Genomic DNA, 50,273 nt, shown 5'->3' on the forward strand with positions numbered 1-50,273 from the left:
GTGGCGGTGGCCGAGGATGCCCAGTAAAGCAGCGCTTCTGTTTCGCGGTCGAGCTGCAAACTAGGCGACGCCCTCCCAACCACGCTCGTGCACCACCTCTCGCTCGGCCTCGCTCGCGAAGCGCTCGTCCCAATCCACGAGCAGCGGCCTCATGATATGGCGCCACAGCGGCGGGGTGAGCGCGATGAAGGCCATGGTTTGGTAGCCATAGGGCAGTGTCGGCGCGTCTTGCTGAGTATTCAGCTGCCAGAACGCCTTGGAAGCGAACATATGATGGTCGGAGTGACGCGGCAAATTGTAATGCAGGACATTGGAGATCGTTCGATAACAGTCCCAGCTGTGATGCGGCCTGATCGGCGAATTTTCGACGCGTACCAGCCCATAATGCTGCACGTAATTGATCAGCTCGTGAAACGAGCGGCCGATCAAACCGGCGAGGAAGATGGCGATCACGCCATTCCACCCGCCGACGATCCCGGCGAGAGTTAGGATTGCCAGCGGCACGAGATGCGCCACGATCAACTCGTTTCGCCAAGAATAGGGGGACAGGCCCTTGCGCTTGAGACGCGCCGCCTCGAAGCGCGCAGCTCGCGCAAATTGCTGCGTCAGCGTGCGCGCCATGAAGGTGCGCAGGCGTTCTCCCCGGCGTGCTGTCGCCGCGTCATGGTAGGTGCCGACCTGCCGGTGATGCGTATAGATGTGATAGATCAGGAAGGACGCATTGCCGGTGAAACCGAGCAGGAGATAGGCCGACAGTTTGGCAACCCTGTTGTTGCGATGGGTGAGTTCATGCGCGACCGTCGCCCCGGCAAGGGCGAAGAGATAACCGGTCAGCCACAATGCGCCGATCGTCTCGAACGGCTGCTCGGTGAGACTCCCGCGCAAGGCGGCGAAACGAACCAGGAGAAATGCCAAAAGGCTGACCAGCGGAAGCGTCAAATAAAGATTCACCATGCAAAACATGCACCGGCTCTGCTTCAGCGAGGTATCGTCATCGCCGCTCACCTCGTCGGCGAACGATCCAAAGACCAGCGCCAAGGCAAGAACCACCCAGGTCGCCCACCCGCCGATGACCAAGGCCGCCGCGCCGAGCACCAGCAGGAAGTTCGCTGACCCATAGCGCAGCGTCGCGAGGAGGCCGCGGTCCTGAATCGAGGAGGGTTCGGATGCCTCTGCTGCGGTCGCGGCGCCGGCGCCTCCAGGGCTGCCAGAACCAAACTCGCTACTCCCGTCTCGCTGCATGCGACTCGGCCATTCAAGATGACGATGGGAAAAAGTAAGACCCCGCGCCGAGAGTGTCTGTAACAAATGGGCAACAGATTTAATGGTTCTCGACTACCATGCGGCCAAAGTGAATTCGCGCTCCCTTGCAGCGGCCGACGGGAGGATGAATGCCAACTGTCCTGATCACCGGAACATCGACCGGTTTCGGGCGTGTCACCACCGAACTTCTGGCGGCCCGAGGCTGGCGCGTGTTCGCCACCATGCGCGATCTGGCACGCAAGGACTCTCTTGAGCGCGCATTGAGAAATGCGGGACTTTCCGAGCGCGTCAGCTTTGTGCAGCTCGACGTCACCGACCCTGCATCGATTGAGGCGGCTGTCGCGGCGGTACTTTCCGAGACCGGAAACACGCTCGATGCGGTCGTGAACAATGCGGGCGTGGCCGTGGCCGGTGTGCTGGAGGACCTGTCCGACGCCGATATCCGCCACGTGATGGAGACGAACTTCTTCGGCGTGCTTGAGCTGACACGCGCGCTCCTGCCCGTATTTCGCGAACAGCGTCGCGGCCGCATCGTTCTTCTCTCGAGCCAGGCTGCGTTTGCCGGTCAGCCGGGAAATTCGATGTACTGCGCCTCGAAATGGGCGCTGGAAGGATGGGCCGAGTCGCTTGCCTACGAGGTCGATCCCTTCAACATCGACGTCGTTCTCATCGAGCCTGGCCCCTATCGCACCGAGATCTGGAACAGCACGAAATGGGTCGTGCCGTCGAACAGCGCCTATCTTTCGTGGCTGAAACTTTTGCGCCAAGGCGCCAACCGGCACCAGGCCAACACCTCACGCGATCCGAAAGAGGTGGCGCTTGTGGTGGCGAAGGCGCTCGAGGCGAAGAGGCCGCGCTTCCGCTACCAGGTCGGCTTCTTCTCCCGTCTGGACTATTTTTTGCGCGGCAAAATGCCGACGCGGCTCATCCGCAGAGGCACCACCCGTTATCTCGGCCTGCCGCTGGCAAGGTGGTAGGCTTGGGAACCGGCCGAACCCAGCTTGACTTTGCGGTCCCTGAGCCCAACTATGGTCTAGAACCATTCTAAGCTGACGCGCGAGACTTTCCGTGGATTTGCGCGTTAGGAAAGCGAAAGGCCAAGCCATGTTCATCCAGACCGAAGCAACGCCCAATCCGGCCACGCTGAAATTCATTCCGGGCCGGCCGGTGCTCGGCGACGGCACCTTGGAGTTTCGCGCGGGCGAGGAAACCCAGGGCTCGCCGCTGGCGACGCGGCTGTTCGAGATCGACGGCGTCACCGGCGTGTTTTTCGGCTCCGACTTCATCAGCGTGACCAAGGGCGACAGCGAGTGGCAGCATCTGAAGCCCGCCATCCTCGGCGCCATCATGGAGCATTATCAGTCAGGCGAGCCAGTTGCCGCCGGCGCCCAGACCGGGGTGAGCCTGGGCGAGGGCGAGTCCTTCGCGCCTGAAGACGCGGAGACCGTCAACACCATCAAGGAGCTGCTGGAGACGCGGGTGCGTCCCGCCGTCGCTCAGGACGGCGGCGACATCACCTTCCAGGGCTACCGCGACGGCATCGTGTTCCTGCATATGCGCGGCGCCTGCTCGGGCTGCCCGAGCTCGACGGCGACGCTGCGTCACGGCATCGAGAATCTGCTGCGCCACTTCATTCCGGAGGTGCAGGAGGTTCGCCCGGTGTGACAGGGCCGCATCGCCTCCCGCTTGCCGCGCCTCGGCTTCGTTGAGATGGCGCGCATCATCTGAAACCCCATGAACATCTTAGCCCTCGACACCAGCATGGGCGCCTGCAGCGCTGCAGTGCTTCTCGCCGACGGCTCGACTCAGCGCATCGTCCTTTGCGAGGAGCGCATGGCGCGCGGCCACGCCGAGGCGTTGATGCCGATGATTGCCGAGGTGATGACCGGTGCCGGCCTCGACTTTGCCGCGCTTGACCTGATCGCCGCCACCTTGGGGCCAGGGAGCTTCACCGGCGTGCGCATCGCCATCGCCGCGGCGCGCGGCTTTGCCCTCGTCACCGGCGCTCGCCTGTGGGGGACCGACTCGCTCAGCGTGATGGCCAAGGCGGCATTGGAGAGCGGGCTGGCCGGGGGCAACGAGCCCTTCGCCGTCGCCGTCGATGCGCGGGGCGAGAAGCTCTATTTCGGGCTCTATGACACCGCCGGCCGCAAGCTCGCAGGCCCGCTTTTGATAGGCGCTGGCGAGGCAGTAGCCCTGCTTCCCGATGAGCTTGGCAGCGCGGTGGGGAACGGCGCGGCGCTTCTCGCGGAAGCGGCAATGCTACGCGGGCATCGCGTGGACGCGAAGCTTCCCGATTTACAGCCAAATGCCGCGGCGCTTGCCGAGCTTGCGCTCGAGGCCGGCGAAATCTTGTCGACCCTGCGTCCGCTCTATCTCCGGCCTCCCGACGCCAAGGCGCAAGCCGCCGCTGCGGTGGCGCGGCGCTGATGCGCACGAACGGTCCCGTGATCGAGATTCGTGCAGCCGGTGCCGGCGATGCTTCGACCATGGCCGCCATTCATGCCGCGTGTTTCGAGAAGTGTTGGGATGCGGCAGAGATCGGACAATTTCTCGACGTTCCCGGCTGCCTTGCCCTGCTGGCCTCGATTGCGTCGGCAGAACCTCCGCAAGGATTCCTCATCGTGAGGAGCGCCGGCGACGAGGCCGACATCTTGACGCTCGCGGTCGATCCTTCTTGCCGCCGGCTTGGGCTCGCCAGGGCGCTGCTTGGCGCCGCCACCGCCTCCTTGCGCGAGGCCGGATCGAAGCGGCTATTTCTTGAGGTTGACGAGGGCAATTCGGCCGCGCGCGGCCTTTACCAGTCTCTCGGGGCTGTCGTCGTGGGGCGCCGTCCGCGCTATTATGAGCACGGCGCCGATGCCGCCATCTTCAGTCTTGCCCTTTGAGGCTCGACTGCGGATGATGACCGAGGTCCGGAGAGGGCGCCCTGGAGATGGACAAGACAACCTCACGGGAAAGCCGGATCGAGCGCCTCTGCGCCGACCGCGGGATGCGTATGACCGGTCAGCGCCGGGTGATCGCCAAGGTGCTGTCAGAGGCCGAAGACCACCCCGATGTCGAGGAGGTTTATCGCCGGGCGTCCGCCCGCGATCCGCGCATCTCGCTCTCCACCGTGTACCGCACCGTGCGCCTGTTCGAGGGCGCCGGCATCCTCGAGCGCCATGAGTTCGGCGACGGCCGCGCGCGCTACGAGCCGGCTGGGCACGGTCACCACGATCACCTCATCAATGTGAAGACCGGCGAGGTGATCGAGTTCAAGAACGAGCAGATCGAGCGCTTGCAGGAGGCGGTGGCGCGCGAGCTCGGCTTTCGCCTGATCGGCCACCGGCTCGAGTTGTTCGGCACGCCGCTCAAGACCGGAACGCTGAAAGACAATAAGAGCTAGCGCGGCGGATCATGCGTGCATTACGGGCTTGGCTGGTGCTCTCGGCGTTCTTCGCCTTCACTTTTCCGCTGATGCCTCTGCAACTCCTGTTCCTGTGGGCGGGGTCGCGTTACGCCCGCACCTTCCCCAATTGGTATCATCGCCAGGTCTGCCGGCTGGTCGGCATCCGCCTGCATGTCGACGGCAGCGTGGCGCGCGAGCAGGGCGTGCTGCTCATCTGCAACCACGTCTCCTGGCTCGACATCACCGTGCTCTCGGCGGTAGCGCCGGTGTCCTTCGTGGCCAAGCAAGAAGTGGCGTCGTGGCCGTTCGTGAAATGGCTCGCCAAATTGCAGCGCTCGGTGTTCGTCGACCGCACCCGCCGCAGCGAGGTCACCGACAAGGCCAACGAGATTTTGAGCCGGCTAAAGGCCGGCGATCACGTTGTGCTGTTCGCTGAAGGCACGTCGAGCGACGGCAATGGCGTGGTGCCGTTCAAGACGCCGCTGTTTGCCGCCGTCAAGCCGACACGCGGCGATCCGCTCGGGACTGACCTTTGCGCTCAGACCTTGGCGCTGACCTACACCAAGCTGCACGGGCTGCCGCTATGCCGCCGCGGACGGCCGGTGGTGGCCTGGTACGGCGACATGGATCTGGCAAGCCACGCCTGGCGGCTCCTCGGCTTGGGGCCGCTCGATGCTCATATCCGCATCGGTCCGCCGGTGCCGCTCGACGATTTCGCCGACCGGAAAGAACTCGCCCGCTACGCCGAGGACAAGGTGCGGCGGGACGTATCCGAGCTCCTGCGCGGCCGCCCCCGCCCAAGCTCCAATTGAACCTTACATCGCCCGCCTGAACCTGACGGTCTGCGCCAGCGTGGCCGGCGCGAAGTTTCCGTCCTGGAGCTGGCGGAGATGCTCATTGCGATGAAGGCTCACGAGAGCAGCATGCACGCCGCGATCTGCGTTCTCGGCATCGGAGAAATATCCTTCCTTCGATGCCAGGTCCACGATGTCGTCCTTCGACATTGGACCGATCTCGTTCAGCGTGTGCATGATGAAATCGGCAAGCGACATCTGCTGTGTTGGCCCCTGCACCGCGAGCGGCAGCACGTTGGCCATTCGCCGGTTCTCCACCTCCATCAGCTTGCCGAGTGCGGTAAACTCGGCTTTCAGATCCGACACCTTGCCGTCGCGCTCGTTTTGCAACTGCTCGAGCATTTTCTCGAACTGAGCATAGGCAGCGCTGATTTGATCCTCGATCAGTCTCGCCCGTTCCGCCAAATCATTCCTGATGTCACGCATCGCCCCCTCCCCGCATTGCCGCAACGAAATCCGCAAGCCGTGGCGCAGCCCGCGAGCCCCACTGTGGACGGCCTAAGCCCCTGACGGAAGGGGCGAATGCAAGTTCCTGTGCATTACGACGTTCAGGCAACAGTACGTGGACTGATTTTTGCCGGAATCTCAGCCATCCCCGGTCTTTCGCCGCGGCTTCGCCTTTGCCGTCTCGGGCAAAAATGCCGCCAGCAGTCCGATCGCCGGCAGGAACGCGCAGACGTGATAGACGAACACGATCGAGGTCTGGTCGGCGATCCAGCCAAGCACGGCGGCGCCGATGCCGGCGATGCCGAAGGCGACGCCGAAGAACAGCCCCGCCACCATGCCGACGCGGCCGGGGATCAAGCCTTGCGCGTAGACGACGATGGCCGGGAACGCCGAGGCGAGGATCACGCCGATGATCACGCTCAACACCGCCGTCCAGAACAGATCGGCGTAGGGCAAGAGCATGGTGAAGGGAAGCACGCCGAGGATCGACCACCAGATCACGCGCCGCGTGCCGATGCGGTCGCCGATTGGTCCGCCGATCACCGTGCCCGCCGCCACCGCGCCGAGAAAGATGAAGAGATAGACCTGCGCGCTCTGCACCGTGAGATTGAAGGTGTGGATCAGGTAGAAGATGTAGAAGCTCGTGATGCTGACCAGATAGAAGTGTTTGGAGAAGGTGAGCGCGAGCAGGATGGCGATCGAACGCCGCACCTTGCTTTGCCCGAGGCTCGATATGGCGAGCATCTCGTTGACCGATGCGCCGTTGCCGTTATTGACCTTGATGGTCTTGCCGTACCAGGTGCCGATGAAGGTGAGCATCGCCATGGCGACGAGTGCCACGACGGAGAACCAGGCGAGGCTCCTCTGCCCGTGGGGCAGCACAATGAAGGCCGCGAGCAGCGGACCGAGCGCCGTGCCGAAATTGCCGCCGACCTGGAACACCGACTGGGCGAGCCCGTGCTGTCCGCCTGAGGCAAGCCGCGCCACGCGCGAGGATTCAGGGTGGAACACCGAGGAACCCATGCCGATCAGCGCCGCGGCGGCGAGCACCATCAGATAGTTGGTGGCAAACGCCATGAGCAAGAGCCCGCTGAGCGAGGACGACATGCCGAGCACGAGCGAATAGGGCGTGGGATAGCGGTCGGTGTAGTAGCCGACCACCGGCTGCAACAGCGACGCGGTGCCTTGGAAGGTGAAGGTGATGAGGCCGATCTGGCTGAAATCGAGCGACAGCGCGCTCTTCAGCATCGGATAGATCGCCATGATCAGCGACTGGATCACATCGTTCAGCATGTGGCATATGCTGATCGTGGCGAGCACGGCGACCACGGTGCCCTCGCTGCCGTCGGCGCGCAAAGGTGCGGCGGCGGTGCTCTTGCCGCCGCGACGGTCGGGTGTCTTAGCCTCGATTGCCATGGTCTGAGCCGTAGAGATGCCAGGCGGCAGAATTGGGACAACCCACAGCGCACTTCAAGGATTCATTTGCGGCAACACGTGGCGCATGACCGCAATCTGCCTTCGAGCGCCCGTCATCGCGACATACGGCGTCCGCCGTTGCTTCGCGATTTATCGCCCGCGGGTGGAGCCCCGATCCCTGATCCGCCGTTCTGTAGGTCAGAGGGGATCGAACGGTGGTAGCGCGGCTGCCGCCATCCAAGGGGGATTGCAGCATGACCAAGCTTGAACTCCTCTATGCCCAAAAATCCAAGAAGTTCGATCAGCTGCGCGCCGTGGCAGCGCGCGAACTCGGCTTTGGCGAATTGTCGGCGTTGAGCGTCGAAGATCGTCTCCGCGTGGACGACCAGGTCGAGCAATATGTAGAACAGTGGGAAGAAACCGTGGAGATGAGGACCAGTCTCAACCTTCGCCCAATTACGCCTTTGCGGCGACTTCTCGCCGAGTATCAAGACATCTGCGAACGAATTCTCGACGAGCACGAGATCGACGCCGGTCTTTGGGCCTACCGGAAGGGACGCGAGAAGCGTCGGCGCCCAGCCTCTCTGTAAATCTGATCGCCTGCGCTGGAGCTCCGTCCGCGCAGCCGCTCCTCGCTTCTAATTGTCCCACGGCGCTGTAACGAGTGAAGGCCGGTCCCGTGTGACGCGACTGGCCTTACTCGCTGGGCCTGTGCAAATGATGCAGCGTGATCTCCGGCGGACAATTGAAGCGGGCCGGCACGATGGAGACCCCTGCGCCGGCCGACGTGTAGCCGATCATGCCGTGATGATTGAAACTGCCGTTGCCCATCGAGCGGGGCAGGACGCAGTTGAGCGTGATCGGAATGCCGCCGGGCAAGCAGATTTGGCCGCCATGGGTGTGGCCTGAGAAGAGGACGTTGAAATCGGCATGCGCGGCCTGCCGGTAGATCTCCGGCGTGTGCGACAGAAGGATCGAGAACTCATGGTGCGGAATCCCTTCGGCGGCCTTCTCAATGTTGTCCATGCGATAGAAGTGGGCGTCGTCGATGCCGGCGAGGTGAAGGCGGGCGCCACCGCGCTCGATCGTCTCCCGCTCGTTGAGCAGCATCCTGATGCCCATCTCCTCCAACGCCGGCACCATGCAAATCGTGTCGTGATTGCCAAGCACGCCGTAGGTCGGTCCTTTGAGGCTCTGGCTGAGACGCGCAACGCCGGCGAGCGCATCGGCGTAAGGTCCGAATGTCTGCGCCCGATAGTCGCCGGTGAGCACGCAGACATCGTAATTGGCGCCGCTCGCGAGCTCGGCCACGCGCCCCATTGCCGCTTCGCTCAGCTCCACATGAAGGTCGCTGATGTGCAGGATGGTGAAGCCGTCGAAGGCAGCGGGCAGGTCTCGCGTGACGATGCGGTTGTGTCGCAACTCGACCTTCGCCGAATTGCGCAAGCCGCGCCAATAAAGTCCGGTGAGCATGAGAATGCCCCGGATCAGCCAACGCGACAGCGTGGCGTTCTCGGGGTGAAAGAAGGTGAGCCCTTGGCCGAAGATTTGCGCCTCGTGGTCCTTCTCGATGCCGAGGCGCTGCCGCGCATGCAGGCGCCCGAGACGTTTCTCGAGCGTAGCCAGCATCTCGTCGCTTGTCGTCACTGGGGGCGCGCCAGCAGGCGCTTCTCGATGAAACTATCCGCCGCCCCGAACCGGGCCCTAGCCCATCCCGCGGCGGCGGATCAATCTTGGCAGGAACGATGCTCCGACCGCCAGCAATGAGGTCGGAGCGTAGACCTTATTTGTTGGTGCAGGTGCCAAAGCCGGACAGCGTAGTGTCCGCCGTGGCGAACGACATCGAGGCCTTGTTGCTATTCTTGTCGACGAGCAACAGCCAGCCAAAAGCGCCGTCGATGCCATGCATGATCAGTTGCTCGGCCGACTCGGCCACGCCGTCGAACTTGTCGGTGCGGGAATAACCCTCCTCATCCACGGCGCCGACGACGCTGTTCTCGAAGTCGACCGTGACTTTGACCGGAATCTTGATGCCACCCAGATCTTTGCCTTCCTTGCAGGTGCCATCGGGCGAGCAGGCGGCCATTTCCGCGAAGTCGCAATGGAGGGTCGGGATCGGCGGTAGCTTTCCGGCTGCCGCAGCTCCGCTGTCGGCCGGTGTCTCAGCCTGCGCCGACAGACTCGCCGCGACAGAAACCGCAGCGACGGCGAGCACTCTACAAACTGTGTTCATGATGATCTCCCCTCGGCGCCTGCGGCGCCAATTGATCTGTTTCAGATGCTCTCAGCCTGATCGATCAGGCCATGTCGCGTTTGCAATCAGCGGCAGTAATAAGGGTAGGGAGGCAGCGCTGGACAGACCGGATATGCGTAAACGGGAGCTGGCGCCATGACGACCGGGGGCGGCGCCACGACGACGGGCGCGGAATAGTAGACCGGTGGATAATAAGGGCGCGTCACCACCGCGCCGGCGATAGCGCCAGCGGCGAACGCTCCGCATCCCCAGCAGCCACGCCAATAAGCATTCGCGCTTTGGCTCAATGTCATCAGCGCCAAGGTGGCACCGAGGATGATCGCGCCCTTGCGGGCCAAGCTCATCGTCGCCATCAGACTTACACTCCTTGATTGATTCTCGGGCAGAAATGATGTTCGGCCTGGCGCCCCTGATTTTGAGGCCGCACCCCTTCTATTGGCTCTATCTTTCCGTCTTGTATCGGATCGCAAGGCGGCAGGGCACCCCAAGCGGGCCGGACTGTAGTTCCATTTCGCGGGCGTTTCCATCCTACAATTTGCCACCCGCCAAATCTTAGTAAAATCTTTGCCTGGTGAAACAGTGCCGCGATCGCCATGACGATGGCTTGGGACTCGTGCTAAAGAGAGTTGTCAAATCTTATGGGGGGAAGAATCATGCTTACAGCTCTGATCGTAGCCTTGGTTATTGGCGCCGTCGCCGGCTGGCTCGCCGGTCTGCTCGTGCAGGGCACCGGCTTCGGCCTGCTTGGCGATATCGTCGTCGGCATCGTGGGCGCCTTGATCACCAGCACGCTGCTTCCGAAGCTCGGCATCGGTCTCACGCTTGGCGGCGGCATTATCGGCGCCATCCTCGCGGCCGCCATTGGCGCGGTCATCTTGCTTTTGATCGTCAGACTGGTCAGGCAATTGACGGCGTAACACCGTCAGCTCTCGGTCCTTGAGGATGATTACGGCGCCGGCCGGCTTGCGGCTGGCGCCCTTCAATCGCCAGAATAAAGTCCGCCGATCAGGATGGTCGCGTCCTCGGCGGCCTCCGGTGTCACGGCCATTTCCATCCGCAGTCTTTTGACCTCACCAAGAACCTCGTCCAGCATGCGCTGTATCTCCGGGTATGACATCATGCCCTTATGCTCCAGCCTCAGCAGCAAGTGTTTGAGCGTAAGCATGAGCCCCAAGTCGCGGCCATCCTCGAACATGTAATTCACCTTTCGCAAGCGGACCCACTCACACTGCAATACCCGATCCTGCTCTGGCAATGGTGAAGCGACCTGATGTCGGCTCGATGTCAGGCCTCCTCGCCGGCTCTGCGAAAGTTTGAAATTATATCTTCGGGTGGCGCGCCACCCGAAGCCCGAAGGGACTTGAGCTACTTTCCAAAGAATCTCTTTTTTGCAAATGCCTTTCCCGAACCCGACTTGAAATAAAGCTCAAGCGCTCTTGCGTGTCCCTCTGTTCTGACCGCGACATAGGCCTGTAGCGTCGCTGGGCAATATGCACGGGTCTCCCTACGCTAAAGCTTCGGGAGATCACCCTACGCTCTCCAGTCTTCGGGTGGCGTGCCACCCGAAGCCCGAAGGGCGCAGGGTGGCGGAGAGGGTGGGATTCGAACCCACGAGACGGTTGCCCGCCTACACGCTTTCCAAGCGTGCGCCTTCGACCACTCGGCCACCTCTCCGTGACGGCGCCCAAAAAGGAGGCCGCAACTTAAGCGGGGTGACCTCGCTCTTCAAGCAAACAAGGCCTGCGGTGTAAGGGGAAAGGCCGGCCGAGCTGCGGCAAATGACACGGCAAGTTTATGCGCCGGTGATTTGAACGTGAAGCCGCAATCGCTTATGTAAGGGGCAACAGGCGGGTTCGCTTTTGCCATGCTCTTGTTGTTGCGCATCCTCGGCGTTTGGTTCCTGCTGCTGGCCATGGTCGCCGCCGTCATCGACGCGACCAAGAGCCTGGCGGCCGGCGGCGCTTGGGTGTTCACCCCCTTGGGCCAGCAATGGGCGAGCCTCAACCCCGATAGCCTGGCGGCGGCCAAGACCGCGGTCGAGACCCATGTGGGAACCTTCATGTGGAACCCCATGATCACCGAGATCCTGAACGCCCCGACCTGGGTCGTATTCGGCATTCTCGGGGTGGTTCTGTTCTGGCTCGGGCGGAAGCGCACCCCCGCCGAAGTCTTTATCAACTAGATTTGCGAACCTGGCCGCTGGGCCAAGGAGGTTGGTCGATGTTCACGCTCAAGCGTAAATCCCTGTCCATGCCGTCTTCTGCCGAGGCCCTTCCCGGCCGGGCGGAAGCCATTCCCACGGCGTCGAACCATTTCGTGAATGGGGCCCCGCTCAAAGGCCCCTATCCGCAAGGGTCGGAGATGGCGCTGTTCGGGCTTGGCTGCTTCTGGGGGGCCGAGAAACTCTTCTGGGACATTCCCGGCGTCATCGTCACCGCGGTCGGCTATGCCGGCGGCGTCACCCCCAATCCCACCTATGAGGAAGTGTGCTCGGGGCGCACCGGGCACAACGAGGCCGTGCTCGTGGTCTTCGATCCCCGGCGCGTGAGTTACGAGGAGCTGCTCAAAGTGTTCTTCGAGAGCCACGATCCGACGCAAGGCATGCGCCAAGGCAACGATATCGGCACCCAGTACCGCTCGGGCATCTATGTCCATGGCGACGCGCAAGCCCGCGCGGCTGAGGCTGCCAAGCGCGCCTATGACGCGGCGCTGAAAGAGAAGGGCTTCGACCCGGTCACCACCGAGATCCTGCCGGCGCCCCCCTTCTACTTCGCCGAGGACTACCACCAGCAATATCTCGCCAAGAATCCGCGCGGCTATTGCGGTCTCGGCGGTACCGGCGTGTCCTGCCCGATCGGCGCCGGCGTCAGTGCCGAGGCATAACTAGGCCAAGTCGATGGCGTAGCGCTTGAGGTCGCCGAACTCGACGAGCTCGAGCGTGGCTTCGTGGGTGGCGGAGAGGACGACGCGCGGCGCACGCCCTGCCTCGAACGCCTCGCGCCAGCGCGCGGCGCAGAGACACCAGCGGTCGCCTGGCTCAAGCCCGGGAAAGCCGAACTCCGGCCGCGGCGTGGAGAGGTCGTTGCCCCTCGCTTTGGAGAAGGCGAGGAACTCCGCCGTCACCTCGACGCACACGGTGTGCAGTCCGAGATCCTCAGGCCCGGTATGACAGCAGCCTGAGCGATAGAACCCGGTGAGCGGACGCTCCGAGCAACTCTTGAGCGGCTCGCCGAAGACGTTCCGCTGCGCACTTGGCTGCTGCCTCACGCGTTCTTGCATCAGGCCATAGTGCCTCAGATGCCAAGTGAGGTGAAGCGCTACTGCGGCTTCCGGTCGGGCAATGGCACGGAGTCCGACGGCGACGCCGGGCCGACCGTAGAAGCAGGCTGCGCGGCAGGTGCAGGAGTGGCTTCAGCAGTGGCAGGTGCCGCGGCCGGCGCGGTCTTCTTGCCTGATTTGGACTTCGACATCTCGGCCTTCAGCGCCGCGAGGGCTTCCGGGTCGAGATGTGGCGCAGGCGGTCCAGCGTCCTTTCCAGCCTCCGTCTTCAAGGCTGCCGGCACCGTCCCGTCTGGGGCTATGGTCGGCATGCCGCCACCGGCCGTCAGCACCGTCATGCACTCTTTCGGCAGGTCGCCAAGGCTGAGCGGCGGCTTCTTTGGCGCGGGCTTGGCTCCAGGCACCGCCGGCCTCGAGGCGAGCTCTGCCTTGCGCAGCATCGAGAACCAATTCGCAAGCTCGGTCCCGCAGCCATCATCGCCGGTCGGCGGTCTCTGGTTCTCGCATCCGTCCATGCCGGGAGGACATTTTAGCCTGATGTGGAAATGATAGAAGTGGCCCCACCAGGGCCTTACCTTCCCAAGCCAGGCACGGTCCTTGCCCGCCTGCTGGCACAGCACCTTCTTGATCGCCGGGTGCACGAAGATGCGGCTGACTTGCGGGTAGGATGCCGCGCGCTTGATCAGCTTGGTATGCAGCGGTGTCCACACCGCTGGATCGACGGTGAAGGGATCCTTGAGCATGGACGTGGCGCTGATGTCCTCGCGCTCCTGAGGGGTGAGGGTGCGGTCCGGCATCGGCGTCAGCCAGACGTCGGCATCGAGGCCGATCTGATGGCTGCTATGGCCGGTGATCATCGGGCCGCCGCGCGGCTGCGCCATATCGCCGACAAGGAGACCGGGCCAGCCGTCGCGCGCCCGCGCGTCGCTCGCCAGTCGCTCGAGATAGTCGAGCAGTTGCGGCGTTCCCCAATTGCGGTTGCGCGAGAGCCGCATCACTTGCCAGTCGGGGCCGTTGATCGGCAGCGAGACGCCGCCGGCAAGGCAGCCTCTGGCGTAAGAGCCGATGGCGCGCGCAGCGAGAGGCGCGGGCGCCGAGACGGCGCCGAACAGCATCTTGGCGGGGGGCCCTTTGGGCTTCGCCGGCTTCGCCGTAGTCTTTTTCGCGGCCACCGGAGGCTTGGCGGCCGCCTTGATGGCAGGCTTGATCTGCTCCGCCGAGACCGCTCCGCAAATCAGCAATAGTGCAAGGCAGAGTGCCAGCCTATGCATCGATCTTGCCCCGTTTCCCTCTCGAGCGCTCGAAACCTATCACAAATAATGGCGGCAATTGGAGCGCGAAGGCTGCGAAGCGGTTGAACCGCGGCATTCCGTCCCCAAATGAGGTGGGCGGACGGATTCAGGAGATGTTCAGGCGGACGGGGTAAGACTTGCCTGAGAAAGCTTGAAAATTTGCGTTCGAGGGAGCCACCGATGACCGATTTGCTGCCCCGCTGGCTGAGGCGATGCGCCTTTGCCCTTCCCATTCTCGCGCTTTCGCTCGGTCTTGCAGCGCCGGCAGAGGCTGGCGTCGTTGCCAGAATCAGCCTCTCCAGCCAGCGCATGGATGTCTTTGTCGACGGGCGTCCACGCTATTCCTGGCCGGTCTCGACCGCTCGGCGCGGCTACCATACCCCGACCGGCACGTTCAGACCGCAGGCGCTCGCGGTGTGGCACCGCTCAACCATCTATAGCGGCTCGCCCATGCCGCATTCGATCTTCTTCCACGGCGGTTATGCGATCCACGGTTCCTATGAGACGAAATATCTCGGTCGCCCCGCCTCCCACGGTTGCGTGCGGCTGCATCCCTCGAATGCCGCCGCGCTGTTCTCGCTCGTACGCCAATACGGCAGCGGCAATACGGTAATCAAGATCGCCTACTAGCCCAGCGCGCGGAGCTTCGCTTGAGTTTCGCGCTTCGTCGCCGGCGACAACTCCTGTAGCATCCTCTGCCTGCGCGCCGCTCGCGCGTGGGGGGCATGGGCTTGCGCGGAAAGTTGCGCGGCCGATCACGGAGGCGACTATGGGGCTGTTGAAGTGGGCGCTGATCTGCTTGTTGATCTCGCTTGTCGCTGGCGCCTTTGGCTATACCGGCCTCGCGCGCGGCGCGGGGCAGATCTCCAAGATCCTGTTCTTTCTCTTCCTCGTTCTGTTCGTCGTGATCTTGATCCTGGCGCTTACCGCCGGCGAGATCATTTTCTAAAGCCTGGTCCGGCGATAAGCTACCGTTCGCAACTCGACGGCGCCGGTGCTCCGCGGAAGCGGTCGTTCATCCAGTTGAGCGCCGCGCCTGCGCTGTCGCGCGCGGCAAAGGTGTGGGTCACCCCGGGAAGCGGCACGAAGCTCACGCGCACACCTTGGGCGCACAGCGCCTCACCGAAGCGCTTGGTGATCTCCGGTCTCACCGTGGTGTCGGCGGTGCCTTGCGCGATGAACACCGGCGCGCCCGCCGGCGCCTGACCGGGAGAGTTGTGCACCATGATCCCCTTCCAGGGCTCGGCCTTCGCCGGGTCCATTTTGAGAAACTGCCCGCTCTTCAGCGGCGACTCGTCCCTTTCGATCTTCTCGAATTCGGAGACCGATTCGATGCAGTCTCTCGCGGTCGCTTCGAAGGCAGACATCGCTTGCGGTTCGACAACACTCGTGATCGGTACGTTCTCGAGCCTCGTCCAGGAGAGCACCGACATCGCTACCAGATCCTGCGAGGTCGCCTCATCGGCGTCGAACAACTCGACGAGATAGGTCGCAGGCGCCGCCGCAGCGACACCGACCAGCTTGAGGTCCGGCGCGTAGCGTGCGGCAACCTCCCCCGTGTACAGCGCGGCGTGGCCGCCTTGGCTGTGACCCCAGACGGCGAAACGGTTGGAGGCGCCGGTGTTCGGCATCTCACGCGCCGCGCGCACCGAGTCGAGCACGGACCGGGCTTCGCTCTCGCCGATCAGATAAGGGTGAATGCCGTCGGTGCCGAGGCCTGGGTAGTCGGTGGCGACGACGATGTAGCCTTGCGTAATCATATTGGGCAGGTTCCACATCATGCCGCCAACGTCCGGCATCAGCGAAGGCGCGCAAGGCGGCATGACGCCGGAGGTTGGGTGCGCCCAGGCGATGATGTTGCGCCCGCCGGCGGGTGCCGGCCCGTTTGGGATGTAGATCGCGCCGGAGACGGGGATCGGACGACCGCTAGGGTCGGTCGAGCGGTAGAGGATGCGGAATGAGTTGCCCATGCCGCCCATTCCAGGGCCGCCGCCTTCCAGCGGCCAAATGCGGATGATGCTGCCGGGGCGTCCGGGAATTTCGCTGGGCTCGACGTCGTAAAGCGCCTTTGCCGCGCCGCCGGTGCCGAGGCTGAGAAAGGCGGCCAGAATTCCTGTGGCGGCAAACCTCGGCAAGCATGCAGACTCGAACATACGCTATCCCCCTTATGATTGCGGCGCGATGATAGCGGCGCCGCCCAAGGACAACAACCGCCAAGCCGGGCAAAGGTAAAGGGGCGCGTGCATCCTGTCCTTGAGCTTGCTAAAGCTTCCGGGGCACAATCGGAGGAAAGCGGAGAGGCCGCCCCGCCATGAGCGGCACCGGGCTTCTATCGTCAACCGGCACAAGCAAAATTCGGGGAGCCGTATGTCTTCAGCCACCGCAGCGCTCGACCTTTTCGTCAATCGCTTGAGCGGATTTTCCACGCCCTTCTCGATCGAGCTGCCGAGCGGGGAGAAGCGCAAGATCGGTCTCGGCGATGAGGAGTTTCGTGTCGGGCTGCGCAACGAGCGCGCGCTCAAGGCGCTGCGCACGCTCGATGAGGGCGATATTGCCGAGGCCTATCTCGCTGGCGATATCGATCTCGAGGGCGACATGCTCAAGCCGTTCGCGCTCCGTGCCTCACTCGACGACCGCCATCCCCTGGTGGCGGCGTGGCGCTTCGTCGAGCCGCTGCTGTTCGGTCAGGTCTATACCAACAAGCGCGCCATCTCCTCTCACTACAATGCCGACCCGAAACTGTTCTTGAGCTTTCTCGATCCCGTGTTCCCTGCCTACAGCCAGGGCGTCTACACCCGCGACGACGAGCCGCTCGCCAAGGCCTTGGAGCGCAAGTTCGACTGGGCGATCGAGAAATGCGAGCTTGGCCCGGGAAAGCGCGTGCTGGAGGTCGGACCAGGCTGGGGCGCCTTTGCCGGGCACGCGCTGCAGGCCGGCGTCCGCTTCACCGGCATCACCAATTCGGAAGTGTCGCAATCCTACCTCAAGGGCAAGCTCGCCAATTTCGGCGGCGGCGTCGCGAGCGACCAGTTCGACATCCTGCTCACCGACTTCTACGACTTCGAGCCCGCCGAGAAATTCGACTCGATCGTGATCATGGGCGTGATCGAGCATCTGCCCAACTACGAGCGGGTGCTGAAGAAGTTCTATCAATTGCTGAAGCCCGGCGGCTTCGTGTTCCTCGACGGCAGCGCGGCGCGGAAAAAATACGAGCTCTCCACCTTCATGGTGCGCCACATCTATCCGGGCAATCATTCCTTTCTCGTGCTCGACGATCTACTCGACAAGCTCGCCAAGACCGAGTTCGAGCTGATGGAGGTGCACAACGATCGCTGGAGCTATTTCCTCACCTTCAAGCAATGGGCGCTTAACCTCGAATCGAACAAGGACTTCATCCAGCGCAGCTTCGGTGATTTCGAGTTCCGAAAGTTCCGGCTCTATCTCTGGGGCGCGGCCTACGAATTTCTCGCCCGCAACCTCGATTGCTATCGCCTGACGCTCTACAAGCCTAAAGACGCAATCTGACCAGAAGGAGATCCCATGTGTGAGCTTTGCGGTTCAGCCCATCATCGTTTGTCCCGGCGCGGCCTCATGGTTGGCGCCGGTGCGGCACTTGCCGCAACCGCGGTACCATCGGCACGTTTGTGGGCCGCCGAGCCGCCGGCCGAGGGAGCGAACGCCATCAGCCCCGATGCGGCGCTCCAGCGCATTATGGAGGGGAACGCGCGCTATGCGGCGAATGCGCCGAATGAGCGTGACTTCTCGGCTGGGCGCGCCGCCCGTGCCGGGGCGCAGTTTCCCATCGCTGCGATCTTGAGCTGCTCGGACAGCCGGGTCGTGCCCGACCTTGTCTTCGATCAAAGCCCCGGCGACCTCTTCGTGGTGCGGCTCGCCGGCAACTTCCTCGACGATGACGGCCTGGCGAGCCTCGAATACGCGGTGAAGTTTCTCGGCGCACCGCTGTTGATGGTCGTCGGCCATACCAATTGCGGGGCGGTGGCCGCCGCCGTCAAAGTGGTGATGGAGCGTGCTGTGCTCCCTGGTCATTTGCCTGAGCTGATCAAGGCGATCGAGCCCGCGGTCATCGCCGCCCATGCACGGCATCCGAGCGACCTCGTGGCTGCAGCCATCGAGGAGAACGTCAAGCTCAATGTGAAGCGCATGTATGATGACGAGCCGATCCTGTCCGAGGCGCTTGCCGCGAAGAAGATCGGCGCCTATGGCGGAGTGTACGATATCGCCACCGGCAAGGTGAATTTGCTCTCGTGACCGCCGTCGGCGAGACGCTGGACCGCTGGCGCTCGGAAAAGACGGCAGCCTTTCTTTCCTCTGCCGTCGCGGCCGCCGAGCCCGATCCGGCCAAGGCAGCTTTGTTCAACGACATGGCGGCCGCGGCCGAAGAGCAGGCTGGCATCCTCGCTCGCGATCTTGGCAGCACGCCGCAGTTCACCCCGTCGCTCCGTTCCCGCCTCATCGCCAAAGGCATAGCCGTCGTTGGCCCGCGCGCCATGCGCCCAATCCTGTCGGCCACGAAGGTGCGCGGCGTCTCGGTTTATAGCGGCAAGACCGAGGTGCGACCCGCCGGGCATCCTTGGCCAAAGACCGTCGAAGAGGTCGGCCGGCGCCACCGCAGCTTCGGCGGTGGCACGCTCCGCGCCGGTGTGTTCGGCGTCAACGATGGGCTTGTCTCCAACACCTGTCTGGTCATGGGCGTGGCCGGCGCCGCCGCCGAGCCGAACGTCATCGTGCTCACCGGCGTGGCCGGGCTGCTCGCCGGCGCGTTCTCCATGGCTGCCGGCGAGTTCATCTCCATGCTGTCGCAGCGCGAGATGTTCGAACATCAGATCTCGCAAGAAGCCGAGGAGCTCGAGCGCTATCCCAAGGAGGAGGCTGAGGAGCTCGCGCTGATCTACGCCGCCCGCGGCATCCCGCTCGCGGAAGCCCGCGACGTCGCCTCCCATCTGATCGCCAACCCTGAAAAGGCGCTCGATACGCTCGCGCGCGAGGAGCTTGGCCTCAACCCCGACGATCTCGGCTCGCCGACAAGCGCGGCGCTCTCATCCTTCATCGCCTTCGCCGTCGGCGCGAGCCTGCCGCTCGTTCCCTTCCTCATCGGCGCTCGCCAAGGCGTCGCCATCGCCGCGGCAATTTCCGGCGCCGCGCTGTTTGTCGTTGGCGCCCTGCTCAGCCTGTTCTCGGGCAAGAATGCCTGGATGAGCGGCTTGCGCATGCTCGCGATCGGCGCCGCTGCGGCGGCTGCGACTTACGGCATCGGTTCGCTGTTCAACGTCTCCACTTCCTGAAGCGGACCAGACGCTGCTAAAATTCGCGGCGAATTGTCGGCAAACTCGGCACTTAATCCGACTTTCACCGGTTTGAGCGGACACTGCCGGCAATCGCATCACGGAGGTCCCCTCATGATCCGCAAAGCCGCTGTTCTCACCCTGATTGCTGCTCTTGCGTTCGCCACCACGCCAGGCTTCGCCTGCACCGGCATCAGCCTGAAAGCGCAGGACGGTGCTGCGATCCGCGGGCGCACGCTCGAATTCGGCTTCCCCATGCAGTCGAATGTGCTCGTCATCCCGGCCGGCAAGGAGATGAGTGGGACGCTGCCCGACGGCGGCAAGGGCCTCACCTACACCTCGCGCTATGCCATCGTCGGCGCCAATGCGCTCGGGCTTCCCGCCATTCTCGACGGCATCAACGATCAGGGACTTTCCGTCGGCCTGTTCTATTTCCCGAACTACGCCAAATACACGGACGTGACGCCGGAGAATTCCAACCACGCCATTGCGCCACAGGAATTCGGCATGTGGGTGCTCGCCAATTTCGCCACCGTCGATGAGGTGAAGGAAGGGGTGAAGTCGATCGTGGTGGTGCCGACGCCGGCGCCTGGGCTCGGTAGCCCACAAGGCGCTGTGGCGGGCGCCCATTTCTTCATCCAGGACAAGAGCGGCAAGTCGATCGTGGTTGAGCCAGTGGACGGCACCTTGAAGGTGCATGACGCGCCGCTCGGCGTCATGACCAACGCGCCGACCTACGACTGGCACATGACCAACCTGCAGAACTACATCAATCTCTCGGTGAAGGACGTGGAAGGTGTCAAGCTCGGGCCGGTCGCACTCCAGGCCTTCGGCTCAGGCTCGGGCCTGCATGGCATGCCCGGCGACTTCACCCCGCCCTCGCGCTTCGTGCGCGCGGCGATCTACAGCCAGTCGGCGGCGCCGAACGCGACCGCGGAGGACGCCGTGGTATCAGCATTCCACATCTTGAATCAGTTCGACATCCCGAAAGGCGCGGTGCAGAACTCGGCCATCGGCGGCACGGTCGACGAGATCACCGAATGGACGAGCGTCGCCGATCTCAAGAATCTGCGCTGGTATTTCAGGACCTTTACCGATCAGTCGATCCATATGGTCGATCTGAAGCAGGCGGTCGAGGCCGCCAAGGGTGAGGTGCGCATCATCAAGATGGAAGGCACGGAGCAGCCCATCACCGACGCCTCGGCGAATTTCGTGGCGGGGAAGTAGGCAGCTGGAAGGCTCGAACCGCCAGCGGGCTCAAGACCCGCTGGCCGATCGCTTGTCTTGAAGCCTACGGGCAGACCATCTTCCAGCGGCCGAGCAGGCCACGTTTCCAAAAGCATCCCGGATACAGTGGCGCTTGCCAGGCCGCCGCATAGCCCGGCACGACATAGCCGACATCTGGGGTCGGGTCCCAAACGCATTGCACGGGGCCGCAGACCCACACGGCGTGCGCCGGCTGGCTCGAACCTGCGAGCAAGAGCCCGGCCGCGAGAAATGAACTGGCCAAGAGTGTTCTGATCAACGCGAGTCCTCCTATGTCACTGACGAACGGCACCTAGCGGTTTAGCTCAAGCGCCGTCGCCCGGTCCATAGCCTAGTGGGGCTCATCGTTTCGGGAAGCTTTCCGTGACAGCCAAGGTTATGGCTCCGCCCAGCCGGCAATGCTATGCCGGAAGGCGCAGAAGCCAAGCGCCGGCCGGGCCTTTTTGGAGCTTCGGGCGTCTTGGCGTGACGGGAGCCCCGCCATGCCGCCTCGCTCGCCCTTTCCGATGTTTTCCTCTGGCTCGGACAGCCGCGTCGCGCTGCTTCAGGGGCTGATGATCGGGGCAATCGTCGTCGGCACGCTCTATATCGCGCGTGAAGTCTTGCTGCCGCTCACGCTCGCCATTCTGCTGAGCTTCGTGCTGACGCCGCTCCTGCTCCTCCTGCGCAAAGTCAAGGTGCCGCGCGTCCTGGCTGTGATCATCGTGGTGACTTTCGCCTTCGCCATCATCTTTGGCCTCGGCTGGATGATGTCGCAACAGGCCTCTCAGCTCGCCGGCGACCTGCCGCGCTATCAGCACGTGCTCGCCGAAAAGATCGCCTCCGTGCGTAAGTCGGCGTCGTCGTCGTCGACGCTCGAGAAAGCGGCCGGCGCTCTCAAGGGCATCGAGAAAGAGATCTCTCAACCGTCCGCGCCGCCGGCCCCAAGCGTCTCTGCGAGTCCAAGTCCGAGCCTTGACGACAAGGCCCCAGCCAAGCCCATTCCCGTCGAGGTCACAAGACCCGAGCCGCGGGCCTTCGAGATCTTGCAACGCGTGCTCGGCACGGTGCTGCCGCCGCTTGCCACTGCCGGCATCGTCATCCTGTTCGTCATTTTCATCCTGCTTCAGCGCGAGGATCTGCGCGACCGGCTGGTCCGCCTGATGGGCGCCTCCGACATGCAGCGCGCTACCGCCACGATGAATGACGCCGCGAAACGGCTGTCGGGCTACTTCCTGCGCCAGGTCCTGATCAATTCCGCCTATGGCATCTTCATCGCGCTTGGGCTGTGGGCGATCGGCATTCCGAGCCCCATGGTGTGGGGCATCCTCGCCATGCTGATGCGCTTCGTTCCTTACGTCGGCCCCTTCATCGCCGCCGCCCCGCCCGTTCTGTTGGGTGCCGTGGTCGATCCCGGTTGGACGACGATGCTGTTGACCGGCGGCCTGTTCCTCGGCTCCGAGTTGATCATGGGGCAGGTGGTGGAGCCGCTCGTCTACGGCCACGGCACCGGTCTTTCGCCCATTGCCGTGATCCTCTCGACCGTGTTCTGGACCTGGCTGTGGGGCCCACTCGGCCTGTTGCTCGCCATGCCGCTCACCGTGTGCCTCGTGGTGCTTGGGCGCCATGTCGAGGGCTTGAACTTTCTCGACGTGCTGCTCGGCGACAAGCCGGCGCTCACCCCGGCGCAGAGCTTCTACCAGCGCGCGCTCATCGGCGATTCCGCCGAGGCCACCTATCAAGCCGAACTTTGCCTGAAGGAAGGGCGCCCGCTCGTGGACTATCTCGACGATGTTGCTCTCGCCGGCCTCAAGCTTGCCGAGAGCGACGCCGAGCGCGGCTCGCTCGATGCCGAGAATCTGGAAGGCATCGGGGCCACCGTCGACGAGATGATGGACAACCTCACCGATTTCGAGCCACGGCGCTGGTTCAGAAAAGTGCACACCGAGATCGAGGTCGAGGAAGCTCCAGGCGGATTGGCGTCGCTCGCCAGCGTCGAGCAGGACGAGGAGGTCGACCAGCTTCCCATGCTCGAGGGCGCGCTTGCTCCCGGCTGGGAGGCGCAGGACGCGGCGCTCTGCGTCGGTGGGCGCACGCCGCTAGATGAGGCTGCCGCCAGCATGCTCGCCGGAGCGCTGCAACGGCAGGGCCTCAAGGCCCGCTCCCTTCCAAGCGATGCCATTTCCGCCGCCCACATCGTTTCGCTTGAAGCCTCGAAGACCAAGCTCGTTTGTCTCTCTTATTTCGGCGCGAGTGCGCACGCGGCCCATGTCCGCTATCTCGTGCGCCGGTTGCGCCGCATCCTGCCCGAGGGCGCCACCGTCCTGGTCGGCTTCTGGTGCGATGGAAGAAGCGAGGCTGGTCTCAAGGCGCTGGAGGCAACGGCGGAAGCCGACGCCTATGCCACGACGTTGAAGGAAGCCGCCCGGTTCTGCATCGATGCCGCGCGCGGTCACGAAGCGGCAAAGAGCGAGGCGCCGCCGAAGAGCGATACCGCCGCCAAGGACGACAAGGCGCCCAAGGACAGCAAGACGCCGCCGGCGAAGGGCGAGAAGCCTGCGCAGGACGAGAAGGCCGCGGCGCGCGTCGCCTGAGCTCGGCCTGACCCGCGGTCGCTTACCGGCTCGGCGCCTCTGCCGCCGCCACGTAGCGGGCATAGACCCAGCCGACTTCCGCCGTGGCCGGGTCGGTGACCTGCACCCAGCTGCCCTGCCGGCCGGTGGCTTGGTAGCGCTTCCCGGGTTCGGCGACGTTGACAGTGTCCGCTTGCGGTGTGGGCGCCGAGCGCATATTCACCGGGCTCGAAACTTCGACCCATTCCGGATCGGCCGCCCCTGTCTCGCTGGGCTCGGGCGTCGCCGGCTCGACAACCGGCTGCGGCGTGGTCACCACCGGCAGCACGGGAACCTCCGCTGGCTTCGGCGCGGTCGCCGCCGCCGGCGTCTCAACTGCGGCTTCCGTCTTGGATAGCGCGGCGAGCTTCGCGTCGGCATCCTTGTAGCCGAGCGCCTTGGCCCGTTCGTACCAGATGCGTGCCTGCTTCACGTCGGGCTTGATCCCTTGCGCGCCGATCTCCGCGATGAAGGACGGATCGTAGGAGAGGCCGACCGAGAAGGCTGCTTCCGCGCTCCCGGCTTCTGCCGCGCGCTGGAAGTAGCCGCGGGCTCCTGGGAAATACCCAACAGAGACCATCTTGCGGCCATGCGCGATGAGGTCATCGATGAGCGCTGTATCCTGCGGCCGCAAGATGAGCGCCGCCTTTGGATCTGGCGCGATGTCGAGTCGCGTGCTGGAGCTCGCGATCATCGTGCCGTCAGCCGCCACCACATTGACGCTGAGCGCCCGCCGGCCACTCGCGGTCGCCGGCAGCAGCAGGCGCAAGCCGCTGATCTCGTCGGGCCTCAAACTCCACTCCGTCTCGCCGAAGGGACGCCCGGCGGAGAAGCTCGTCCCCTCCGGCAGGCCGCGAATGGTGATGATGCTGCGCGGGGGGAGATTTTCGCCGCTGTCCAGCGATATGGCGAAAGCGGTCTCCTTGCCGGCCTCGCCGACGACGGAAGGCGGCGTCGAAAGCGTGACCGGCGGAATCTCGATATCCCGCTTGGCAAGGATCGTCTCGGACGCAGGTGTGGTGGCGACGCCTGCTTGTTCCACCGCTTGCGGCGGTTGTTGCGCCACCGGAGGCGCCGGTTGTACCGCTTGCGGCGCCGGTTGCACCGCCTGCGGCGTCTGCTCGGCGCGGTCTTCGCCGATCACCGCGTGCAGGCTTGCAACGCTCAGAGCGCCGCGCGAATAAAGCGCGCCAAAGGCAATGACCGGCACGAGCGCAACGAGGGCGAAGGCCGTCACGATCAGGCCGCTCGACCACGGCGATCGCTGCGGCGCAGGCTCGGCTGCGGGGCCCGGCTCCGCCATCGGTTCCAATGGCGTCCCTTCGTCATTGGCTGCCGGCGCCTGGAGATCAGGCGCGAAGCGCTCCGCCATGAAGGATGCGGCTTCGATCTCCACCTGCCCGTTCGCCTGCGCTTTCAGGCGTTCGGCCAAGGTCTTCGGCGGCAGATACGGCTCGGATGAACTGAATTCTGGTTTGCCCATGACACCCTCCAACGCAATACAAACCGCGGGCATCCAATTTGGCTGACCTGGTGAACGGCTAGTGTTGAGTTTTGTTCCACTCCAGAAACGCTTTGAACAACTCCGCGCGCTGGCCATCGGAAACCTGCGTCCCGTTCGACGGCGCGTTTTGCGCAAGGAACGTGTCGAAGTTCGACCGCGATGCCGTCGCCGGGCCCTGCTTGGCGCGGTCGATCCAGGCTTGCGATGCCGGCGACCGGTGCCATCCTTCGAGCGTGGCGGCAAAGTTTACCTCGCGCCATTTCGGGTGGCGCGGCGGCTTCTGAAACTCGTCGAACTTGCCGAAGAAGGCATCGACGAACTTGGCGACCTTGCGGTAGCGGACGTTGTCCCTGCTCCAGTTGAAGGCGATCAGCACCGCGCAGACCGAGACCGAATCGACGCTCTGGCCCTTGGCGATGAGCTCGGGATAGTCGTCGTGGGTGAGCGTGGCCGGATAGTAGGCGTCCTCGAGCTCTTTCGTGTAGGGAAGGGCAAGCAGCTTCAAGCCGTCGCTGCCCTTGAGCCAGTCCATCACCGGCGCGGGCTTGCCGGCCATGAACACGGCGGCGGCGATCCCGCCCGACTTCAGCTTCTCGATGGCGTCAGCGTCGTTGAGATGAGATTCCTGCACCGTGATGCCGAGGTCGTCGAGCAACAGGTGCCCGGTGATTGCCGTGCCGCTTCCCGGCGCCCCGAGATTCACCACCTTGCCTTTGAGCTGCTTGATGTCGGTCACATCGGAGCGCACCACGACGTGGACCTCTTCGTTGAACAGCTTGGCGACATAGACGACCTGGTCGATGAAATTCGCGCCGAGCTCGCCGGTCTTGGCATAGTGCTTCAGCACGTTGGCCTGGGTGATCCCCATGTCGACGCCGCGCATGAACAACACGTCCTTGACGTTCTGGGCGACGCCGCGGCCGACGATGGGCAGCACGCGGAGATTGTCGCCGTCGTCCACCACTTGAGCGATATCGGTGGCGATGGAGAGGTCGGTCTCGCTTGGGCTCGCGGCCATGATGGTCACCACGTTCTCGTTCAGACGAGAGCGGTAGTTTTCCCGCAAGTTTTGGCTCTGAGTGGAAGTCTCGACTTGGGGAAGCTCGGGCTTGTCCGTCTTGGCGCGGGGCGCGGCCATCGCGGCAAAGCCGATCAGGCACAACCCAAGCGCGAGGGCGATACGCATTACTACCCCTCCAACGCGCAATACTGTTGACATGGTGCCCAGCCCAGGGCTGCGCGAACCCGGGATGGCCAAGACAGAAGCTATGCGTCCGCCTAGGAAACAGAGGAGAAACCGGGGGCCGATCTTTGGGCGAGGGTGCCCAATTTCCTCCGGGATGATTGCCGCTTCTGTCCCTCAAAAAAGCAATTGAGCGTGATATTAACTACACTGTCAAGGTATTAGCAGGGAACCCCGCAGAAAGAACACCGCTCTGCCGTAAAGTTGCTTCTATGCTCACAAATTTGACAAGATTAGGGCGAGAAGATTTTCGTGCCATTATGAGAACATCTATGGGTTAGGCGTATTTATAGGGAGAGTCTCATCAGGCCGGGTTTAGGCGCGCCCGCAAGTGCCCGTGCTGTCAACCAAAATCGGCTATATCGCCCCCGTGCTGCGCCTCCGTCGCCGCTCGCTCTCGCCGAAATGGAGCGCAAGCGCTCCCGCCAAGGCAAGCGCGCCTGCGAGGAAGAGCAAGGAGGCGGTGAAGTCTCCCGTGGCCCCCTTCAACTGGCCGACGATGACCGGCCCGGCAAACCCTCCGCAATTGCCGATGGAGTTGATCAGCGCGAGCCCCGCCGCCGCTCCGGTGCCGGTCAGGATCGAGGTCGGCAGCGACCAGAACGTACCGATGGCGGCGTAGATGCCGAGGGTGGCGAGCGACAAGGCGAGCACGACAAGCGGAAGCGGCCCGGCATGGGCCGACCAGGCGAAAGCCGCGCCCGACACGAACAGCGGCAGCGCTACGTGCCAGATGCGTTCGCCCGTGGCATCGGAATGGCGCCCGGCGATCGCCATGCCGATAGCGGCGGCGAGATAGGGCACGGCGGTGAGGAAGCCGACCGCAAGGTTCGACAGGCCGAAGGTCTTGAGCACCTGCGGCATCCAGAAGCCGATGCCGTAGAGCCCCACCACCAGGCAGAAATAAAGTAGGCCGAGCTCGATCACGCGCGGATTGGTGAGCGCCTGGCCAATGCCGGCATAGCCGCTGGCCCGCGTGTCTTCGGCTTCGGCCTCGAGCCGCCGCTCGAGCGCGGTCCTCTCTTCCGGCGCGAGCCATTGCGCGTCCTTGGGCCGGTCGGTGAGGAACCTCAAGGCCACGATGCCGAGCAGCACCGCGGGGATGCCTTGGATGATGAACAGCCACCTCCAGCCAGCGATGCCACCCAATCCATGCAAGCCGAGCAGCATGCCGGAGAGAGGTCCGCCGACCACCGTGGCGAGGGGAACCGCGGTCATGAACAGGGAGACGATGCTGGCGCGGCTCTCACGCGGAAACCAATAGGTAAGATAGAGGATGATGCCTGGGAAGAATCCTGCCTCGGCGACGCCAAGTGCAAAGCGCAAGGCGTAGAAGCTCGTTTCGCCGGTGACGAAACCCATGGCGGTCGCAACCACGCCCCAGCTGATCATGATGCGCGCGATCCAGATGCGCGCGCCGAATTTATGCAGAGCGAGATTGCTGGGAATCTCGAAGAGGATATAGCCGACGAAGAAGATGCCGGCGCCGAAGCCGAAGATCTCGGGCGTGAAGCCGAGATCTTCATTCATGGAGAGCGCGGCGAAGCCGACATTGACGCGGTCGAGGAAATTGACGGCGTAGCACAGGACGAGGAACGGGATCAGCCTGCGGCTCGCCTTGCGGATGGCGCTTGCGGCGCGATCCTCGCTCATGACCCTCCCCGAATTCCGGTGTGGAACAGGCCCATGTTAATTGAACGGCCTTCCCCCCACTCGCATACTCTCCTACCGCGATTCGTCCACAAGGAGGTTGCTCCCATGGCTACCATTCCGCTCGAAGCCGCCGCAGCGGCCATGCGTGAAGCGATGCGCGAGACGGTGAAGCGTTATTCGCTTTGGTATCTGCTCCAGGGCATTCTGATGGTGGTGGCCGGCTTTCTTGCCCTGGTCTATCCGCTGATTGCCTCGGTGGCGATCATCGTTCTGCTCGCCTGGATCCTGATCATCAGCGGCATCGTGCAGGGCATCGGGCTGATCGGCGCGCGCCAGGTCCCGCATTTCTGGCTGCAGCTGATCTCCGTCGTGCTGTCCATCGTGGTCGGCCTCCTCCTGCTCCGCCAGCCTGAATCGGGGCTCGCCGTGTTCAGCGTGCTGCTGATCGTCTATTTCATGGTTGAGGGCATGGCCAAGGTGATATTCGCGCTCACCATCAGGCCCTTCCCCAATTGGGGCTGGGTGCTTGGCGCCGGCATCGTCGGCATTCTGCTCGCCGTTTATCTCTGGGCCAATCTGTCGGTCGCGTCGGAGATCCTGCTCGGCGTGCTGCTCGGCATCCAGCTTCTGTGCGAGGGTGCGGCGCTCACTTATCTCGCCTGGCGCGTCCGCACGAGCTGAGGCGCGGCTAGCGTCTCGACAAGGTCAGGTTCGCCGTGCCGCGGCCTCCGCTCACGTTGACGGTCAGGCGAGAGCCGCTCTGCGAAATCGAAACATTGCCCCTGTCGTTGAATTGGACGTTGTCGACGTAACCGCGATAGCGATTGGAGCTCACGCGCGACACGCGTCCGGTCTGCTCGTAACTGCGGTCTCCGGCGGAGCAATGCGCCGAGACGCTGAATGTGGTCTGCGCGATCTTGTCGAAGTTTACCCGGCACACGATACGGTCGGTGCGGTTGCGGATCTTGGCTATTCCGGATCCGCCCCAGGCGCCTTCGATGGTGGCCGGCGCGGCCTGCGCCGTTCCCAGCATGGCGCCGAGCAGGAGGGCTGACAGAAGATAGGGGACAAAGCGCATGGTGACTCCTTGGGTTCGGCCGCAGCGAAACAAGGATAAGAACGCAAGCGATGCGTCTTTGGGTCCGCGCGCGATACACCTTTGCCGCGCGGGCGGACCGTCGCAGGGGCACGTGCTCGGCTCTAATTCCCGTCCATCTTGAGCGCGGCGATGAACGCCTCTTGCGGAATGTCGACGCGGCCGAATGACCGCATCTTCTTCTTGCCAGCCTTCTGCTTGTCGAGAAGCTTGCGTTTGCGGGTGATGTCGCCGCCGTAGCATTTGGCGGTCACGTCCTTGCGCAAGGCGCTGATCGTCTCCCGCGCGATCACCTTGCCGCCGATCGCGGCCTGGATCGGGATCTTGAACATGTGCCGCGGGATCAGGTCCTTCAGCTTCTCCACCATGGCCCGGCCCCTCGCCTCGGCGCGGCTCCGATGCACGATCACCGACAGCGCGTCGACCGGCTCGTCATTGACGAGCAGCGCCATCTTGACGAGCTCGCCCTCCTCATAACCGATGATGTGATAATCGAAGCTCGCATAGCCTCGGCTCACCGACTTCAGCCGGTCGTAGAAATCGAACACCACCTCGTTCAGCGGCAGCTCATAGACGAGCATGGCGCGTGAGCCTGCATAAGTGAGGTTCTTCTGCCGCCCGCGCCGGTCCTCGCACAGCTTGAGCACGGCGCCGAGATGCTCGTCGGGAACGAGGATGGTGGCCTCGATCCACGGCTCTTCGATCTTGGCGATCTTCTGCGTCTCAGGCATGTCGGCCGGGTTGTGCAGCTCCCTCATGGTGCCGTCGGTGAGATGCACGCGATAGATGACGGAAGGCGCGGTTGCGATCAGGTCGATGTTGAATTCGCGCTCGAGCCGCTCGCGGATGATCTCAAGATGCAGGAGGCCGAGAAAGCCGCAGCGAAAGCCGAAGCCGAGCGCGGCCGAGGTCTCCATCTCGTAGGAAAAGCTCGCATCGTTGAGGCGGAGCTTGCCGACCGCCTCGCGCAAATTCTCGAACTCGCTCGAATCGACGGGAAACAGGCCGCAGAACACCACGGGCTGCGCCGGCTTGAAGCCTGGCAGCGGCTCCGCCGCCGGACGCCGCTCTTCAGTTACGGTATCGCCGACGCGGGTATCGGCGACCTGGCGGATCGAAGCGGTGAAGAAGCCGATCTCGCCGGGCGCAAGCGAATTGCGCATCTCCTGCTTCGGGCGGAAGATGCCGACGCGGTCGATCTGGTAGGAGCCGCCCGTCAACATCAGGCGGATACGCTGGCCTTTGTGGAGAGTGCCGTCGAAAATGCGCACGAGCACCACCACGCCGAGATAGGCGTCATACCAGCTGTCGACGAGGAGCGCCTTCAACGGCTTCTTGGCATCGCCTGTCGGCGCCGGCAGGCGATGCACGATCGCCTCAAGCACCTCCGGCACGCCTAGGCCGGTCTTTGCCGAGATCTCGAGCGCGTCATGGGCGTCGAGCCCGATCACGTCCTCGATCTGTTGGCGCACTTTTTCCGGCTCCGCCGCCGGCAGGTCGATCTTGTTCAGGACCGGGACCACCTCGTGGTGGTTGTCGAGCGCCTGATAGACATTGGCGAGCGTCTGCGCTTCGACCCCTTGCGTGGCGTCGACCACCAGCAGCGAGCCCTCGCAGGCGGCGAGCGAACGGTTCACCTCATAGGCGAAATCGACATGCCCCGGCGTGTCGATCAGGTTCAGCTCATAGAGCTCGCCGTCGCGGGCGCGGTAGTCGAGCCGCACGGTCTGCGCCTTGATGGTGATGCCGCGCTCCCGCTCGATATCCATGGAATCGAGCACCTGCTCCTTCATCTCCCGCGCGGAAAGGCCCCCGCAGAGCTGAATCAGCCGGTCGGCGAGGGTCGATTTGCCGTGGTCGATATGGGCGATGATGGAAAAGTTGCGGATGCGGGTGAGCGGCGGGGCCTCGAATTGACTCATGCGCCGTTTGGTAGAGAGCGGGACAGCGAGGGTCAAGCGCGCCAGGAGTTGCGTCTTCGGGCGCGGTCGGGACGACGCCAGCTCCGCGACGGGAGACGAGGAGGGTCGTGTGTCCTTGGCGCAAACCTTTTGGCCAATCGAGCAGGAGGTGGAACAAGGAGGTTGACGGCGCGCCGTCCCTTGATGCCTATTGCACCTGCGTAACGTTGCGTCACAACTAAACGGAGTAACTTGATGGTTAAGAAAGTCTTTCTAGCCGCCGTTGCCACTCTTCTCCTCGCCGCAGCCACGGCCCCCGTGGGCTCGTCCCCGGCGTTCGCCTGCCACGGCTGCTACAAGGCCGCCAAGGCTGCCCATCTCGGCACCATGAAGGAGCGTAGGGCCTACCGGAAGGAGTGCCGCGCTCACTACAAGGCGACCCACAAGCACGCTTAGTTAACCGTCGCACACATTCGGAAAGGGATCTGCGGGGCCCCGCAGATCCCTTTCTCTTTGCACGCCCTGCGCTTCCAGCCCGCGGCGTATTGCCCCTGGCAATAAGGGCAAACCTGCCGCCGGAGCGCCCAAAAAAAAGCGGATTTCGTGGCTTTCTCTCACCCCGGCCCGGCGGAACATCCTCGCCGCGGAGCCGTTGAAGCTCACGCCTTCATCGGCACACCGAGTTTCCCCAAAAACGAAACGGAGTAATCCATGCTGAAGAGAATTATTTTTGCCGCTGCCGTCACGGGTCTCGTGGCTGGTGTAACGATGCCCGTCCACACGACGCCGGCGGAGGCCGCTTCCAGCGGATGCCTCAAGGCCGCCAAGGCGAAGTTCCCGGGCGATCTCAAGTCCCGCCATGCGTACCGGAAGGAATGCAAGGCTCACTTCAAGTCCTATCGGTCGGCGCAAAGGGCGTCCAAGAAGGCCGCTGGCTAACGTCCATCCGTTCAGGACCATGCAAGCGGGACCCGCAAGGTTTGCGGGTCCCTTTTTTGTCTGGCTATTGTTTGGGCTTCCTGTTCCCTCGGACAACGATGGGAACACTTTCGCGTAGGGCATCGCTGCGTCTCCCTGCTCGCATGCCCAAACCAGCTCAGTTGCCCGGCAACAGCGTAAGCTCACCTAGGATCTGGTCGTAGTAAGCCGGCATCTGCGTATGGCTGGCGCCCTTCGCCAGCTGGTAGACGTCGTGCTGGGTTCGCTTGGCGATGTCGTGGACGGTCAATCCCTGCTCGCCGAGAAGCTTCACGAAGGTCCGGGTAAAGACGGAATTTGGATTTGGATCGTCGTCGCCGAGCCGGTCGAGCGCGGTTTCGCCAATGCCAGCCGAGTAGAGCACGAACACGCCCTCGGGAACGGTCATCAGGGTGAGGCCGCGCGTGCCGCCAACACCACGACCCCCGGCCTTGGCGAAGGGATTGTCGCGGCAAGCATCGAGCACCAGCATGACCACCTTGGCGCCGCGCCCCTGGATTTGCTGCATGACGCCGTCTGCGGAAACGCCCTCGGCTGCGATCAGGGCCTCCTGGCCTTCATGCATCTCCGGCGCGTCGGCCGGTATCAGATAGTTGGTGCCGCCCATGGTGACGCCATGTCCGGCATAGAAGAATAGCGCCGTATCGCCGGGCGTCACGCGGCCGGCAAATTCGACAAGCTTCGTGGTCATCGCTCGTCGCGAGGCGTTTTCCAGCACGCTCACCTCGAAGCCAAGCTTGGTCAGGGACTCACCGACGGCGCGGGCATCGTTCACGGCTTTGCGCAACGGCGGCAAATTCTCGTACGCGTCGTTGCCGACAACGAGCGCAAGACGCCGGCTTTGCTCCGCGGCTGGTGTCGGACTTTGTCGTGGGGAGACCGCCGGCGGCTGTGCGGCAGGAGCCTCGGCCTTTGCCACGACTGGCGGCTTCTCCTGCGGCGCCGGCGCTGGCACTGGGGCTGCGGCTTCCTCGGCAGGTTTCGATTGCGGGGCGGGGACTGACGGCGTGGCGGAAGCCTCAACCGGCGCCTGCGCCGGCGCGGGGGCCGGTTGTTCCGCCTTCGCTGTTTCGGATGCCTTCGATTGCCGGTTGGCCTCGATATAGTCGTACCGCGCGATGGCGATGCGGTTGTCGGTCGCTTCGAGCTGGGACTGCAGCGCCACGAAGTTCTGGTTCGATGTCAGGTCTGGATAGTTCTTGGTGACGGCAAACAGCCTAGTGAGCGCCTCGCTGAGCGGGCGCTGCGCATCGTCGACTCTCTTCAAGGCGTCGGGCTCGACTGGAGCATCTGGGGAAAACTGCTGTTGCGTCGCTTTGGCGCGCGCTTCGATGACTTCGGCGAGAACCTTGCTCTCACTGGCGGCATAGCCCTTCATCGTTTCGATCAGATTGGGAACGAGGTCGGCGCGGCGCTGATATTGGCCGAGAACCTCGTTCCAAGCAGACTTGACGGCCTGACTGACCTCACTGCCGGCGGTAACCGCAGGCAGTGGAACCGGCGCCCCAGTGTCTGTTGCCGCCTTATTCGATGGTAACGGGGTAGCTTCATTGTTCTCGAGCGCCGCCAAATGTTGCAGCGGGGTTGCCTGCGAGGTCTCGTCGTTTGGCCCTCTTGACAACACCAGCCGGAAATCCGCTTTCGCGCCCTCTCGATCGCCACTAGCCTCGCGCGCGAGCCCCCGTGCCAAATATGATTCTCGGTCAGTTGGGTTTCGATCAATGATCTTGGAATACGCCGCGATGGCCTGTTGGTATTCATTGAGGGCGCGATCGCGGTCGCCTTTGGCAAGTAGCACCGCTCCACGGAGGGTGTGGACCGCTGCGTTGTTCCTATCGGTCAGGTCGGCCCCTCGTGCAGTCGCCTTGTCGCTGTCGGCAAGGGCGCTGTCAAAGTCGCCCTTGGCCAAAAAGATGGAACCTCGAAAGACATAAGCATCAACGAGATCCTCGCGTCCATTCGCGGCGTCGCGCAGGAGTCCATCGGCTTCGACGATGGCTCGGTCATAGTCGCCCTTTATTCGATAAGCCAGTGCGCGCGAGGCATGAATCTCTTCATTGCCGCGCGAATTGCCGCCCGATCCACTTTCAAGCCGCGAGCACGCCTCTATGACGCGATTTGGATCGCCTAAGAAGTTATCTCGGTTGACATGGAGCGCGCCGCCAGCCAGGCGCACACTATTGGCAACGGTGTTGAAGCATTCGTCTGGATCCGTTGGTTCGATGGCCGAGGGCGAAGTTTTGCCGTCTTGCGCAGCAGGCGCGTCGGACGTTGCTGCCACAGGAGCCGGCGCCGGTCGTTTTCCATCGAGCGCCGCGAGTCGTTTGCGGGCGGCCTCGTGCACCGGGGTCACATCGAAATCACTCATTTCGACGGCAACGCTCTCGAGGTTCACTGGCGGGGACGACAGAGTCTCCTGGAAATCTACTCTCGCCTTTTCTCGATAGGCGTCGACCTGATCTACTGAGCTTTGTGCCGTGGAAGCTCTGCTCTTCGCCTCGTAGGCTGAACCTCTTGCCAGCAGTGCGACGGCGAAGGACCCATTGTGCTGCTCACCTTCGGCGCAGGCCTTACCGGCTTGGAAGCCCTCGCTGCCGTTGGCGATCTGGCTGGAGTCTTCGTAAGGGGCCGGGGCCGGGGCCGGCGCGGGCGCGGGAATATCCTCGGACCATCCGGCAGCATGCTGGAAGCAAACGATGGCATCGTCGAGATCGGAAATAGCCCGGTCGTGGTCACCCTTGGCTTCGTAAGAGAGGCCGCGGCCGTAGAGCGCCCTCGCCATTATCAGCTTCGAGTCGTCGCCTTTAGCTGCCTTGCGCAATGCCACGTCGTATTCCCTGATGGCGCCGTCCAAATCGCCCTTCACGCGGAGAGCGTCGCCGCGATGGTAGTCAACCATTGGCGCATCAGGATTTAGTTTTGCCGCGCGTTCGTAGTCGCCGAGGGCGCGCTCGAACTCACCTTTGTGGGCAAAAGCATCAGCTCGGTATATGTAGAAGTAGTAATTAGACTCGAGATAAGGTGAATTCGGCGCCGTCGCGAGGGCGATTGCTTGATCGCTATCGGCGATGGCACGGTCATGTTCGCCCTTGGCGTCATAGAGCGCTGCGCGCCAGTCATAGGAGGAGCTGTCTGGCTCCAATCGCACCATTTCATCGGCGTCGCTGATGGCCCGGTCATAAAGGCCCTGCGAAAAATAAGCGATGCTCCGTTTCCGCAGGGTTGACACACGGTCATCCTCTTGCGGGCTTTTTTCGATAAGGATCGTACAGGCGCTGATGACTTTCTCGGCGTCAAAGGCAACTGGGGGCTTGAGGCAGGCTTGCGCGGCAGCAGCGTTTGGATAAACTGGTTGCGGTTGCGTGGACTCTCTCTCATGATCGTCGGGAGTCCGGCTGACAGGATCCGTTCTTCCCGCGGCGCGCTCGTCGAGGGTCCTGCTGGTGGTCCCGCTTGGAGCGGATTCTCTCTCTTCCAGCACACGGCTGTTGGTCCCGCTTTGCGCCATGGCCGCCGACGTGGATGCCAGGACCAAAACCAGGAGCAACGTGACAGTCCGCATAGCAGCCTCCCCAGGCAAAACAGGCTCGATCGATCCTAATCCTGCTGCAGTAGAGCCCGCAACCTGAACGGCGGCTGAATTCGCGGTGCAATCGGGTTAGAAGAGGTAGAGGTTCTCTCGCCTATCGGCCGGCAAAGAAGAATTCGCCTTCGATCGGCGAGCTTGAGAGCCAAGGCTGTTGCTGACCGCCGGTCGCCTTTTTCACGGCGAGCCCGACTTGGTTGAACGTCTGGAAGATATCGAGGCCGGACCTCGGAACAATTTCGGCAAGCGCCTTGGTGTAGGGGCTATCGCCATCGGTCCCATCCTGGGCCACGTTGCCGGGCTGGGTGGCATAGGAAATCAGCGTGCCCTCCGGGGCCTGCATCTGGGTGAGGCCGCCGCTGCCTGCCCTGAGGCCTCTGCCTCCGAAGGGGTTGTTGCGGCAGGCATCGAGCATGACAACGTTGAGCTTCGTGCCTGACGCCTCCATCTGGCGCAGCGCCACCTCGACATCCACCATTTGGAAATCGAGATCGGCCTCGCGGCTCGGGTTGGCGTTGACGGGGACGAGGTAATTCGTCCCGCGCAGGCCAAGACCGTGGCCGGCATAGTAGAAAAGACCGACATCGGCGCCCTGCAACTGATTGCCAAAGCTCTGCACGGCGGCGTCGAAGCCAGCTTTGTCGAGGTCGAGCTGCGCGCCGCCGCCGATCAGTTCGAAGCCGAGGCTCTTCAAGGCATTTGCCATGAGCCTCGCGTCGTTCGCCGGGTTCGCCAATCTCGCCACGCTGCGGTAATCGGAGTTGCCGATCACGAGCGCGACACGCTTGCCGCTTGGGAAGGCGGACGGCCGCGGTAAAGGAATCGCAAGCGCGACCTTGGCTTCGGGCGCAGCCTGCTCCGTCGTGGTGGATTGCGAGGGTGGCGTTGCCTTGGTCGAGATTTCGGCCTGCTCGAGCTCCGCAAGCGCGGTCTTGGCATCCTGGTAGTCGGGTTTGAGCTCGAGCGCCCTTGTTAGATCGGCACGAGCCAGGTCGATCTTTCCGGTCTTGAGATAGGCGACGCCGCGGTGGCGATACGGATTTGGAGATTGAGGGATGAGCTCGACCGCGCGCGTAAGGTCGCGAATGGCAAGGCTGAACTCGCCCTTCTCAAGATAGGCGCGACCTCGGTTGTTGAAATCGGAGCCGCTGTTCGGACGGAGCTCGATTGCCCGCGTCGCATCGGCGATCGCCCGCTCGTAGTCTCCCTTGAAAATAAAGGATGAGCCGCGACTGTTGAAGGCAGTGGCGTTTGCCGGATCAAGTTCAATGACGCGCGTCGCATCGGCGATGGCGCGGTCGTAGTCCCCTTTTGCGTAGTGGGCTCCGCTACGCTGGTCGTAATAAGCGGCGTTATTGGGCTGGAAACTTATCGCCTTGTTGTAATCGGCGATCGCGCGGTCGTACTCACCTCGATTCAGGCGGGCATTGCCGGCATTGGAAAAAACCACGGCGAAATCTGGCTTCAGCTTGAGGGCCTGGTTGTAGTCGGCGAGAGCGAGGTCGTAGTCCCCTTTGCCGTAATAAGCGTTGCCGCGCTTGTTGTAGAGCTGCGCATCGCCGGATTGGAGCCTGATTGCCTCATCATAGTCGGCGACGGCACGGTCGTATTCGCCCTTGTTTTGATAGGCATAGCCACGGTTGTCGTAGGCAACCACCATTTGAGGATCGAGGCTGAGCGCCAGGCTGAGATCGGCGATGGCGCGATCGTTATCGCCTTTGTTGGCGTAGGCCAGACCGCGGTTGTTGTACGCGACGGAGAGATCGGCGGCGCTGGCTTCGCCGCGCTGCAGGATTCGCGTGCAGGCGTCGATGCCGCTTTCGACACTGGCGGCATTGCAGTCTGGCCAGTCGTCCCCATCGTCGGCGAGAGCGGGGACGGTCCAGGCTGTGAGCCCTATCAATGTGAGCCCTATCAAAAAGACAACGGCGAAGCGCATGATTGCCTCCCTCGGCAGGTTGCAAGTCGCTCATGCGCTGAAGGTCTAACGGCCGCGAGCTGAACTGGGGCTGAACAGGGTGTTCAATCTGGAGACAGGTGACGGCCCGGCCTATTTTCCCGCAAATGAATTGGCGCAGGACGTCGCCGGTACGCGCCGAAGCCTTAGGGCTTCGCGTCCTTGCTCAGATCCCGGCGTACCATTCATAGCCGCGGTCTTCCCAGAAGCCGCCGCGGCCACCGCGAATTCCGGCGAGCCCATCCATCGCCTCGATGCGCATCACATATTTCGCCATCTTGTAACCGAGCTGGCGCTCGACGCGGAGCCTGAGCGGCGCCCCGTGGGGAATGGGCAACGGCGCTCCGTTCATGTCGTAGGCGAGGATAGTTTGCGGATGGAAGGCGTCCTCGAGCCCGACCGATTCGTAGTATTTTCCCTCATCGTCGCCGGTCTCGCCGAGATCGTCGGCGCAATAGAACACGAGGTAGCGCGCCGACGGCTTGAGCTCCGCCTTGTCGAGCAGCGCTTTCAGCGGCACGCCGGTCCATTTGCCGATGCAGCTCCACCCCTCGACGCAGTCATGCCGCGTGATCTGGGTGCGCGCCGGCATGGCGCGAAGCTCGGCCAAGGACAGCTCGAGCGGCTGCCCCACGAGGCCGCCGACCTTGAGCTTCCAGTCGGTAAAACCGTTGGCGGCAAGCGCCCGGTATCCGTCATCGTCAACCTCGGTCGAGCCGTTGGCCTTGAAGTCCTTCGAGATGTCGGCCTCGCTATATTCGCGGGCGAGCGCCGCCGGGGAGACCAGCGCCCTCTGGCTCAATCGCGTCAGCGTCTCGGCCTTGTCGAGAATGCGCTTGACCCAAGGCTGCTCGGACAGCTCGCTGTCGCAGCCGCCGAGAAGGGCAGCGCTTGCGACGGCAAGGCCGCGCGTGAGGAAGCCGCGACGGTCGAGCTTGGGTTTCGCGCTCATGATTGGCCCTCCGGCAGCTTGATCGCGTAGCGGCCGGTGATCATGGAGCGGAGGTTGTTCCACACGCCGGTGATCAGCACCATGACGATGTGCACCACCACGAACAGCACGATGCCGCTCGCGGCAATGAAGTGGATGGTGCGGGCCGATTGCCGGCCGCCAAAAATCTCGAGCAGGAAGGGATAGCCAGCATCCATGCCCGGCGACATGGCGAGCCCCGTCGCCAGCATCAGCGGCAGAAGCACGAGCGCCACGATGAGATAGGCAAGCTTCTGCAGCACGTTGTAGCGCTTGGCCTCGTCGCCTTGCGGGAATTTGAGCCTGATGTGCTCCCAAATCGAGGCGCCGATATGCTTCAGCTCGCTACCGCTTGGCGCAAGATCTTTCCTGAGATGGCCGCTTATCAGACTGTAGATGAGGTAGATGAGCCCGTTGATGACGAAGAGCCAGGCAAAGAAGAAGTGCCAGCGCCGCCCGGTGGCGAGGTCGCGGTGGCCCGGCAAGGTCACCGACCAGGGGAAGCCTCTGATCTCATAGTCGCCGGCCTCGTCATAGGCGACGCCGAACAGATTGGTCGTGTCGATGTTCCAGCCGGCGATGGTGGTGATGCCGAAGAGCTCATCGCCATGCTTCATCGGCCGCATGGCCATCACCGGATCGTCGAAATTCGATTTCGCTCCGAGATAGAGGGCAGGGTGGGCGTTGAAGATTTGCAACCCGCTCATCAACAGCACAAGCAAGGCGATGACGTTCACCCAATGGGTAGCGCGTACCGCGCCCGAATGGCGGTAGATGACTTCGCGTTTGTCTTCCGTCGTCATGCCGCCGTCTCGGTTTTTGGACTCACTCATGAGCTACGGACGTCCCGCCCTTCCGGATGCACAACTCCTTGTCGCCAGTGGGGGGAAGAGCGAGGCGCGGTCACGCCGGCTTCGGCCCCCAGATCTGCTCAAGCCGTTGCGCCCGCCCGCAACCCCATTTGTAGTACTTGTAACTGACCGGATTCACGTTGTGGTAGTTCTGGTGGTAGTCCTCAGCCGGGGTAAAGGTGGTGACCGGCTTGATCTCGGTCGCCACCGTCTCCTTGAAGCGGTCAGCGACCTGCTTCTTGGTGGACTCAGCCAACCCCTTCTGTTCATCGTCGCCGACGAAGATCACGCTTCGATAGGCGTTGCCCTCATCGCAGAACTGGCCGTTCGCGTCGAACGGGTCGATATTGTGCCAGTAGGTGTCGAGCAACTGCGCATAGGTCACTTTGGCGGGATCGAAGGTGACCTTGACCGCTTCCTGATAGCCTTCGTGTTTGCCATAGGTCGGGTTCGGCTCGGTGCCGCCGGCATAGCCCGAGACCGTTTCAGTCACTCCGGCGACCTCGTCGAAGGCAGCCTCGACGCACCAGAAACAGCCGCCGGCGAAAATTGCGGTCTTGCTCTCATCGGCCGCCGGGGCCTGCTGCGCTCCGCCGCCCATCGCGAGAACCGCGAGCACGGCTGCAGCCGCAATTGCGCCTATCCATCTCCACATGGTCATGATCTCCAGAATTGCTCAAATTCAGCATAGGGAGCTGCGCGCCGTCGGCAAACCGCCTCTCGCGCGACCGTGAAACGAATTGATTCAGGGATATGCCAGCCACAGTTTGTCGCGCCCAATACTTTTCCGCTATGGAGAGCCATGACCAAGCGGCTGTCCTCACCCCCTGACGCGGTCAGGCCTGCCTATGACGTGGTCGTGGTCGGCTCAGGATATGGCGGCGGCGTCGCCGCCTCGCGGCTTGCGCGCGCGGGCCTCAGCGTCTGCGTCATCGAGCGCGGCCGCGAGTTCGTGACCGGAGAGTTCCCCAACCGCCTGCCGGAGCTTCGCCGCGAGCTCCAGATCGTCGGCGGCAAGATGCGGAGCGGCCGCCGCACCGGGCTGTTCGACTTCAGGCTCGGCTCCGACATCCACGTGCTGATCGGCTGCGGGCTTGGCGGCGGATCGCTGATCAATGCCGCCGTGGGTTTGCGTCCCGACCCGCGCGTTTTCGCCGACAGCGCCTGGCCCGAGGAGGTGAGGGAGGACGGGCTGCTCGATCAAGGCTTCGGCCGCGCGAACGCCATGCTGCGCCCTACTCGCTACGCACGCCCCTCCGACTTCACCAAATATCGCGCCCTTGAGGCGGCGAGCGCCTGCTTCGGCCAGCCTCCGGTCCCGGCTCCCGTCGTGGTCAGCTTCGAGGAGACGGTCAATCCGGCCGGCGTCGAGCAACCGGCCTGCACGCTTTGCGGCGATTGCTGCTCTGGCTGCAACGTCGGCGCCAAGAACACCATCGCGCTCACCTATCTTCCCGACGCCAAGGGGCATAGCGCGGAGATCTTTACCGAGCTCGCGGTGAGCCATGTCGCCAAGGAGGGGCGCCATTGGCGGGTGCATTTCGCGCCGACCGAAGAGCCCGACGCCGCTCTCCGCTCGGTCGAGGCCAAGACCGTGGTGCTTTCCGCCGGCACGCTCGGCTCGACCGAGATCCTGCTCCGCTCGCGCGAAGAGGGGCTGCCGCTTTCCGACCATCTGGGTGAGCGCTTTTCCGCCAATGGCGACATCATCGCCTTTGCCCTTGGCGGCAAGGGGCGGGTGAACGGCATCGGCGTCGGGTATCCGCCGAAATTCGTCGGCGACGCCATCGGCGCCTGCGTCACCGGCGAGATCGAGCTGCACGACGACGGCCGTCTCGACCATTCGATGTTCATCCAGGAAGGCGTGTTGCCGTCGGCACTCGCGCCGCTTCTGCCGGTGTTCTTCATCTCAGGCGGCAGGCTGCTCGGCGCCGCCCAGAGCCTGATCAAGGGCGTCTATCACGGCCCGCTGCAGAGCCTTTACACCTTCTTCGTGGTCTCCCATGACGAGGCCAAGGGCCGCATCCGCCTGGAGAACGGCAAGGCGCAGATCGATTGGCCGCGTGTCGCCGACCAGCCGGTCTATGCCCGCGTCGATGCCGCCTTGAGCAAGGCGGCTGAGGCCGTCGGCGCGCGCTACATCAAGAGCCCCCTCGGGGCGACCACCATGGGGACGAAACCGGCGACGGCACACCCGCTTGGTGGCTGCGGCATGGGCGATGACGCCTCAGGCGGCGTGGTCGATCACAAATGCCGGGTGTTCGATGGCAAGGGCCACGTGCATGCGGGGCTTTATGTGTGCGACGGCGCCATCATCCCGCGCTCAATCGGGGTCAATCCGCTGCTCACCATCACCGCGCTCACCGAGCGCGCCATGATCCACTTCGCCCGCGACCACAATCTCGGCTTCGACGATGCGCCGCTGCGATGTGACCCGCGATCAGCACGGTTCACTGAATAGTCTAAGTGCGCATTAAATGGTCGATGATCGCCTCGCCACCTTGAGACTCTAGCGAGAGACTCGCACTACGAGCTTGGGCCGGGTCGTACACGATAGCCGGGGGGAAGCGTGAGCTAACCGACCATAGTTCAGCGCCGCGAAGGAGGATAAATATCTTGCCGCCATTGGCGGTTGCAAGGCTGGAGTGCACAAAATTCTTGGCCTTCAGAAATGACGGCAACTTCTGAACGACACCGCCGGCCCCAAACGATTCCGAGCGGTACGGGAACGCCTGCATGACGGCAAGCTTGGTTGCCAGAAACCTAAGGGCACAGCGAGGCTTGTTGTTGAAGCGCCTCTTGGCGATCTCACGCACGACATCACCGAGCTTTCCGAACCAATAGCTGAATCCTCCCGTCCACGCGAATTGAGGGTCGAGGCAGACAAAAGGAAACTCCTGAGCCTCTAGCTCTTGGCGGAGCGTGGCAACCAGCGCCTGCCGGAAGCGGTTGTCGCTCTCGGCTTTATAGTCGAGCGGCTTGAATCCAGGATTGAGCATGAGGACGTAGATCTCTGCTCTTTCCAGATCGCCCATATAGGGGACCGGCAGCAACCCACTGTGAAATGCCGAACTCTTCTCCTGCCCAAAATACTTGCTGGCTACGAAGGCTTCAAAGTCGGTGCAGCCTATCTCCTCCAGCTTGCCAACGGCTTTTAGGTGCTCCCGATCCTCGGGGTGCGTAAATGGCGGCGTCTCACTGAATCCGCTACGCCAAAGGCCACAAGATCATTGGTCATAATTCATCCCCGGAGCTCGCCGCCGGTGGCCTTCATCACCGCGGCGACGATCTTCGCCGCGACAGCCTCGATCTCGGCGTCGGTCAGGGTCTTCTCCCGAGGTCGAAGCGTCACTTCGATGGCGAGCGACTTCTTGCCCTGCGGCACGCCCTGTCCGGTGAACACATCGAACACGCCGACTGCTGTGATCAGCGCGCGGTCGGCGCCTTGCGCGGCGCGCAGCACGTCGGCCGCGGCGACGTCGGCATCGAGCAGGAAGGCGAAGTCGCGCTTCACCGCCTGTAAATCGGATGCATCGAGCGCTGACTTCGTCAGGCTCTTGCGGTTCGCCGCAGGAATCGCGTCGAGGTAAAGCTCGAAAGCCGCAAGCGGCGCGTCCACGCCAAGCTTCGCCAGCACGTCAGGGTGCAATTCGCCGAACACGCCGAGCGTAACCTTCGGCCCAAGCTTGAGCGCGCCCGAGCGGCCGGGATGAAACCAGGAGGGCGCCTCCCGCGTCACGGTCAGGTTCTCCTGGTCGATGCCGACGCTCGCGAGCGCCGCCACAGCATCTGCCTTGGCGGCGAAGACATCGGCGGCAGGGGCTTCGCCGGACCAATCCCGGCCTGAACCTTGCAGCGCCGAACGGCCGAAGCGGACGCCGGCGGCGGCAACGAACTGATCCTCGGGGAGCGGTCCACGATAGGCCTGACCAAGCTCGAACAGCGCGCCACCGGCAAAGCCCCGGTCGCGGTTCCGCTGCGCTGCGGTGACGAGGCCAGGCAAGAGTCCCGGCCGCATCTCCGCAAGCTCGGTCGAGATCGGATTGCTTAAGGTGAGCTCCGCCGCGCCGCCGCCGAACAGCTTCGCCTGATCGGGCGGGATGAACGACCAAGTCACCGCCTCGACCAGGCCACGGGCGGCGAGCACGCGCCGCACGCGGCGCGTCCGCGACTGCATCTCGGTCAGCACCGGGCGTGCTACGCCGGCCTCGCGCTTCATCGGCGTCGCCGGAACCTGGTCCACGCCGACAAGCCGCACCACCTCCTCGACGAGATCGACGGGCGCGGAAATATCGGGTCGCCACGACGGTGGCGCGGCCTTGAGTTTCGGCGCATTGCCCTTGAGCTCGACGCCGAGCGCGGCGAGCAGCGTCCTGATCTCGCCGCCCTTCAGCCCAAGACCGCTCAACCGCTTCACGAGCCTGGGATCGAAGGCAAACGGCGCGTTCGGCTTCGGCGGCTTGCCGGCGATCGTGACCTTGCTCGCCTCGCCCCCACAAATATCGACCACCATGCGCGCGGCAAGCTCGAGCCCAGGCACCACGAAGGCAGGGTCGACGCCGCGCTCGAACCTGAACCGCGCATCGGACTGGATGTTGAGCTTGCGGCCCGTGCGCGCCGTGCGTTTCGGATCGAAATAGGCCGACTCTATGAACACGTTGGTCGTTGCGTCGGTCGAGCCGGTTTCCTCGCCGCCGATCACGCCGCCAAGCCCGAGCACGCCGCTGTCGTCGGCGATGACGCACATGTCCTCGTCGACCTCGTAGGTCTTGCCGTCGAGCGCCTTGAAGGATGCGCCCTTGCGTCCGAGCCGCGCGCTGATCGCGCCTTTGAGCTTGTCCGCGTCATAGACATGCAGCGGCCGGCCACGGTCATAGGAAATGTAATTGGTGATATCGACTAGCGCGTTGATCGGCCGAAGCCCGATCGCCTTCAGGCGCCGTTGCAGCCATTGCGGGCTCGGGCCGTTCTTGATGCCCCTGACCACCCGCCCGGCAAAGATCGGGCAGGCGCTCGCGGTCTCCTTGCCGAAATCGAGCTTGATGGCAATTGGATTGGCGAAGCTGCCTTTGACCAGCTTTACCGGCGCTGGCTTCAGCCTGCCGAGACCTGCGGCGGCGAGGTCGCGGGCAATCCCGCGCACGCCGAGGCAGTCGGGCCGGTTCGGCGTGATGGCGATCTCGATCACCGCATCGTCGAGGCCGAGCGCTTTCGCCGCGGGGCTGCCGATCTTGGCGTCGGGGGCTACCTCGATGATGCCGGTGTGCTCGTCGGACAGCTCGAGCTCGCGCTCGGACAGCAGCATGCCGTTCGACTCGACTCCCCTGATCTTGGCCTTGGTCAGCGTGAGATCGATGCCCGGCACGTAGCTTCCGACGGCTGCGAACACGCCCTTGAGGCCCTCCCGCGCATTCGGCGCGCCGCACACGACCTGCAAGCGCTCGCTGCCGGTATCAACCTCGCAGACGGAAAGCTTGTCGGCGTTCGGGTGCTTTTCGCATTTGAGCACCTCTGCCACCGTGAAGGACGCGAGCTTTGTCCGAGGATCGAACATCCCCTCGACCTCGAGCCCGATGCGGGTGAGCGTGTCGGCGATCTCGGCCACGCTCGCGCGCGTGTCGAGATGCTCTTTCAGCCAGGCAAGCGTGAACTTCATCTTGCGACTACGCTGCTCTCTGAAGCTCTGGAGTTTTCTACAGACGGCTCAGCAGTGCCCCCTCCCCCCTTGTGGGGGAGGGTAGGGAGGGGGGTCTTCGGCTTCGACTGAGTCCGTGCTTCACCCCCCTCCGACCGCGCAAAGCGCGGTCGTGCTCCCCCACAAGGGGGGAGCGGGGAGTTAGCGTCAACGCTCAACAAATACTCAAGCACGCCCGACAGGTTGTTGATCACCTCGTTATTGGCGACGCGGTACCCCTGCGCATGCAACCAACGGTCTCGAATAGCATAGCGCCCAGCTCGCAAGGCAGAGAAGTGCTGGCCGCCATCGACCTCAACAACCAGCCCCCGTTCATGACAAACAAAGTCGAGAACGTACCTCCCAAGAGGCACCTGGCGGCGGAAGCCGAGCCCCTCGAAACGATGCGCCTTGAGCGCATACCAAAGCTTTCGCTCCGCCGTTGTCATTTGACGGCGGAAGGCCTTCGCCCGGCGTCTCCTTCCATCTGAAACAGCGGCGTGCGGCATCGGTACTAACTAGGAGCTGAGCCCGCCGGCGAGGGTCGGCACGGCGTAAGAGGGGAAGCCGTAATGCTTGAGCCAGCGCAAGTCTGCGGCGAAGAAGGCGCGCAAGTCCGGCATGCCGTATTTCAGCATGGCGATGCGGTCGATGCCGAGGCCGAAGGCGAAGCCCTGATAGCGCGCGGGATCGAGCCCGACATTCCTGAGCACGTTCGGATGCACCATGCCGCAGCCGAGAATCTCCAGCCACTGGTCGCCCTCGCCGATCCTGATCTCGTCGCCGACCTTGGCGTAGCCGATATCCACTTCCATGGAGGGCTCGGTGAAGGGGAAATGGCTCGACCGGAAGCGCATCTTCACCTGCGGCACCTCGAAGAAGGCCTTGCAGAATTCCTCGAGCACCCATTTCAAATGCCCGAGATGCGTCTCCTCGTCGATGGCTAGGCCCTCGACCTGATGGAACATCGGCGTGTGGGTCTGGTCGCTATCGCTGCGATACACGCGTCCGGGCGCGATGATGCGAAGCGGCGGCTTCTGCTTCAGCATGGTGCGAATCTGCACCGGGCTCGTATGGGTGCGCAGCACCGGCCGCGTGCCGTCGGGCCCTTCGGCGAAATAGAAGGTGTCGTGGTCCTGCCGAGCGGGATGCTCGGGCGGAATGTTGAGCGCGGTGAAATTGTTGAAGTCGGTCTCGATGTCGGGACCTTCGGCGATGGAGAAGCCCATACCGGCGAAGATCTCGGTGATCTCGTCGACGACCTGGCTCACCGGATGGATGCGGCCTTCGGCGAGCGGTCCTTCGCGCACGGGCAGGGTGACGTCGGCCCGTTCTTGCGCGAGACGCGCGCCGAGCGCGGCACGGCCGAGCGCCTCGCGCTTTCTCTCCAGCGCCTCGCCCACCCGATCCTTAAGCTGATTGACCGCCTGGCCGAAGCCCTTGCGCTCTTCCGGCGGCATGCGGCCGAGCGTCTGCATCAGCTCGGAGACGCGGCCCTTCTTACCGAGGGCCGCGACGCGCACTTCTTCCAACGCGATGAGATCGCTCGCCTCGGCGATGGTGCCAAGCAGCTCGCCCTCGATCCCCTCGAGCGAAGCGGTCTGAGCCGTGGGCGTCTCGGCCACGGGAGCTGGACGCTCAGGCCTTGGCCGCTGCTGACGCGGCCTCGGCCAGGCTCTGGAAGGTCGACGGCTCGTGCACGGCGATATCGGCAAGCACCTTGCGGTCGAGTTCGATGCCGGCCTTGTTCAGGCCGTCGATGAACCGGCCATAGGTGAGCCCGTGCAGGCGCGCAGCGGCGTTGATGCGCTGGATCCACAGCGCCCGGAACGTGCGTTTGCGCACCTTGCGGTCGCGATAGGCGTACTGCCCGGCCTTCTCCACCGCCTGCTTGGCGACGCGGATGGTGTTCTTGCGGCGGCCGTAATAGCCCTTGGCCTGCTTCAGCACCTTGCGATGGCGAGCATGGCTGGTAACGCCGCGTTTCACACGTGACATTGGGTGCCTCCTGAAACGAGCCTGCGCGCGGGCCTAGCGGCCGTAGGGCAGGAAATAGGTCTTCACGATCTTGGCGTCTTCGTCGGACAGGACCATGGTTCCACGCGCGTTCCTGATGAACTTGGTCGGGCGCTGAATCATGCCGTGACGTTTGCGCGAGGCTTGGCACTTGACCTTGCCTCCGGCCGTGACCTTGAAGCGCTTCTTGGCACCGCTCTTGGTCTTCATCTTGGGCATTTGGCTTCCTTTTTTGGCGGACCCTCAGGCGATCGCGACCGCCGGAGCCCTAAATTCGATGGTTGAAGCATGGAAGCCGCCACGGCATGCCCCGCCGGGCGGCTCCTAAGAACCGCGCCTTATAGAGTGGATTGGCGCCGGAACGCAAGGGTTAGAGCCAGAAATCCTATCGCGGGGCGAGCACCATCACCATTTGCCGCCCTTCGAGCCGCGGCTCGGATTCAACCTTGGCCAGCGTCAAGGTGTCCTGCTTCACCCGGTCGAGCAGCTTGGCGCCGAGCTCCATATGGGCCATCTCGCGGCCGCGGAAGCGCAAGGTGACCTTCACCTTGTCGCCTTCCTCGAAGAAGCGGACGATCGAGCGCATCTTCACGTCATAGTCGTGAATGTCGATGTTCGGCCGCATCTTGATCTCCTTGATCTCGACGGTGCGCTGCTTCTTGCGCGCCTCGGCGGCCTTTTTCTGCGCCTGATATTTGTACTTGCCGAAGTCCAGGATCTTGCACACCGGAGGCTCGGAATTTGGCGAGATCTCCACGAGATCGAGCCCGGCCTCGGCCGCGCGCGCCAGCGCGTCGGTAATGGCGACCACGCCGACATTGTTACCGGTAGCGTCGATGAGCTGGATGTTCGGAGTGTCAATGCCCTCGTTGATACGCGGGCCTCCCCTGTCGGGAGTGAGTTTCATCGGCCGTCTTGCGATGTGTCGGTCTCCTCTATTGTGGCACGTCCTGAGGCCGCTCCCGGCGAAGCCTGATCGGCCGTCTCGGAAGCGAACCTAAGGCTTCTATAGGATCGGCAACCGGGCTGACAAGTCAAGCCGGTGGTATTCACCTCGCACGGCCTTTGTACTTTTGCAGCAAATTTGCCATGGTTGCGATGAGACGTTCGAGGGGGAATTGATGCGCCGAAGCCTGCTGCTCGCCCTCGTGGCGTTCGCCTGTTGGGTCATGCCCTTTCCGGCTTCGGCTCAGCTCACGCGATGCATATACTTCTCGGGCACCGCCGATGCGCTCATCAAATCGAAGGCCGTCGACGCATCGCAAAAGTCGCTGCGCGAGGCGATCGACAAATGGAAGGGTGAGACCGGGGTGACCGGCCCGGTGAGCGAAACCGCACAGAAGCCCCGGCCGGTTCCCTATTGGCGGAGCGAGGTCGACCCCAGCCTGTTTCTCCCCCCGGACGTGGTCAGCGACACCGCCTATACGCTGTGCTGGAAGGGTGTGGTGTCACCGGTCGTTTGTACCACCGGCGCCAAGGTCTGCTGGTGAGGCGCGCTCGAACCGCTCGCCGAGATCGGTGCCGAGCAGCTCGTCATAGACGGCAAGCGTCGCCCCTTGCATCTGCGCAAGGGTGAAATTCGCGGCAACATGCTCCCGCGCCCGGACGCCGATCGAGGCCAGTTCCGCACGGGTAAGGGCAAGCGCCCGGCCGATGCGGCTTGCGAGCGAAGCAATATCGCGCGGCGGAAAGAGCCATCCGGTGAACCCAGCTTGGCTTTGCCCCAGAGCGACGATGGTCTCCGGCAGTGCGCCAAGGTCCGGCACGATCACGGGGCAGCCCATGGCCTGCGCTTCGGCGCTGGTACGCCCGAAGGTCTCAGGCACGGTCGATGTGGTGACTGCAACCTGGGATGCGAGGTAGGCAGCCGGCATCTCCCGGCAATGTCCGACGAGCCTTACCTTGTCGCCGAGGCCATGACGCGCGATCAGCCCGGTCAGCTCCTCGCGATAGGCGTCGTGTCCAGGCGCATCGCCGGCGAGTATGACCACCGCATCGCGCAGCGCGCCCTCGGCGTTGGCGAGCGCCGCTGCGGCGATCAGGTCGCGCTGCCCCTTGATGCTGGTGAGGCGCGCGGCGTGGAGCACGATCTTGGTGCCTGGAGGAACGCCCCAAGCAGCTCTGAGCGCATCGACCGCTTGGGCATCGACGGCGGCGGGATCGAAGACGCTGCGATCGACGCCGCGATAAATGACGCGGATGCGATCCCTGGCGCTCGCGTCCCGCGCTTCGATCACCGATGCGGTGTAACGCGAATTGGCAATGACGCGATCGCCCTTCGCCATGACGCTGTTATAGGCCGCCTTGAACGGGCCGGTCTCGCCATAGGCGCCGTGATAGGTGGTGACGAACGGCTTGCCCGTCCGCCGCGCCGCGAGCAACGCGCTCCAGGCCGGTGCCCGGCTTCGCGCATGCACGAGATCGACCTTGCGGTCCCTGATCAGCTTGGTGAGGCGTCCGATATTGGCGAGGATGGTGAACGGCGATTTGCTCGCCACCGGAAGGGGCACTATCTCGCCACCGGCCTTGCCCACCGCCTCCGCCATGCGGCCGCCTTCGGTGGCGACCAGCGCGCGGGCGCCTGCGCGGGACAGCGCCTGCGCGATCTCGATGGTCGCCAATTCGCTTCCCCCGGCATCGAGGCGCGGCACGACCTGGAGTATGGTCACCATGGATGAGGGCTTCGCTTCCCGGATGCGCGGCGAAAGGTCATCAGTTTCTTAGGATGGACGACAGTCAACCGCAATTCCTGGAAGTCGGCACCGATGCGAGGCGGAGGCGCATCGCCTATCGCCGAAGGGGAGGCAGGGGTCCGGCACTCCTTTGGCTCTCAGGCTTCCTCTCCGATATGGGGAGCACCAAGGCCACCGCCGTGGCGGATTGGGCGGCAGAGCAGGGTCTGCCCATGCTGCGCTTCGACTATTCAGGCCACGGCCTCTCCGGCGGCGATCTGGTCCGCGCCGCCATCGGCGACTGGCTCGAAGAATCGATCGCGGTGTGGGACCTGATGGGCGAGGGCCCGCGCATCGTCATCGGCTCGTCGATGGGCGGCTGGATCGCCTTGCTGCTCGCGCGGCACCTCGCGCAGGCACGCCGCAGTCAGGAACTCGCCGGCATGGTGCTGATCGCGCCTGCTTTCGACATGACCGAGGCCCTGATGTGGCGCGAGCTACCGCAAGCGGCGAAGGATGAAATCGAGCGATCCGGCGTCACTTATGTGCCGTCGGCCTATGGCGATCCTTATCCCATCACCAGGCACCTGATCGAGGAAGGTCGCTCGCATCTCATCGAAGGCCATGCCTTCGATCCCGGCTGCCCGGTGCGCATCCTGCAAGGCATGCAGGACCCCGACGTTCCCTGGCGCCACGCGCTTGCGCTGGTCGATCTGCTGGCCGGCGCCGATGTCGAGCTCACACTGGTCAAGGGCGGCGACCATCGCCTGTCAGGGCCGCAAGATCTGAAACGGCTCACCGCCGCCATCGCGACGC

Annotated in this window: 52 protein-coding genes and 1 tRNA gene; 23 read left to right on the forward strand and 30 right to left on the reverse strand. The window is 63.7% G+C overall.

Annotated features, from left to right (window positions below; genetic code table 11):
- Positions 1-60 precede the first annotated feature (60 nt).
- Positions 61-1,242 carry an alkane 1-monooxygenase gene (locus tag ACREC7_RS03410; RefSeq protein ID WP_431554289.1) on the reverse strand — a complete coding sequence of 394 codons (1,182 nt, stop codon included), beginning with the start codon at positions 1,240-1,242 and terminating at the stop codon, positions 61-63.
- Between the two features lie 149 nt (positions 1,243-1,391).
- Between ACREC7_RS03410 and ACREC7_RS03415 the strand changes: the two genes are divergently transcribed.
- The 6 genes from ACREC7_RS03415 (at position 1,392) to ACREC7_RS03440 (ending at position 5,466) form a co-directional block, all read left to right on the forward strand.
- Positions 1,392-2,240, forward strand: a complete 849-nt coding sequence (locus ACREC7_RS03415; RefSeq protein ID WP_431554290.1) for an SDR family oxidoreductase — start codon at positions 1,392-1,394, stop codon at positions 2,238-2,240.
- A 127-nt stretch (positions 2,241-2,367) separates the two neighbouring features.
- On the forward strand, positions 2,368-2,928 hold the full coding sequence (locus tag ACREC7_RS03420; RefSeq protein ID WP_431554291.1) for a NifU family protein: 561 nt from the start codon (positions 2,368-2,370) through the stop codon (positions 2,926-2,928).
- Positions 2,929-2,997: 69 nt separating this feature from the next.
- Entirely contained in the window at positions 2,998-3,693 is a 696-nt protein-coding gene (tsaB, locus tag ACREC7_RS03425; RefSeq protein WP_431554292.1) for a tRNA (adenosine(37)-N6)-threonylcarbamoyltransferase complex dimerization subunit type 1 TsaB, read from the forward strand.
- Positions 3,693-4,151: a GNAT family N-acetyltransferase gene (locus tag ACREC7_RS03430; protein ID WP_431554293.1), complete on the forward strand. Its 459-nt coding sequence runs from the start codon at positions 3,693-3,695 to the stop codon at positions 4,149-4,151. Before tsaB ends, ACREC7_RS03430 begins: the two co-directional genes overlap by 1 nt.
- A 47-nt stretch (positions 4,152-4,198) precedes the next feature.
- A complete protein-coding gene (locus ACREC7_RS03435; RefSeq protein WP_431554294.1) occupies positions 4,199-4,651 on the forward strand; it encodes a Fur family transcriptional regulator in 453 nt (150 codons plus the stop codon).
- A gap of 11 nt (positions 4,652-4,662) precedes the next feature.
- Complete coding sequence (locus ACREC7_RS03440) at positions 4,663-5,466, forward strand: lysophospholipid acyltransferase family protein (protein WP_431554295.1); 804 nt, start codon at positions 4,663-4,665, stop codon at positions 5,464-5,466.
- Positions 5,467-5,469: 3 nt separating this feature from the next.
- Here ACREC7_RS03440 and ACREC7_RS03445 read toward each other — a convergent pair whose 3' ends face one another.
- The gene (locus tag ACREC7_RS03445) at positions 5,470-5,934 is read right to left on the reverse strand and encodes a hypothetical protein (protein ID WP_431554296.1); all 465 of its coding nucleotides are present in this window, start codon (positions 5,932-5,934) and stop codon (positions 5,470-5,472) included.
- Positions 5,935-6,093: 159 nt separating this feature from the next.
- Complete coding sequence (locus ACREC7_RS03450; RefSeq protein ID WP_431554297.1) at positions 6,094-7,371, reverse strand: MFS transporter; 1,278 nt, start codon at positions 7,369-7,371, stop codon at positions 6,094-6,096.
- Between the two features lie 254 nt (positions 7,372-7,625).
- Between ACREC7_RS03450 and ACREC7_RS03455 the strand changes: the two genes are divergently transcribed.
- Positions 7,626-7,961, forward strand: a complete 336-nt coding sequence (locus tag ACREC7_RS03455) for a hypothetical protein (RefSeq protein WP_431554298.1) — start codon at positions 7,626-7,628, stop codon at positions 7,959-7,961.
- A gap of 106 nt (positions 7,962-8,067) precedes the next feature.
- Here ACREC7_RS03455 and ACREC7_RS03460 read toward each other — a convergent pair whose 3' ends face one another.
- The 3 genes from ACREC7_RS03460 to ACREC7_RS03470 form a co-directional block, all read right to left on the reverse strand.
- Positions 8,068-9,018 (reverse strand): metallophosphoesterase, encoded by a 951-nt coding sequence (locus tag ACREC7_RS03460; protein WP_431554299.1) that lies wholly within the window; start codon positions 9,016-9,018, stop codon positions 8,068-8,070.
- A gap of 136 nt (positions 9,019-9,154) precedes the next feature.
- Positions 9,155-9,604: a hypothetical protein gene (locus ACREC7_RS03465; RefSeq protein ID WP_431554300.1), complete on the reverse strand. Its 450-nt coding sequence runs from the start codon at positions 9,602-9,604 to the stop codon at positions 9,155-9,157.
- 86 nt (positions 9,605-9,690) lie between these two features.
- A complete protein-coding gene (locus ACREC7_RS03470; RefSeq protein WP_431554301.1) occupies positions 9,691-9,978 on the reverse strand; it encodes a hypothetical protein in 288 nt (95 codons plus the stop codon).
- A gap of 300 nt (positions 9,979-10,278) precedes the next feature.
- Between ACREC7_RS03470 and ACREC7_RS03475 the strand changes: the two genes are divergently transcribed.
- Positions 10,279-10,542, forward strand: coding sequence for a GlsB/YeaQ/YmgE family stress response membrane protein (locus ACREC7_RS03475; RefSeq protein WP_431554302.1), 264 nt, complete (start codon positions 10,279-10,281; stop codon positions 10,540-10,542).
- 62 nt (positions 10,543-10,604) lie between these two features.
- Here the strand turns inward: ACREC7_RS03475 and ACREC7_RS03480 are convergent, their stop codons facing one another.
- Positions 10,605-10,820 (reverse strand): hypothetical protein, encoded by a 216-nt coding sequence (locus ACREC7_RS03480; protein ID WP_431554303.1) that lies wholly within the window; start codon positions 10,818-10,820, stop codon positions 10,605-10,607.
- A gap of 389 nt (positions 10,821-11,209) precedes the next feature.
- A tRNA-Ser gene (locus ACREC7_RS03485) sits at positions 11,210-11,299 on the reverse strand.
- Positions 11,300-11,489: 190 nt separating this feature from the next.
- On the opposite strand from ACREC7_RS03485, the gene ACREC7_RS03490 reads away from it, so the two are divergent.
- Positions 11,490-11,807 carry a hypothetical protein gene (locus ACREC7_RS03490; protein WP_431554304.1) on the forward strand — a complete coding sequence of 106 codons (318 nt, stop codon included), beginning with the start codon at positions 11,490-11,492 and terminating at the stop codon, positions 11,805-11,807.
- Between the two features lie 38 nt (positions 11,808-11,845).
- Entirely contained in the window at positions 11,846-12,508 is a 663-nt protein-coding gene (gene msrA, locus ACREC7_RS03495; protein WP_431554305.1) for a peptide-methionine (S)-S-oxide reductase MsrA, read from the forward strand.
- Here msrA (ACREC7_RS03495) and ACREC7_RS03500 read toward each other — a convergent pair whose 3' ends face one another.
- Both ACREC7_RS03500 and mepA read right to left on the reverse strand, forming a co-directional pair.
- Positions 12,509-12,904, reverse strand: coding sequence for a DUF2237 family protein (locus ACREC7_RS03500; RefSeq protein WP_431554306.1), 396 nt, complete (start codon positions 12,902-12,904; stop codon positions 12,509-12,511).
- A gap of 38 nt (positions 12,905-12,942) precedes the next feature.
- On the reverse strand, positions 12,943-14,175 hold the full coding sequence (mepA, locus tag ACREC7_RS03505) for a penicillin-insensitive murein endopeptidase (protein ID WP_431554307.1): 1,233 nt from the start codon (positions 14,173-14,175) through the stop codon (positions 12,943-12,945).
- Positions 14,176-14,376: 201 nt separating this feature from the next.
- Here mepA and ACREC7_RS03510 point away from each other — a divergent pair, with 201 nt between their 5' ends.
- Together ACREC7_RS03510 and ACREC7_RS03515 are read left to right on the forward strand one after the other, a co-directional pair.
- Positions 14,377-14,826 (forward strand): L,D-transpeptidase, encoded by a 450-nt coding sequence (locus ACREC7_RS03510; protein ID WP_431554308.1) that lies wholly within the window; start codon positions 14,377-14,379, stop codon positions 14,824-14,826.
- A 139-nt stretch (positions 14,827-14,965) separates the two neighbouring features.
- Positions 14,966-15,145, forward strand: coding sequence for a DUF1328 family protein (locus ACREC7_RS03515; protein ID WP_431554309.1), 180 nt, complete (start codon positions 14,966-14,968; stop codon positions 15,143-15,145).
- Between the two features lie 19 nt (positions 15,146-15,164).
- On the opposite strand, the gene ACREC7_RS03520 is transcribed toward ACREC7_RS03515, so the two are convergent.
- Positions 15,165-16,349, reverse strand: a complete 1,185-nt coding sequence (locus ACREC7_RS03520; RefSeq protein WP_431554310.1) for an alpha/beta fold hydrolase — start codon at positions 16,347-16,349, stop codon at positions 15,165-15,167.
- Positions 16,350-16,563: 214 nt separating this feature from the next.
- Between ACREC7_RS03520 and ACREC7_RS03525 the strand changes: the two genes are divergently transcribed.
- From ACREC7_RS03525 to ACREC7_RS03540, 4 genes are all read left to right on the forward strand, one after another.
- A complete protein-coding gene (locus ACREC7_RS03525; RefSeq protein WP_431554311.1) occupies positions 16,564-17,721 on the forward strand; it encodes a class I SAM-dependent methyltransferase in 1,158 nt (385 codons plus the stop codon).
- Between the two features lie 15 nt (positions 17,722-17,736).
- Positions 17,737-18,465 carry a carbonic anhydrase gene (locus tag ACREC7_RS03530; protein WP_431554312.1) on the forward strand — a complete coding sequence of 243 codons (729 nt, stop codon included), beginning with the start codon at positions 17,737-17,739 and terminating at the stop codon, positions 18,463-18,465.
- A complete protein-coding gene (locus tag ACREC7_RS03535) occupies positions 18,462-19,499 on the forward strand; it encodes a VIT1/CCC1 transporter family protein (protein WP_431554313.1) in 1,038 nt (345 codons plus the stop codon). The genes ACREC7_RS03530 and ACREC7_RS03535 overlap by 4 nt, the downstream gene beginning before the upstream one ends.
- Positions 19,500-19,613: 114 nt before the next feature.
- Complete coding sequence (locus ACREC7_RS03540; protein ID WP_431554314.1) at positions 19,614-20,726, forward strand: linear amide C-N hydrolase; 1,113 nt, start codon at positions 19,614-19,616, stop codon at positions 20,724-20,726.
- A 64-nt stretch (positions 20,727-20,790) separates the two neighbouring features.
- On the opposite strand, the gene ACREC7_RS03545 is transcribed toward ACREC7_RS03540, so the two are convergent.
- Entirely contained in the window at positions 20,791-21,024 is a 234-nt protein-coding gene (locus tag ACREC7_RS03545; RefSeq protein WP_431554315.1) for a hypothetical protein, read from the reverse strand.
- Between the two features lie 223 nt (positions 21,025-21,247).
- Between ACREC7_RS03545 and ACREC7_RS03550 the strand changes: the two genes are divergently transcribed.
- Positions 21,248-23,338, forward strand: a complete 2,091-nt coding sequence (locus tag ACREC7_RS03550) for an AI-2E family transporter (RefSeq protein WP_431554316.1) — start codon at positions 21,248-21,250, stop codon at positions 23,336-23,338.
- Positions 23,339-23,360: 22 nt separating this feature from the next.
- Here ACREC7_RS03550 and ACREC7_RS03555 read toward each other — a convergent pair whose 3' ends face one another.
- From ACREC7_RS03555 to ACREC7_RS03565, 3 genes are all read right to left on the reverse strand, one after another.
- Entirely contained in the window at positions 23,361-24,839 is a 1,479-nt protein-coding gene (locus ACREC7_RS03555) for an SH3 domain-containing protein (RefSeq protein ID WP_431554317.1), read from the reverse strand.
- Positions 24,840-24,897: 58 nt separating this feature from the next.
- Complete coding sequence (locus ACREC7_RS03560) at positions 24,898-26,046, reverse strand: TAXI family TRAP transporter solute-binding subunit (RefSeq protein ID WP_431554318.1); 1,149 nt, start codon at positions 26,044-26,046, stop codon at positions 24,898-24,900.
- Between the two features lie 414 nt (positions 26,047-26,460).
- Positions 26,461-27,756 carry an MFS transporter gene (locus tag ACREC7_RS03565; RefSeq protein ID WP_431554319.1) on the reverse strand — a complete coding sequence of 432 codons (1,296 nt, stop codon included), beginning with the start codon at positions 27,754-27,756 and terminating at the stop codon, positions 26,461-26,463.
- Between the two features lie 105 nt (positions 27,757-27,861).
- Here ACREC7_RS03565 and ACREC7_RS03570 point away from each other — a divergent pair, with 105 nt between their 5' ends.
- A complete protein-coding gene (locus ACREC7_RS03570) occupies positions 27,862-28,437 on the forward strand; it encodes an HdeD family acid-resistance protein (RefSeq protein ID WP_431554320.1) in 576 nt (191 codons plus the stop codon).
- Between the two features lie 7 nt (positions 28,438-28,444).
- Here ACREC7_RS03570 and ACREC7_RS03575 read toward each other — a convergent pair whose 3' ends face one another.
- Positions 28,445-28,834, reverse strand: a complete 390-nt coding sequence (locus ACREC7_RS03575) for a hypothetical protein (RefSeq protein ID WP_431554321.1) — start codon at positions 28,832-28,834, stop codon at positions 28,445-28,447.
- Positions 28,835-28,956: 122 nt separating this feature from the next.
- Positions 28,957-30,774, reverse strand: coding sequence for a translation elongation factor 4 (gene lepA / locus ACREC7_RS03580; protein ID WP_431554322.1), 1,818 nt, complete (start codon positions 30,772-30,774; stop codon positions 28,957-28,959).
- 234 nt (positions 30,775-31,008) lie between these two features.
- On the opposite strand from lepA, the gene ACREC7_RS03585 reads away from it, so the two are divergent.
- Positions 31,009-31,209 carry a hypothetical protein gene (locus tag ACREC7_RS03585; RefSeq protein WP_431554323.1) on the forward strand — a complete coding sequence of 67 codons (201 nt, stop codon included), beginning with the start codon at positions 31,009-31,011 and terminating at the stop codon, positions 31,207-31,209.
- 255 nt (positions 31,210-31,464) lie between these two features.
- A complete protein-coding gene (locus ACREC7_RS03590; protein WP_431554340.1) occupies positions 31,465-31,692 on the forward strand; it encodes a hypothetical protein in 228 nt (75 codons plus the stop codon).
- A gap of 157 nt (positions 31,693-31,849) precedes the next feature.
- Here ACREC7_RS03590 and ACREC7_RS03595 read toward each other — a convergent pair whose 3' ends face one another.
- The 5 genes from ACREC7_RS03595 to msrA (ACREC7_RS03615) all read right to left on the reverse strand — a co-directional run bounded on the left by ACREC7_RS03595 (position 31,850) and on the right by msrA (ACREC7_RS03615) (position 39,756).
- The gene (locus tag ACREC7_RS03595; RefSeq protein ID WP_431554324.1) at positions 31,850-34,960 is read right to left on the reverse strand and encodes a LemA family protein; all 3,111 of its coding nucleotides are present in this window, start codon (positions 34,958-34,960) and stop codon (positions 31,850-31,852) included.
- Between the two features lie 454 nt (positions 34,961-35,414).
- Entirely contained in the window at positions 35,415-37,256 is a 1,842-nt protein-coding gene (locus tag ACREC7_RS03600; RefSeq protein WP_431554325.1) for a tetratricopeptide repeat protein, read from the reverse strand.
- 184 nt (positions 37,257-37,440) lie between these two features.
- Complete coding sequence (locus tag ACREC7_RS03605) at positions 37,441-38,226, reverse strand: molybdopterin-binding protein (protein ID WP_431554326.1); 786 nt, start codon at positions 38,224-38,226, stop codon at positions 37,441-37,443.
- Positions 38,223-39,047 (reverse strand): cytochrome b/b6 domain-containing protein, encoded by an 825-nt coding sequence (locus tag ACREC7_RS03610; RefSeq protein ID WP_431554327.1) that lies wholly within the window; start codon positions 39,045-39,047, stop codon positions 38,223-38,225. Before ACREC7_RS03610 ends, ACREC7_RS03605 begins: the two co-directional genes overlap by 4 nt.
- Positions 39,048-39,147: 100 nt before the next feature.
- On the reverse strand, positions 39,148-39,756 hold the full coding sequence (gene msrA, locus ACREC7_RS03615) for a peptide-methionine (S)-S-oxide reductase MsrA (protein ID WP_431554328.1): 609 nt from the start codon (positions 39,754-39,756) through the stop codon (positions 39,148-39,150).
- 141 nt (positions 39,757-39,897) lie between these two features.
- Between msrA (ACREC7_RS03615) and ACREC7_RS03620 the strand changes: the two genes are divergently transcribed.
- Complete coding sequence (locus tag ACREC7_RS03620) at positions 39,898-41,556, forward strand: GMC oxidoreductase (protein WP_431554329.1); 1,659 nt, start codon at positions 39,898-39,900, stop codon at positions 41,554-41,556.
- A 1-nt stretch (position 41,557) separates the two neighbouring features.
- On the opposite strand, the gene ACREC7_RS03625 is transcribed toward ACREC7_RS03620, so the two are convergent.
- The 7 genes from ACREC7_RS03625 to infC form a co-directional block, all read right to left on the reverse strand.
- The gene (locus tag ACREC7_RS03625; protein WP_431554330.1) at positions 41,558-42,130 is read right to left on the reverse strand and encodes a hypothetical protein; all 573 of its coding nucleotides are present in this window, start codon (positions 42,128-42,130) and stop codon (positions 41,558-41,560) included.
- A 206-nt stretch (positions 42,131-42,336) separates the two neighbouring features.
- Positions 42,337-44,751, reverse strand: a complete 2,415-nt coding sequence (gene pheT / locus ACREC7_RS03630; protein WP_431554331.1) for a phenylalanine--tRNA ligase subunit beta — start codon at positions 44,749-44,751, stop codon at positions 42,337-42,339.
- Positions 44,748-45,278 carry an endonuclease domain-containing protein gene (locus tag ACREC7_RS03635; protein ID WP_431554332.1) on the reverse strand — a complete coding sequence of 177 codons (531 nt, stop codon included), beginning with the start codon at positions 45,276-45,278 and terminating at the stop codon, positions 44,748-44,750. Before ACREC7_RS03635 ends, pheT begins: the two co-directional genes overlap by 4 nt.
- Before the next feature lie 9 nt (positions 45,279-45,287).
- Positions 45,288-46,394 (reverse strand): phenylalanine--tRNA ligase subunit alpha, encoded by a 1,107-nt coding sequence (pheS, locus tag ACREC7_RS03640; RefSeq protein WP_431554333.1) that lies wholly within the window; start codon positions 46,392-46,394, stop codon positions 45,288-45,290.
- Positions 46,395-46,407: 13 nt separating this feature from the next.
- The gene (gene rplT / locus ACREC7_RS03645) at positions 46,408-46,767 is read right to left on the reverse strand and encodes a 50S ribosomal protein L20 (RefSeq protein ID WP_431554334.1); all 360 of its coding nucleotides are present in this window, start codon (positions 46,765-46,767) and stop codon (positions 46,408-46,410) included.
- A gap of 33 nt (positions 46,768-46,800) precedes the next feature.
- On the reverse strand, positions 46,801-47,004 hold the full coding sequence (gene rpmI / locus ACREC7_RS03650; protein WP_431554335.1) for a 50S ribosomal protein L35: 204 nt from the start codon (positions 47,002-47,004) through the stop codon (positions 46,801-46,803).
- A 166-nt stretch (positions 47,005-47,170) separates the two neighbouring features.
- Positions 47,171-47,692, reverse strand: coding sequence for a translation initiation factor IF-3 (gene infC / locus ACREC7_RS03655; RefSeq protein ID WP_431554336.1), 522 nt, complete (start codon positions 47,690-47,692; stop codon positions 47,171-47,173).
- Positions 47,693-47,906: 214 nt separating this feature from the next.
- On the opposite strand from infC, the gene ACREC7_RS03660 reads away from it, so the two are divergent.
- Positions 47,907-48,275: a hypothetical protein gene (locus ACREC7_RS03660; protein WP_431554337.1), complete on the forward strand. Its 369-nt coding sequence runs from the start codon at positions 47,907-47,909 to the stop codon at positions 48,273-48,275.
- Here ACREC7_RS03660 and ACREC7_RS03665 read toward each other — a convergent pair.
- Positions 48,234-49,457, reverse strand: a complete 1,224-nt coding sequence (locus ACREC7_RS03665) for a glycosyltransferase family 4 protein (protein WP_431554338.1) — start codon at positions 49,455-49,457, stop codon at positions 48,234-48,236. The two genes, ACREC7_RS03660 and ACREC7_RS03665, sit on opposite strands and share 42 nt — an antisense overlap.
- A 53-nt stretch (positions 49,458-49,510) precedes the next feature.
- On the opposite strand from ACREC7_RS03665, the gene ACREC7_RS03670 reads away from it, so the two are divergent.
- On the forward strand, positions 49,511-50,273 hold a 763-nt coding region (locus tag ACREC7_RS03670), incomplete at its 3' end, for an alpha/beta hydrolase (RefSeq protein WP_431554339.1).

This window comes from Methyloceanibacter sp. (assembly GCF_050728395.1).
Taxonomy (GTDB): Bacteria; Pseudomonadota; Alphaproteobacteria; order Rhizobiales; family Methyloligellaceae; genus Methyloceanibacter.

What these genes read in the sequence shown, in the direction of transcription:
- ACREC7_RS03410 (WP_431554289.1), bottom strand. Translation starts at nt 1,242, where the DNA reads ATGCAGCGAGACGGGAGTAGCGAGTTTGGTTCTGGCAGCCCTGGAGGC.
- ACREC7_RS03415 (WP_431554290.1), top strand. Translation starts at nt 1,392, where the DNA reads ATGCCAACTGTCCTGATCACCGGAACATCGACCGGTTTCGGGCGTGTC.
- ACREC7_RS03420 (WP_431554291.1), top strand. Translation starts at nt 2,368, where the DNA reads ATGTTCATCCAGACCGAAGCAACGCCCAATCCGGCCACGCTGAAATTC.
- tsaB (WP_431554292.1), top strand. Translation starts at nt 2,998, where the DNA reads ATGAACATCTTAGCCCTCGACACCAGCATGGGCGCCTGCAGCGCTGCA.
- ACREC7_RS03430 (WP_431554293.1), top strand. Translation starts at nt 3,693, where the DNA reads ATGCGCACGAACGGTCCCGTGATCGAGATTCGTGCAGCCGGTGCCGGC.
- ACREC7_RS03435 (WP_431554294.1), top strand. Translation starts at nt 4,199, where the DNA reads ATGGACAAGACAACCTCACGGGAAAGCCGGATCGAGCGCCTCTGCGCC.
- ACREC7_RS03440 (WP_431554295.1), top strand. Translation starts at nt 4,663, where the DNA reads ATGCGTGCATTACGGGCTTGGCTGGTGCTCTCGGCGTTCTTCGCCTTC.
- ACREC7_RS03445 (WP_431554296.1), bottom strand. Translation starts at nt 5,934, where the DNA reads ATGCGTGACATCAGGAATGATTTGGCGGAACGGGCGAGACTGATCGAG.
- ACREC7_RS03450 (WP_431554297.1), bottom strand. Translation starts at nt 7,371, where the DNA reads ATGGCAATCGAGGCTAAGACACCCGACCGTCGCGGCGGCAAGAGCACC.
- ACREC7_RS03455 (WP_431554298.1), top strand. Translation starts at nt 7,626, where the DNA reads ATGACCAAGCTTGAACTCCTCTATGCCCAAAAATCCAAGAAGTTCGAT.
- ACREC7_RS03465 (WP_431554300.1), bottom strand. Translation starts at nt 9,604, where the DNA reads ATGAACACAGTTTGTAGAGTGCTCGCCGTCGCTGCGGTTTCTGTCGCG.
- ACREC7_RS03470 (WP_431554301.1), bottom strand. Translation starts at nt 9,978, where the DNA reads ATGGCGACGATGAGCTTGGCCCGCAAGGGCGCGATCATCCTCGGTGCC.
- ACREC7_RS03475 (WP_431554302.1), top strand. Translation starts at nt 10,279, where the DNA reads ATGCTTACAGCTCTGATCGTAGCCTTGGTTATTGGCGCCGTCGCCGGC.
- ACREC7_RS03480 (WP_431554303.1), bottom strand. Translation starts at nt 10,820, where the DNA reads ATGTTCGAGGATGGCCGCGACTTGGGGCTCATGCTTACGCTCAAACAC.
- ACREC7_RS03490 (WP_431554304.1), top strand. Translation starts at nt 11,490, where the DNA reads ATGCTCTTGTTGTTGCGCATCCTCGGCGTTTGGTTCCTGCTGCTGGCC.
- msrA (WP_431554305.1), top strand. Translation starts at nt 11,846, where the DNA reads ATGTTCACGCTCAAGCGTAAATCCCTGTCCATGCCGTCTTCTGCCGAG.
- ACREC7_RS03500 (WP_431554306.1), bottom strand. Translation starts at nt 12,904, where the DNA reads ATGCAAGAACGCGTGAGGCAGCAGCCAAGTGCGCAGCGGAACGTCTTC.
- mepA (WP_431554307.1), bottom strand. Translation starts at nt 14,175, where the DNA reads ATGCATAGGCTGGCACTCTGCCTTGCACTATTGCTGATTTGCGGAGCG.
- ACREC7_RS03510 (WP_431554308.1), top strand. Translation starts at nt 14,377, where the DNA reads ATGACCGATTTGCTGCCCCGCTGGCTGAGGCGATGCGCCTTTGCCCTT.
- ACREC7_RS03515 (WP_431554309.1), top strand. Translation starts at nt 14,966, where the DNA reads ATGGGGCTGTTGAAGTGGGCGCTGATCTGCTTGTTGATCTCGCTTGTC.
- ACREC7_RS03520 (WP_431554310.1), bottom strand. Translation starts at nt 16,349, where the DNA reads ATGTTCGAGTCTGCATGCTTGCCGAGGTTTGCCGCCACAGGAATTCTG.
- ACREC7_RS03525 (WP_431554311.1), top strand. Translation starts at nt 16,564, where the DNA reads ATGTCTTCAGCCACCGCAGCGCTCGACCTTTTCGTCAATCGCTTGAGC.
- ACREC7_RS03530 (WP_431554312.1), top strand. Translation starts at nt 17,737, where the DNA reads ATGTGTGAGCTTTGCGGTTCAGCCCATCATCGTTTGTCCCGGCGCGGC.
- ACREC7_RS03540 (WP_431554314.1), top strand. Translation starts at nt 19,614, where the DNA reads ATGATCCGCAAAGCCGCTGTTCTCACCCTGATTGCTGCTCTTGCGTTC.
- ACREC7_RS03550 (WP_431554316.1), top strand. Translation starts at nt 21,248, where the DNA reads ATGCCGCCTCGCTCGCCCTTTCCGATGTTTTCCTCTGGCTCGGACAGC.
- ACREC7_RS03555 (WP_431554317.1), bottom strand. Translation starts at nt 24,839, where the DNA reads ATGGGCAAACCAGAATTCAGTTCATCCGAGCCGTATCTGCCGCCGAAG.
- ACREC7_RS03560 (WP_431554318.1), bottom strand. Translation starts at nt 26,046, where the DNA reads ATGCGTATCGCCCTCGCGCTTGGGTTGTGCCTGATCGGCTTTGCCGCG.
- ACREC7_RS03565 (WP_431554319.1), bottom strand. Translation starts at nt 27,756, where the DNA reads ATGAGCGAGGATCGCGCCGCAAGCGCCATCCGCAAGGCGAGCCGCAGG.
- ACREC7_RS03570 (WP_431554320.1), top strand. Translation starts at nt 27,862, where the DNA reads ATGGCTACCATTCCGCTCGAAGCCGCCGCAGCGGCCATGCGTGAAGCG.
- ACREC7_RS03575 (WP_431554321.1), bottom strand. Translation starts at nt 28,834, where the DNA reads ATGCGCTTTGTCCCCTATCTTCTGTCAGCCCTCCTGCTCGGCGCCATG.
- lepA (WP_431554322.1), bottom strand. Translation starts at nt 30,774, where the DNA reads ATGAGTCAATTCGAGGCCCCGCCGCTCACCCGCATCCGCAACTTTTCC.
- ACREC7_RS03585 (WP_431554323.1), top strand. Translation starts at nt 31,009, where the DNA reads ATGGTTAAGAAAGTCTTTCTAGCCGCCGTTGCCACTCTTCTCCTCGCC.
- ACREC7_RS03590 (WP_431554340.1), top strand. Translation starts at nt 31,465, where the DNA reads ATGCTGAAGAGAATTATTTTTGCCGCTGCCGTCACGGGTCTCGTGGCT.
- ACREC7_RS03600 (WP_431554325.1), bottom strand. Translation starts at nt 37,256, where the DNA reads ATGCGCTTCGCCGTTGTCTTTTTGATAGGGCTCACATTGATAGGGCTC.
- ACREC7_RS03605 (WP_431554326.1), bottom strand. Translation starts at nt 38,226, where the DNA reads ATGAGCGCGAAACCCAAGCTCGACCGTCGCGGCTTCCTCACGCGCGGC.
- ACREC7_RS03610 (WP_431554327.1), bottom strand. Translation starts at nt 39,047, where the DNA reads ATGACGACGGAAGACAAACGCGAAGTCATCTACCGCCATTCGGGCGCG.
- msrA (WP_431554328.1), bottom strand. Translation starts at nt 39,756, where the DNA reads ATGACCATGTGGAGATGGATAGGCGCAATTGCGGCTGCAGCCGTGCTC.
- ACREC7_RS03620 (WP_431554329.1), top strand. Translation starts at nt 39,898, where the DNA reads ATGACCAAGCGGCTGTCCTCACCCCCTGACGCGGTCAGGCCTGCCTAT.
- ACREC7_RS03625 (WP_431554330.1), bottom strand. Translation starts at nt 42,130, where the DNA reads ATGGGCGATCTGGAAAGAGCAGAGATCTACGTCCTCATGCTCAATCCT.
- pheT (WP_431554331.1), bottom strand. Translation starts at nt 44,751, where the DNA reads ATGAAGTTCACGCTTGCCTGGCTGAAAGAGCATCTCGACACGCGCGCG.
- ACREC7_RS03635 (WP_431554332.1), bottom strand. Translation starts at nt 45,278, where the DNA reads ATGCCGCACGCCGCTGTTTCAGATGGAAGGAGACGCCGGGCGAAGGCC.
- rplT (WP_431554334.1), bottom strand. Translation starts at nt 46,767, where the DNA reads ATGTCACGTGTGAAACGCGGCGTTACCAGCCATGCTCGCCATCGCAAG.
- rpmI (WP_431554335.1), bottom strand. Translation starts at nt 47,004, where the DNA reads ATGCCCAAGATGAAGACCAAGAGCGGTGCCAAGAAGCGCTTCAAGGTC.
- infC (WP_431554336.1), bottom strand. Translation starts at nt 47,692, where the DNA reads ATGAAACTCACTCCCGACAGGGGAGGCCCGCGTATCAACGAGGGCATT.
- ACREC7_RS03660 (WP_431554337.1), top strand. Translation starts at nt 47,907, where the DNA reads ATGCGCCGAAGCCTGCTGCTCGCCCTCGTGGCGTTCGCCTGTTGGGTC.
- ACREC7_RS03665 (WP_431554338.1), bottom strand. Translation starts at nt 49,457, where the DNA reads ATGGTGACCATACTCCAGGTCGTGCCGCGCCTCGATGCCGGGGGAAGC.